The organism is Flavobacterium xanthum (genome assembly GCF_900142695.1).
GTDB classification, from domain to species: domain Bacteria; phylum Bacteroidota; class Bacteroidia; order Flavobacteriales; family Flavobacteriaceae; genus Flavobacterium; species Flavobacterium xanthum.
Genome location: NZ_FRBU01000008.1, coordinates 1 through 57,671, shown reverse-complemented (window position 1 = coordinate 57,671; position 57,671 = coordinate 1). Strand labels below are relative to the sequence as shown.

Below are 57,671 nucleotides of genomic sequence, written 5' to 3'. Positions count from 1 at the left end.
AGTGGCAGAGAGTATGAAAGGTAATTTTGTGGGTATTGGCGTGAATTTTTACATGTATAAAGATTCTGTTGCAGTAATAAAACCAGTAGCTGACGGACCTTCGGCAAAAGCAGGAATACAATCTGGAGATCGAATTTTGTATGCGGATAAAACTAAATTATTTGGTCGAAAATTGCCTACAGACAGCTTGTATGCTAAATTGAAAGGATCAGTAGGTTCTGATATTGAGCTTACTATTTACAGAAAATCAGAGCGTAAAAAATTGAAAGTAAGAATTAAAAGAGATGTTATTCCTATAAAGAGTGTCGATGTTGCTTTACTTTTAAATAAAACTACAGGATATATAAAGATCAATAGATTTGCCGAAACCACCTACAGCGAGTTTATGATAGGTTTAGGAAAACTCAAAGCACAGGGGGCGAAAACATTAGTTATTGATGTTAGGGATAATGGTGGAGGCTATATGGAAGAAGCTATAGCAATCGCTGATGAACTATTACTAAACCAACAACTCATTGTTTTTACCAAAAGCAAAAATGGGACTATTGACAAAACATTCGCAACTGCGAAAGGGAATTTTGAGAAAGGGAATGTCTTTATTTTAATCAACGAAAATAGTGCATCAGCTAGTGAAATTCTAGCGGGTGCGATTCAGGATAATGACAGGGGAACTATTGTAGGACGCCGTTCATTTGGAAAAGGATTGGTGCAGCGAGAAATGAATTTTGCGGATGGTTCCGCAGTCCGCTTGACCATTGCAAGATATTACACACCCACAGGTCGCTCGATTCAAAAACCATATTCTAAGGGAAATGAAGCTTATTTTAAAGAATCAGAAGCGCGTTTTGAAAATGGAGAATTATTTGAAAAAGACAGTATAAAAGTCTCAGATACAATAAAATTTAGGACAAAAAAAGGTAAATTAGTATATGGCGGAGGCGGTATTGTACCCGATGTTTTTGTTCCTCTTGAAGTAGAACATGGAAATGAAAGTACGGCCTATTTACTGCAATCTGGAATCGTGGGTAATTTTGTATTCGAGCAATTGGATAAAAATAGAGGTGCTTTTAAAGGCTTATCTTTTGATCAGTTTCAAACTCAAATGAAGGGTACTAATGTATATTTCAACGCGTTTCAGAAGTTTATTTTTGGCAATGGATTAGATTTGAATTTTGGAAAAAGCAAATCGTTGGTTAAACGCTATTTAACGGCTGAGTTTGCCCGACAATTATATGGTGAAAGCTATTATTATGAAATTGTTTTGACAGAAGACGCCATGGTAAAAAGAATTTTAAAGCAGAAATAAAATAGAATAGTTCTACTGATGAAAAGGATCTATTTTGGAATGACTGTAAATGAACGCTTGTACGTCGGAGGACTTTCTAATGATTTTGACACTTGTGTAAAAAAGAAAGATGTTGAAGGAATTAAAGCTATTTTAAAGAAAGTTGAACTGGATCAAGATACTATTGTTGAGATAATAAATAGTTTAGAACTGAACGATTAATTTTTCTATCGAATACTATCGTGAACATGCGTTTGCACACCGTTGTTCCACAACGTAAGAATGTCTGTTGCAACCGCTGCTCCACTGCCTGCTGCGATAGACAATTGGCTTCTCCAGCCTGCTAAAGTTCCAGTTACATAAATCCCTTCAGCGACTTTGTGATCTTTATTTTTCAACTGTATTCTTTGTTTTTCTGGAAGAGATTTTTGGTGCGGTTCAACATACTGCAACAAACCTTGTATGGAAAAAGTATTTGCGGCACCAACTCCAATTACGATGATTCTAGTTTTATAACTAGTTTTATTTGTGGTAATGGTAAATTCCGGGAATTCGCCATCAATTGCAAGGACTTTTTCATTAGGAATTTGTATCACGTGTGGATAGGATTCAGACAGCTGTTTAGTGCTTGTTTTCAGCAAATCAGATCCTAGTGTTCCAGCAGGAATTCCGTATGCGTTATTGAATAAAGCTTCTTGAAGAGAAGCTGTTTTTTGATGGGTAAAAACACCAATTTTTTTAGTAGCTACAAAAGGTTTGTTTTTTGCGGAACCCAAAACCAGAGCGCATGACATGCCTGAAACCCCGCCTCCAATAATTAAAACATCAAACACAATGATTACTTTTCATTGGTTTTTTCTTCGATTCTTTTGGATATTCTAAAGATTAACAAAATCATTACAGCGCAAAAAGAAGCTGCGATTCCAATAAAAGCAACTGCACTCTCTCCTTGGAATGGATTTCTAAAATCCAGCAAAGTAACATTAAATAGGATTAGAGCAACTGCTAAAAACACCAAGATGTTAGTGAAAATTTTCATAATACGGTATCGTTTTTGTTTTTAAAGAAACAGATTGTTGGGTTTTTATACTGAAATAAAACTCCCTAAAATCTAATTGTTTTTAAAGTGTAACATTATGGGGTAAATTTAGGAAAATATATTTTAGACAAACAAACCTTTAACATTCGCAGCGAATAATTTAACAGCAATAGCCAGAAGTACTACACCAAAAGTCTTTCTTATGACTCCAAGTCCATTCTCTCCTAGCATTTTTTCGATTTTTGAGGATGATTTTAAAACAATGTAAACCAAAATAATATTCAAGATTATGGCTATCACAATATTAATTGTGTAAAATTGAGAACGCAAGGAAAGTAAAGTAGTCATGGTTCCAGCTCCTGCAATCAGTGGAAATGCCAAAGGCACAATGGAGGCTGAGCTTGCTTCTTCATCACGATAAATCCGTATTCCTAAAATCATTTCTAACGCCAGAAAAAACAACACAAAAGAACCTGCCACTGCAAAAGAGTTCACATCAATTCCAATTAATTTTAAAAGCTCCTCTCCGGCAAAAAGAAAAACAATCATGATGACCGCAGCAACAATAGCGGCTTTTTCAGATTCAATATGGCCGTGTTTTGCCCTTAAATCAACAATAATTGGGATCGATCCCACGATGTCAATTACTGCAAAAAGCACCATTCCTACTGTGATTATTTCTCTAATATCTAATTCCATAATTTCTATTTCTCTTAAATGCAAAAGTATTGAATTTTGTTTGGTTAGAGGCTAGGTAAAATTTTAATTTATGGAAGGGGTATTTTTGCTGTAAAAAAAGCCTGCTTTTTCATGTCCTATTTTTTAATAAAAAACGTAACTATCTTAAAATCAATTTGTAAATTTGTGTTTATTTTAAAAAGGAGTATTATGAAAAAGATAGTTGGGGTTTGTAGTATCGTATTTTTAGTGCTTTTTTGCGATGGAGTAGAAGCCCAAATTTTAAAAAAATTGCAAAGAAAAGTAGAAGACAAACTTGCACAGAAAGCAGCGGATAAAGTACAAGAAGAAGCTGAAAAATCCTTAGACACCATTTTGAATGCTGACGCCATGGTGATGGCTTATGGTAAAAATAAAGTGGATGCCGCATTAGTTCCAAATTCCTATGCGTTCAGTTGGCAGTATTCCTTAGAAATTCAAAGTGGAAGTGAAAAAGCGATGATTGTAGATTATTTTTTGGAACCTAATGCGGAATATTTTGGTTTTAAAATGAGAGATTCTCAAGAAATGTTTATGCTTATTGATAATAAAAACAAGTTGATCATTACCACTTTTAAGCAAGAAAGTAAAAAGGTTGCTATCGCAAGAAAAATACCTGATTATTCTGGCAAGATAGAGAAAGAGAATGAAAAGGAAAACGAAGCATTTTCATATAAAACACTTTCCAATAAAATAATTAGGGGTTATAATTGTAAGGGAATTCAAGCTACGAGTAAAGATTTCACCATGGTTTTTTACTATACCAATGAAGCCGAAGTGAGTTTTTCGGATTTGTTTAGCGCCCAGCAAAAGCAAAAAAATCCAGCTGTTTTGAAAGGTTATTTTAAACCAGGAGATAAACCTTTAATGATGACTACGAGCATGAAAGATTTAAAAAATCAAGGTCAAATTACCACGATGACCTGCATTAGTTTAGATAAAAAAGCCAGTTCATTTGTTAAATCGGATTATACATTCCTGTAATTTGGTTTGTAATTTGTCTGGTTTTGTTTGCGAATTTATGATTTGCTGAAGTGCTTGTTTGGATTTCTTTGAATACCTTTGTCAAATGTTTCAACTAGGAAAAACCATCGTCTCAGAAGACTTACTCGAAAAAGATTTTGTTTGCAATTTAACCGCTTGTAAAGGTGCTTGCTGTGTAGACGGCGACGCCGGAGCGCCTTTAAGTCTGGAGGAAACTCAAATCCTCGAATCTATATATCCAAAGATTAAACCGTTTCTACGCAAACAAGGAATTGCTGCTATTGAAGCGCAGGGCACTTGGGTAAAAGGCACCGACGGAGAGCTTGAGACGCCTTTAATTGATAACAAAGATTGCGCCTATGTGATTTTTGATGGTAAAACCGCATTGTGTGGTATTGAGCAAGCGTACAATCAAGGTATTATTGATTGGAAAAAACCAGTTTCTTGTCATTTGTATCCCATTCGTGTAAAAGATTTTACCGAGTTTGCTGCCGTTAACTATGACAAATGGGATATTTGTGATCCAGCGTGTTCTTTAGGTCAAGAACTCGAAGTACCAGTATATAAATTTGTCAAAGAAGCCTTAGTTAGAAGGTTTGGTGAAGACTGGTATGCTGAGCTTGAAAAGGTAGCTGCAGACATGAAAAAATAATTTTCAAAAAAACTCTTTTTCTTTAGTATTGCATTTTAAAAATCCTATATTTTACGGTACTTCCTAGGTGTTTTAATTTTTTAAATCGCTCATTTTGAGTGTTTTAAAATTTGTATGAAAACTATCCTGCTTTTTCTATTTGTTAAAAACTAAACAGGATTGTGAATAAGTTTGGCTTTTAATTTTGGCAATATTTCACAATCTTTGTAACTCACGAAATGATTAAAATTTCGTTAAAATTTCAAAAAATAAACTATCATATTATGACGCAAGTTGAACCAATTTTACAAGAAAATAAAAACCGTTTCGTAATTTTTCCAATTAAACATCATGATATATGGGAATGGTATAAGAAGATGGAAGCCAGTTTTTGGACTGCTGAAGAAATAGATTTGTCTCAGGATTTAAATGATTGGAATAACAAGCTTTCTGATGAAGAGCGTTATTTTGTGAAGCACATTCTTGCGTTTTTTGCTGCATCTGATGGAATCGTAAATGAAAATTTAGCGGAGAATTTCGTAAACGAAGTACAGTATGCCGAAGCAAAATTCTTTTATGGTTTTCAAATCATGATGGAAAACATTCATAGCGAAACGTATTCTCTATTAATTGACACTTATGTAAAAGATGAAGCAGAGAAAGATGAATTGTTCAATGCCTTAGAAGTTTTTCCGGCGATTAAGAAAAAAGCGGATTGGGCTTTGAAATGGATTGAATCGGATTCGTTTGCCGAAAGATTGATTGCATTTGCTGCGGTAGAAGGAATTTTCTTTTCAGGGGCATTTTGTTCTATTTATTGGTTGAAAAAACGGGGATTAATGCCAGGATTGACATTTTCGAACGAATTGATTTCGCGTGATGAAGGCGTTCACTGTGATTTTGCCGTGCATTTACACAACCATCACTTGGTGAATAAAGTACCGAAAGAAAGGATTAGAAGTATTATTGTAGATGCTTTGAATATCGAAAGAGAATTTATTACAGAATCACTTCCAGTGAGTTTGATTGGGATGAACGCGGTATTAATGACACAGTATTTAGAGTTTGTAGCGGATAGATTATTAGTGGAATTGGGTTGCGACAGAGAATACAATACTACAAACCCTTTTGATTTTATGGATATGATTTCGCTTCAAGGGAAAACAAACTTCTTTGAAAAGAAAGTAGCTGAATATCAAAAAGCGGGGGTGATGAATACAGATATCGAGGCTCAAAAAATAACTTTTGACGCTGATTTTTAATTAGTTTATCTGTAGTAAATTTTTTTTAGCCCCGATGGAAGGGAAAATCCTTTTTATTTTTTAGTCCCAGCGTAGCAGGACTATAAAATAAAAAGATTGGAATGACAGCGGGACTAGCTCCTAAAAAAGAAATTGAACTTTTTCCTCAAATCAACACTAAAAAATGAGTAAACAATGCAATAAATGAGATTGCTTTGTTCCTCGTAATGAATAACAAATAACAAATAACGAAGAACAGCGAAGGGATTTTCTGTTTTTAAAAACAAATAAAAGTATGTACGTAATAAAAAGAGACGGTCACAAAGAGCCTGTAATGTTTGACAAAATCACGGATAGAATTAAAAAGCTATGCTATGGTTTGAATGATTTAGTAGATGCTGTGAAAGTAGCAATGCGCGTAATTGAAGGGCTTTATGATGGAGTTTCTACGTCAGAATTAGATAATTTAGCAGCCGAAACCGCGGCATCCATGACGATTGCGCATCCGGATTATGCACAATTGGCAGCGAGAATTGCGATTTCGAATTTGCATTCCAATACTAAAAAATCATTCTCGGAAACGATGACTGATATGTTCAACTATGTAAATCCAAGAAACGGACAATATGCTCCGTTGCTTTCTGATGAAGTGCATAAAGTGATTATGGAAAATGCGGAGTTTTTAGATTCCCATGTAATATACAATAGAGATTTCAACTACGATTATTTTGGTTTTAAAACACTAGAGCGTTCGTATTTGCTAAAAATAAACGGTAAAATTGTGGAGCGTCCACAACACATGTTGATGCGTGTTTCAGTTGGAATTCACTTAGACGATCTGAAGTCAGTGATTGAAACGTACGACTTGATGTCGAAAAAATTCTTTACACACGCTACTCCAACATTGTTTAACGCAGGTACGCCAAAACCGCAAATGTCTTCTTGTTTCCTCTTGGCGATGCAGGACGATAGTATTGATGGGATTTACGATACGTTGAAACAAACCGCAAAAATTTCGCAATCTGCAGGTGGAATTGGGCTTTCTATTCACAATGTTCGTGCAACAGGAAGTTACATTCGTGGTACCAACGGAACTTCAAACGGAATTGTTCCTATGTTGAGAGTGTTCAACGATACAGCACGATATGTGGATCAAGGTGGTGGAAAACGCAAAGGAAGTTTTGCGATTTACATCGAAACGTGGCATGCTGATATTTTTGAATTCCTAGACTTAAAAAAGAATACAGGAAAAGAAGAGATGCGCGCCAGAGATTTATTCTTTGCGATGTGGACTTCGGATTTATTCATGAAAAGAGTACAGGAAGACAGTTATTGGACCTTAATGTGTCCTAATGAATGTCCTGGATTGTATGATGTTTATGGTGAAGAATTTGAAGCAATGTATGTTGATTACGAGAAACGCGGTAAAGGTAGAAAAACCATTAAAGCGCATGAATTGTGGGAAAAAATTCTAGAATCGCAAATTGAAACTGGAACACCTTACATGTTGTACAAAGATGCAGCAAACAGAAAATCAAATCAGAAAAATCTGGGAACCATTCGTTCATCGAATTTGTGTACGGAGATTATGGAATTTACATCGAAGGATGAAATTGCGGTTTGTAACCTGGCTTCACTATCCTTGCCGATGTTTGTGGAAGATAAAAAATTCAATCACGATTTGTTTTATACCGTTACCAAACGCGTAACGAGAAATTTGAATAAGGTAATTGACAGGAATTATTATCCGGTAATTGAAGGAGAAAATTCTAATAAGCGCCACCGACCAATTGGGCTAGGAGTACAAGGATTAGCCGATGCTTTTATTATGTTGCGTTTGCCATTTACCAGTGATGAAGCGAAGAAACTGAACCAAGAAATTTTTGAAACGATGTACTTTGCAGCTGTAACGGCATCGATGGAAATGGCCAAAGAAGAAGGTCCTTATTCCTCTTTTAAAGGTTCGCCTATATCACAAGGAGAATTTCAATACAATTTATGGGGATTGAAAGATGAGGAATTATCAGGTCGTTGGGATTGGGCTTCTTTGCGAAAAGAAGTAATGGAACATGGCGTGAGAAACTCATTATTAGTAGCGCCAATGCCAACCGCTTCAACATCTCAAATTTTGGGTAACAATGAAGCATTTGAACCGTATACTTCTAATATCTATACGAGAAGAGTACTTTCGGGCGAATTCATTGTAGTAAACAAACACTTGTTACACGATTTAGTAGAACGTGGTTTGTGGAACGAAACCTTAAAACAAGAATTAATGCGAAACAACGGTTCGGTTCAGGACTTAAATATTCCGCAAGACTTGAAAGAATTGTACAAAACCGTTTGGGAAATGTCTATGAAAGACATTATCGATATGTCACGTCAAAGGGGATATTTTGTTGATCAATCACAATCACTGAACTTATTTATGCAGAACGCCAATTATTCTAAATTGACCTCCATGCATTTTTACGCTTGGCAATCCGGATTGAAAACAGGAATGTATTATTTGAGAACAAAAGCTGCGGTAGATGCAATTAAATTTACATTGAATAACGATAAAAAAGCAGAACCAATTGAAATTAAAGAGCAATCAATCGCTGTTCCTGCAGTAGCAGAAGCAGTAGAAATGACTTCTGATGAATACAAGGCCATGATTGAATTGTCTAAAAATGCCGATCCAGACGAATGCGAAATGTGTGGGTCTTAAATTGATACCAATCCAGAACGAAGCGATTTTATACTATTAAAAAACAGCCGTTTTCCTTTTTTATGAGGAGAATGGCTTTTTTTTAAGGAGCTGTTTCCTGCTATCCGTTGCAATCTTTTAATTTTTTAAGAAAAAAAGTAAAAGGATTTCCACTGCTATCAGGGCTAGGGAATTACGTTTATAAGTAGTATTATTATCTATTGAAATATTAATTCTCCGCTCGCGCAAGTGTCCCGCTTGTGCCCACAAATAAGCATAACCCGCAGGTCAATACAAAACTCAAAATAACTTTTTTATCTAAAAAAGTACTTTAAAACTACTACCCGTGTGAGAATTTCATAAATCAATCTTAAAATAGTGTAAATATAAAAGGCTCCGTAAAGGATATATTTGTAGTAGCAAAGGACATGATTATGAGAGTAATTGATTATACAAATAAATGGAGTGCGAATATCTTTCGATTATTTTATGCTACTTGTACCAATGATTTAGTGGTGAATTCTAAACAAGCAAGTGTTGTTAAGGATTTTTAATTTGCATTTTGCATCGAATTCAACCTAGTTTTTATGGCTGATAGTCATTGGATGAATGCAGCAGAAAAACATTGATCGTGATGTAAAAGCAAGCGGGACTACTATGAAGGCTCTTTTTAAAATTAATTGGTTGAAAATAGCATAGCTAGTATGGATTTTGGGAAAACTCAGATTAATTTCGATATGTTACATAAAACGAGACTATCGGAAAAGTAATCATTCGAGAAGTGACTCCAAAGTGCATTAGTGCTACTATTATTTTTAAAAGCAATCAAATTTTCACTTTTGGCTCTTTACAAATAGCAGCTATTCACCACGGTAAAGCATTAAAAATTCACTATATTTGAGTAAGCAGTACAATTAAAACTGATATTTTCTAAACTAAAAATACTAAAAATGGAAACTAAAGAATTTACTATTACAGATGATTTATTAGCTTCTAAAGGACAAAGATTCCTTAACCTTATAATTGACTTATTTATTGTTTATATGTTCACAGTTGGTATTGGAGCAGCCATAAATATTATCGGTGAACTAACAGGCAATTTTAAATTATCAGAATGGATCACCTCATTAACTATTGTTGAAAATGTAATTTTTGGACTAGTGGTGCTATTTTTTTATTACACGATTATGGAGCTCTATTTTTCAAGAACTTTTGGTAAATATTTTACTAAAACAGTAGTGATAAAGCACAATGGCAGCAAGCCAAAAGTAAAAAGTATTGTTATACGAACATTAGTTCGCATGATTCCTATTGAAGCTTTTTCATTTTTGTCTGGGAATTCAAGAGGATGGCATGATACCTTATCAGTTACTTATGTTGTAAATAAGCATGAATTTATATCAAAAATGAAATTGTAATCCTTTTCATTTCAATATTTCGATTTAGAAAGCGGTCATTTTTGGCTGCTTTTTTTATTTCAACTCGTTACTTTTTCTTTATATTCGCTCATTAAAAATTCAGAAATTACAACTATCAAAGATGAACTGGGAACAACTTTTATCATTAAGACGACAAGGAGACAAAGGAAAGAGATTGCGTATCGAACAAGACGACACCCGTTTGGGCTTTGAAGTCGATTATGATCGTATCATATTCTCGGCGGCTTTTAGGAGTTTACAAGATAAAACGCAGGTTATTCCTTTATCGAAAACAGATTTTGTGCATACTAGATTGACACACAGTTTAGAAGTTTCGGTTGTCGGTCGTTCTTTGGGACGATTAGTAGGCAAGAAAATCATCGAAAAATATCCCCATCTGAAAGAAGTTCACGGTTTTCACATGAATGATTTTGGGGCTATCGTAGCAGCAGCCTCACTGGCGCACGATATCGGGAATCCGCCTTTTGGTCATTCGGGTGAAAAAGCGATTGGTGAATACTTCTCCATAGGGAAAGGACAACAATACAAAGACCAGCTTTCCAATAAGGAATGTCAGGATTTAATAGATTTTGAAGGAAATGCCAATGGTTTTTCAGTGCTTACGGCCAGTCGTCCAGGAATAGAAGGGGGACTTCGAATCTCCTACGCGACCTTAGGTGCTTTTATGAAATATCCGAAAGAAAGTTTACCCAAGAAACCAACTAAAAATATTGCTGATAAAAAATATGGGTTCTTTCAAACCGACAAATCTTTTTTTCAAGAAGTAGCTGCTGATATGGGTTTGATTCCAAATAAATCAGGAAACGATATTGGTTTTGAAAGGCATCCTTTGGCTTATTTAGTTGAAGCGGCAGATGATATTTGCTATACCATTATTGATTTTGAAGATGGTATAAATCTTGGATTAGTTTCCGAAGATTTTGCACTGGAATATTTAATAAAATTGGTAAAGGATAGTATCGATACCTCTAAATATAAAACATTAGAAACCAAAGAGGATAGAATTAGTTATCTGCGCGCTTTAGCAATAGGAAGTTTAATAAATGACGCTGTCAAAGTATTTGTTGAAAATGAAACGCTGATTTTAGATGGAAAATTCCCTTTTGCAGTAATGGATAAAAGTAAGTACAAGGCGCAGATGGACGATATAATCAAGATTAGTGTCGATAATATCTATCAAAGCCGCGAAGTAATCGAAAAAGAAATTGTGGGATATCAGATTATTCAAACCTTATTGGATAAATTTATTACCGCTTACAACAATAAATTTAATGGAAATGCGTCTAATTATGATGCATTAATTTTAAAATTATTACCAGAGAAACATCACCTTGAGAAAGAAAATTTATATGGTCGATTACTTCATATCTGCCACTTTATTTCCTTGCTTACGGATGGTAATGCGTTGTTGTTTTATAAAACTATAACGGCTGTAAAAAATTAACAATTGTGTGCTCATTATTAATTTGTTAATGTAGATATAAAAAATTAGATTTGTTTTTTAGATTTATTTATTGACTAATTAATAATTTTTTATGAAAAAAAATATACTTTTTTTACTTTTTTTAATACCATTTTTTGCTTTATCGCAATCGAATAGAGAAATTATTCAGCAATATCTAACTACTCCGAGTGCGAAAAGCATTATTTCAAATCGTGATTTTAACGACTGGGTAATTCAGAGTGAAGGTGGAACTACGACTTCTGGAATCCAAAACTGTTATGTTATTCAGCGTTACCAAGGAATTGAAATTTTTAGGGCAGTTTCTAACTTTTCTTTAAAAAATACAAAAGTAATTGATGTTCAAAAAAGAATAGTTGATAATGTCTCCCAGAAAGTAAACGCAACAAATCCAACTTTACTTGCAACGGATGCTCTAGTGAAAGCCTATTTTCATTTAGGCATAACAACCAATACTACTTTTTCCGTTTTAGATAAAGTAGGGTCACATAAGTTTAGGATAAGTAATGGTACTGGGACTGAGGAACCGGTAATTGGTACTTTAGTGTATCACCAAGCAAAAGACAATAAATTGGTCTTGGCATGGGATTTTACCATTCACACTCCAATTCATGATCATTTGTGGAGTGTTAGAATCGATGCGTTAAATGGTAAAATGATAGAAAAAAACGATTTAGTTGTTTCGTGCAGTTTCCATCAAGAGCAAGCCTTTTCGGTGACAAAAAAATCGCAAATTGAAAATTTAGGGGCAACTCCTAAACAAATTTATACTGGGCCATCTTCTTTTGTGCCGGGAGGTGCTTATCGTGTTATTCCATTTAATTTCGAAAGTCCAAACCATGGTCCTTTCCAATTAATTTCGAATCCTTCAGATGCTAAGGCATCTCCTTATGGCTGGCATGACATTAACGGTCAAGTTGGTCCGGATTATACGATAACCCGAGGTAATAATGTGTGGGCTAAAGATGATTTTAAAGCAGCTAATATTGATGATGGAGCGAGCCCAGATGGAGGTGTAGACTTAATGTTTGATTTTCCTTATGGAGGAACAAATATAGCCGCATCCACATATATTAATGCAGCTAATACCAATCTTTTTTACATGAATAATGTAATGCATGATGTCTGGTATCAGTATGGTTTTGATGAAGCTAGTGGTAATTTTCAAGAAAACAATTATGATCGTGGTGGAAAGGCGGGAGATTATGTAAATGCCGAAGCTCAAGATGGTTCGGCAGCGGCACCTCCTAGTTTGAACAATGCAAATTTTTCTTCTCCTGTAGATGGTAATAGAGGTAGAATGCAAATGTTTTTATGGAATAGAGGTCCTGAAATTAGGCCTTTAATTATTAATTCACCATCAAGTTTGGCAGGAAATTATGTGGCAACTCAAAACTCTTTCAGTCCAGGACGTATTGATTTGCCTATCGCACCTCAATTTTTACAATCTGATTTGGTTTTATATTTAGACAGTTCTGGTGGCACCTCACAAGCATGCGTAACGCCTTCCAATAGAGCGGCTTTAAATGGTAAAATTGTTATACTTAGAAGAGGAAGCTGCAATTTTGTGGTCAAAGTAAAATCAGCGCAAAATGCTGGAGCGATTGCTGTTATTGTAGTGAATAATGAGGAGGGAAATATATCGATGTCAGGTGCCGATGCAGGAATTACGATACCCGCAATTAGCGTTAATAACACTATTGGGGAAGATATAATTAACCAAATGACGACAGCCCCTGTAAATGTAAAAATACAAACACAATCTACACCATTTGTTAATGCAGATGGAGATTTTGATAATGGTATAATTGCGCATGAGTACGGACATGGAATCTCGATTCGTTTGGCTGGTGGAAGTAATAATTCTAGTTGTTTGAATAATAAGGACCAAATGGGCGAAGGTTGGTCTGATTGGTTTGCATTAATGATGCAGTTGAAACCGGGAGATTTTGGTGGTGCAAAAAGAGGAATCGGTACGTTTGTTTCTTCTCAATCTCCGGATGGATTGGGAATTAGAAATTATGTGTACTCAACAGATAGAGCTAATAATCCGATGACTTACGCCTTTACTAATAATTTTCAATCATTCGACGCTAATGGTGTTGAGGAAACTTCTGTTCACGGAGTAGGATCTGTTTGGGCCACTATGCTATGGGATTTAACATGGGCTTACATCAATAAATATGGGTATGACAATAATAAATATAGTGGTACAGGAGGAAATAACAAACTGATGCGAATTGTTTTAGATGGTATTAAATTACAGCCTTGTAGTCCAACCTTTGTAGATGCCAGAAATGCAATTTTAGCAGCTGATCAAGCCATAACAGGAGGAAAAGATTATTGTATGATTTGGGAAGTTTTTGCAGCTAGAGGTTTAGGTGCAAATGCAGCAGCGGGTAGTACGGATGTGGGTAATGATCAAATTGAAGATTTTACGAGACCATCTGCTGGACCAAACTGTTCGTTAGCTGTTGTTGATGTTGATAATCCTAATGTCATGAGTGTTTTTCCAAATCCATCTAACGGAAATATTACAGTGCGAATTAACAACTATAGTGGTACGGTCGATATGAAAGTAGTTGACATTTTAGGAAGAGAAGTTTATTCTATCACTAAAGAAGATTTTAACAACGAAAAAATGTTTAATTTAAACCAACTCACTCCAGGTATTTATATAATGGACATTAAAGGAGAAGGATTGAGCTACACAGAGAAAATCATCATAAAGTAATTTTATTTTAAAGAGTCCCGAAAGTTTTTTCAGGACTTTTTTATTTAAAATATATATTCTATTCCAACCCCAATAGCTTGTCTTATTTGTGTTTTTGGTCCCTCAGTTACTTGTATTCCTGCGATTTCTCTTTTTGATTTGATGTCGTCGTCGTAAATTACATGTGCTCCAATATTAGCTTTCACATATTGATTTACCACGAGCTCTACTTGCAAATCACAATCAATATCAATGTTTCCAAAACGATTTACATAATCAGAATATAAACTCAACCGATTTTCTAAAATGATATTTTTGAAAATCTCTTTTTTGTATTTATTAGTAATTAAAAAACCAAGTTCAATTTTTGATTTTTCCCCTTCTGTAAGTAGATTTCCATCTAAATCATAAGTGGCTTTAGGAACGCCAAAGGCTCCTTGATCAGCAAGTCTTTGATCTAAAACTAGGGTGGTTTTAAAGGTAAATGGCGAGATATAAAATGTTCTTCTCTTTTCCTTATCTATGTTTTCAGCACCTATTCCCATAAAAATGTATGCCGGAGCAAAAGGTTTTGAGATGGCTTTTTCCGTATTTGGATAGGCATAACCATTAGTGAATTGCGTATTGAAATTAAATTTAGCCGAATGGAACCAATTAGATAGCGTGTCTTTTCGATAGCCAAAAGTAGAGTTAAACTGAATCGCATCTTCTGTTTTTCGTAAGTCTATTCCGTCTTGTTTATTCAACCCATATTTAAAAATTAGTTCGTTTGACCAATTGTAATTACTTCGGTTATAAACTCTGTGGAATTTACCTTTAAATAATCCTGAAATCGAACTAGTTCCTCCTGCACTCCAATTGATAAAGGCGACTTCAGAAATATCAAACCCTAAACTGTTTTTTTTACTCCAATAGGTTAAGGGAAGGTAATGCGTTTTAGTTTGTATTTTGAGTGGTACAGTTAGCGATTTTTTTGCGCCCAATACTGTAATGGCAGGTCTAATCGTATCGTATAAAAATGTTTTTGTTACTTCTTGAGATAAACAATTAAAAGAGATGGAGCAGGTAAGGAATAGTAGCGTGTAGGTTAACAATTTCATTTCGGGGGCGTTATACGGATTATAGGTGTTTTTTAGTCAATAATTTTCTTCTACAATACCGATATGCAATGAAAACAGGCTCACTATATACTGGCTATTTTGAATTCATCACCGATTTTGTTTAAGAGGGCAAAATAATTATTTTAATAGTTTGAAAAAAGGATTTCAAGACTTTTAACGTCAATTTTGCAGTATTGTTGTAATTCGGCTACAGTTCCCTGTTCTATAAACTCATCTGGAATACCAAGAACGGTTATTTTTGAGGTATAACTATTTTCAGAGGCAAATTCAAGAATCGCACTTCCAAAACCCCCTTTTACAGTTCCGTCTTCAATAGTTACTATTGTTTTGAAGTTGTTGAATAGGGTATGTAATTCCTTTTCATCTAGTGGCTTTACAAAGGAAAAATCATAATGCGCAATAGTTTCTGGATGTTGCATTTTGGCTATAGCCAAAGTAACATTGTTACCGATGCTCCCATTTGATAAGACAGCAATTCTTGAGCCTTTCTTATTGCAAATGCTTCTACCGATTTCTATTTCTTGATACTTTCCTAAATTTTTAGCTTGCCAATTAGTAATTACTCCACGTCCTCGTGGATACCGAATCGCGATTGGATTATTTAATCCTAATTGGGCGGTATATAAAATATTTTGTAACGCAATTTCGTTGCTAGGGGCATACACAATTATATTGGGAATACAACGCAAGTAGGCTATATCAAAAACACCGTGATGTGTTGCTCCGTCTTCTCCCACTAAACCCGCTCTATCCAAACAAAAAATTACTGGAAGATTTTGTAAAGCCACATCATGAATCACTTGGTCGTATGCTCTTTGCAAAAATGTAGAATAAATATTGCAATAAACGATCATTCCTTGGGTTGCCATTCCTGCGGCTAAAGTTACCGCATGTTGTTCTGCAATTCCAACATCAAAGGCCCGTTTTGGGAATTCATCCATCATGAATTTTAAGGAAGAGCCTGAAGGCATCGCAGGTGTAATCCCTATAATTTTTTCGTTTTTTCTAGCTAAGTCTAAAATGGTCAAGCCAAAAACATCCTGATATTTAGGAGGTAAATTTTCTTCGGATTTGGGCTGAAGTACTCCAGTTGAAGCATCAAATTTGCCAGGAGCATGGTAAATTACCTGATTTTCTTCGGCTTGCTGTAATCCTTTACCCTTCGTTGTAATGATGTGAAGGAACTTGGGTCCTTTTATTTTTTGTAAACGTTTCAATTCTTTAATTACGGCAAAAATATCATGACCGTCAATAGGTCCCGAATAATCAAAATTCAATGATTTAATCATGTTGTTCTGTCTCGGATTTTTCCCTGCTTTTACTGCAGTTAAATATTGTTTCAAAGCGCCTACGCTGGGATCAATACCAATAGCATTATCATTTAGAATGACTAATAAATTAGCATCAGTAACTCCGGCGTGATTTAAGCCTTCAAAAGCCATTCCTGAGGCTATCGAGGCATCGCCAATGACTGCAATATGTTGTTTGTTGTAATCTCCTTTTAAATTAGAAGCTATTGCCATTCCCAAGGCTGCCGAAATAGAAGTAGAGGAGTGGCCTACGCCAAAGGTATCATAGACACTTTCACTTCTTTTTGGGAAACCGGAAATGCCGCCCAACTGCCTGTTGGTATGAAAAACATCTCTTCTTCCCGTTATTATTTTGTGTCCGTAAGCCTGATGACCAACATCCCAAACCAATAAATCATTTGGGGTATCAAAAACATAATGCAAGGCGATCGTAAGTTCGACAACACCTAAACTAGCTCCTAAATGCCCCTCTTTAACGGCGACAATATCGATAATGAAGTTGCGCAACTCTTGAGCTACTTGAGGTAGTTGCGTTTCCTCTAGCTGGCGTAAATCGGCGGGGCTGTTTAGGTTTAAAAGTAAATTAGCTGACATAAAGCAAATATACGATTTGGAATTGTATTTTTACATTCGATAAAAAAACTTGTTCCACAAAGAATTTAAATTTGCAAAATTTGCCGTTGATACCATGATAAATCCTTTCACTGACGAATATTTTATGAAAAAAGCGTTGCAGGAAGCTGTCATGGCTTTTGATAAAGAGGAAATTCCTGTAGGCGCCGTTATTGTTATTGATAATAAAGTGATTGCCAGCAGTCATAATTTAACCGAATTACTCCATGACGTTACGGCTCATGCGGAGATGCAATCTATTACTGCTGCTGCGAATTATCTTGGTGGGAAATATTTGATTGGTTGCACGCTTTATGTCACACTGGAACCTTGTCAGATGTGTGCAGGCGCTTTGTATTGGAGTCAGATTTCGAGAATCGTATATGGAGCCACAGATGAAAACCGTGGTTTTGTCAAAATGGGAACACAATTGCATCCTAAAACCAAAGTGGTTAGCGGTGTGTTAGCCGCAGAAGCGGCTGATGTAATGAAGCGTTTTTTTAAAGAAAAGAGGAAATGAACAAGACGCTCCTCTCTTTATTTCAATTGAGAATTGAATATGCGTTCTCGTTTTATTGCCGCGAATTATAAAATTAGTGTCAATTTTTAAATTACGAAACTTTCTATTTTTAAAATATTAAAAATCTCTAAAACAGGGAAGTACACGATCCTTAGTCCCAAATTCAAATATATTTTGTATAAGATATAACTTATTTTTTGATACTTTCATTTAGAGAATAACTATGTTTGTAATTTATTAAAAAAACCCGTCTCGCTTAAAGCTGACGGGTTTAGTACATTATATTAAAATCGAAATTGTTTACTTTATTATAACGCTAATTTACTGATCAACTACGCAAGCATAGCTTTACATGCCGATGCACACTTGCGACAAGCGTCAGCACATTTCATACACTGTTCCATATCTGTATGTTTTTCACATTCCGTTGCACATGCAGTACACGCTTCTTCACATTTTTTGCAAAGTTCATCTAAATTGTCTGCATTATTTTTACTTGCAGTAATTAACTCATTGCAGGCGTCCTTACAGGTATTGCAAAGTTCTGTGCAATTTTCCATTCCTGCCATTCCCTTGTTTTCAGTAGCGCAGGTTTCGCATGCTTCAACACATGTTTCACAAGCTGCAACGCAACTTTCCATTTTTGTATTTTCCATTTTGGTAGTGTTTATAATAGTTCTTCAGAAACCCTGTTGCCTGTTCTTCAGTTTCGCTGTTGCTCGATTTTAAACAATAATTTTTTAAAGCAAAGCGGTTAATTTTTTCTAGTTTTTTATGTCCAAATAGCAACTCTTTATTAAAGAGTTAGAAAAGATTGCTTAAACTTGCTCTAAATTTATTTGCTGTTACGGTTTCTTTTTAAAACAATAATAACAATAATTATAATTACAACAGGCGGAATTACCCACATTCCCCAACCCATTCCTGAACTCCAGTTACTATCATTCATCATAATTAAATCAATAAATATAAAATTAAGTATTATAATGGGATATACTATTGTATAATTTTAGGAATAAGTTTCATAATTGCCACATGGTTTTGCGTGGAATGATTAGTATAGGTTATCATATAAATCATCCATTATCTCCATTTGTAGAAAAACCCGTCTCCATCTTAACAAAATGTCTTTTAAATTTTTAGGTACCGTTGTGAAATAATTTAGGAATTTTTTTTGGGTGTAGAGCGCAACTATTTTTCTATCGATTAAAGAATATAAATGGAGGGGCAGGTTAAACGTACTATAAAATGCTAATTAAAGGGTTTTATTAGAGGTGTTGAGATTATATTTAGTTTTAACAGATAATTTTTTTAAAAAAAACCTAGCTAATACGTTTAGTTAGTAATACTGCTACTATTTTTCTGGGCTATCTTATTTAGACTCTTGCATTGCTTTTAAAGGACCTTATTTTCCCATTTTTCTTGCAATTATTTTTATTAGTTTCTATACTTCGGTTGCCAGCTTTGCTCTTACAACCTTTTTGTTGCTTTGAGAAAGAGGTTCGATTGTTGTTAAATTTGAGGCTTTTCTACGTTGATTTATGGCGCTAAATGGATTTTCTATTTGTGGTTTTGATGGAGCAAATTTTTATTTATTTGTAGGAAGAGGGCATAGTATGATAAATAGGAGCGTTTTTTTAAGTTGGTTTTTTAATATTAAAAATAGCTGTTTAGTGTTCCAATGTCGAAACACGTCCAGGAGCGTGAGGGATTGCAATGGAAATCCTTTATGGAACGCAGTGGAGTAAAGATTGAAGTGAAAAGCCCGACCCGCAGTTTTTACGCAGGGTCACGCCCAAAACAAAAAACCCTTACATCGCTGCAAGGGTTTTAAATATGAAATCATAAATCAGATTGCTCCTTTGTCGGAATGTCAAATAGGACTAGTATCTGTAATATTCTGGTTTGAATGGGCCTTCAACAGGAACACCAATATAATCCGCTTGATCACTACGTAAAGTCTCTAATTCAACACCTAATTTAGCTAAGTGTAACATGGCTACTTTCTCATCTAAATGTTTTGGCAACATGTATACGTCATTGTTGTATGCCGCACTGTTTTTCCACAATTCGATTTGAGCTAGCGTTTGGTTGGTGAAGGAGTTACTCATTACAAAACTTGGGTGACCTGTAGCACAACCAAGGTTTACTAAACGACCTTCAGCCAAAAGGATGATGTCATTTCCAGCAATGGTGTATTTATCTACTTGTGGTTTGATTTCAACTTTTGATGCACCGTGGTTGGTGTTCAACCAAGCCATATCAATTTCGTTATCAAAATGTCCAATGTTACAAACGATAGTTTTGTCTTTCATTTTTTCGAAATGAGATCCTAAAACGATATCTTTATTTCCAGTAGTTGTGATGATAATATCAGCAGTTGCAATAACAGTATCTAATTTTTTTACTTCAAAACCGTCCATTGCCGCTTGAAGCGCGCAAATTGGGTCAATTTCAGTAACGGTAACAATAGAACCAGCACCTCTAAACGAAGCTGCAGTTCCTTTTCCTACATCACCGTAACCACAAACAATTACTCTTTTGGCAGCAAGCATAATATCAGTTGCACGACGAACCGCATCAACTGCAGATTCTTTACAACCGTATTTGTTATCAAATTTCGATTTAGTAACCGAGTCATTCACGTTGATTGCTGGCATTGGCAATGTTCCCGCTTTTACTCTTTCGTACAATCTGTGAACTCCTGTTGTAGTTTCTTCAGACAATCCTTTAATTCCAGCAACTAATTCTGGGTAACGGTCAATAACCATATTCGTTAAATCTCCACCATCGTCAAGAATCATATTCAATGGTTTTCTGTCTTCACCAAAGAATAAGGTTTGCTCAATACACCAGTCAAAATCTTCCTCGTTCAATCCTTTCCACGCATACACTTGAATACCAGCAGCAGCAATTGCAGCAGCAGCTTGATCTTGAGTAGAGAAAATGTTGCATGAAGACCAAGTCACCTCAGCTCCAAGCGCGATTAAAGTTTCAATCAAAACCGCAGTCTGGATTGTCATGTGCAAACATCCTGCAATACGAGAACCAGCAAGTGGTTGTTCGTTTTTATATTCAGCACGAAGCGCCATTAAACCTGGCATTTCAGCTTCTGCTAGTTCAATTTCTTTTCTTCCCCAAGCCGCTAGAGAAATGTCTTTTACTTTGAAAGCCACAAAAGGCATAGTTGTAGTACTCATTTATAGTATATTTGTAAGTGTAAATTTTTTGCAAAATTACATAATAAGTTGTGATTTTAAAAGGAATCACAAATATTTATGAATTGTTTAATTTTGTAATGTTTTAAAAATCAGTAAAATAATTTTTTTAAGCCCAATATTTTTTAATTTTTGGAGCTATTTCCCGCTTTTTGTTGCAATCTTTTTATTTTTAAAGGAAAAATAAAAAGGATTTCCACTTCAATCGGGGCTAAAAATCAGAATACTACCATGCCATTATTCAAAACCATCCACTTTAGTACAGACACCCAAATTCTAGTTTGGAAAATAACCGAATCCTTTGAAGAGCTCCACAATCAAGTTCAGTTAAACGATAAAAATGCTATACGTCTCCAGGGAATGAAATCGCAATTGCACCAGCGTGCTTTTCTCAGCGTTCGGAAGTTGTTTCAAGAACTAGGCTACAGCGATTTTGATCTGTATTATGACGAATTAGGAAAACCGCATTTACAGGACGGCAAACACATTTCGATTACCCATTCCCATGAGTTTTCGGCGATTATCGTCAGCAGTAAAACCGTAGGAATCGACATCGAATTGCAGAGAGACAAGATTATCCGAATTGCGGATAAATTCTGCGACTCGGAATTTCAGTTCTTGGATCCGCAAAGTGATGAATATATTCGAAAAGTTACCGTAATTTGGGGTGCGAAAGAAGCTATTTTTAAAATTAGAAACGAAAAAGGAATTAGTTTCAAAGAGCATATCAAAGTTCAGTCTTTTGATTTAGAAAATAAGAAAGTTAACACCGAACTCCACTTTAATAGTTATGTGAAGGATTTTGACATCTATTTTGAGGAAATCGAAGATTTTACGCTAGTTTACGCTTTTGAAAAATAATGCTCAGTGTTCCATCGCGTAGTTTGTCATTCCGACGAAGGAGGAATCACATAATCAGATTCCTCCTTCGTCGGAATGACAAAACGAGTAGTAAATTATAATAATCAGTTAAATAATCCGTATAAATCTGTAAAATCCGCGTCATCTGCGTGCCAAAAAATGACAAATATTTATAACGAAATCACCCAATCAAAAGTTGAAAATCAAAAACTGCTGGCCATTCTTCTTGATCCTGACAAAATAGTTTTGGAGAATTTATCCATTTTAATTTCAAAAATAAATCAATCGCCGGCAACTCATATTTTCATCGGCGGAAGTCAGGTTACAACAAATATTTTAGACGAACTGATTGTGCAAATCAAACAAAACTGTAAATTACCAATAATTTTATTTCCCGGAAATCCTTCACAGATATCAGATAAAGCCGATGCGATTTTGTTTTTGTCTCTTATCTCTGGTCGCAATCCGGATTTTCTAATCGAACACCAAGTAAAAGCAGCGCCAATTTTAAAGAAAACGCAACTCGAAATCATTTCTACCGGTTATATTTTAATTGAAAGTGGCAATGAAACTGCAGTGGAACGCGTTAGTAAAACCAAACCTTTAGATAGAAATAATCTTGATTTAGCATTAGCAACGGCACAAGCTGGCGAAATGTTAGGTAATAAGTTGATTTATTTGGAAGCGGGAAGTGGTGCAAAACAAGCAGTTCCTTTAGAAATGATTAGAAAAATTTCTCATAATATTGAGATTCCAATATTGGTTGGAGGCGGAATTGTAGATTTGCAGGGAATTGAAAACGCTTATAATGCAGGAGCCGATTTAGTGGTTGTAGGAACCGCTTTTGAAAACAATAATAACTTTTTTAAAGTATAGTGAATGATTGATTATTTTTTTTCGCAGTACAGCGAATACCCAACATTAGATATTATTTTGGAAATTGTTGCGGTCATTTTCGGATTATTGAGCGTTTGGTATGCTAAAAAAGATAATATTTTAGTTTTTCCAACCGGATTAGTAAGCACCTCCATATTTGTGTATTTGCTTTGGAAATGGACTTTATGGGGCGATATGATGATTAATGGGTATTATTTTGTGATGAGTATTTACGGTTGGTATCATTGGACTCGTAAAAAAGGAGATACGGTTGAATTCCCAATTTCAAAAATATCGAGTTCTGAAAAACGAATTGCGATAATTCTTTTTATATTTACCGTCGCCTTTGTGGTTTCGGTATATCATTATTTTGATAAATTCACCACTTGGTACGCGTATGTAGATACATTTATTACAGGAATTTTCTTTGTAGGAATGTGGCTCATGGCCAAAAGAAAAGTAGAGAATTGGATATTTTGGATTATTGGAGATGTAATTTCCATTCCGTTGTATTTTGCAAAAGGCTATACTTTTACCAGTTTTCAATATATAGTATTTACCGTAGTCGCCATTTTTGGCTATTTAGAATGGAAGAAAATCTCAGACAGCTCAGTAATGGAGCTACAAAAATAATTAAAATAGCTTTATTTGGTCCCGAAAGCACGGGCAAGACTACATTGGCCAGACAGCTTGCGGACTATTATAAAACCGAATGGGTTCCTGAGTTTGCACGCGATTATCTGCAGGAAAAGTGGGATTCAAGTCAGCAAATATGCACAGTTGACGACATGCTTCCCATTGCTTACGGTCAAACTAAATTAGAAAACGAGCGAACGCTAATTGCCAATAAATATCTTTTTTGCGATACCAATTTAATGGTGACCAAGGTTTTTTCGGAAGTGTATTATGACTATTGTGACCCTTTGTTGCATGAAGCGGCCTGCGAACATGAATACGATTTATTTTTTCTTACTGATATTGATGTGCCTTGGGAAAGAGATGACCTAAGAGACAAAGCTGAGGGAAGAGAATCTGTGTTTGCCGTTTTTAAACAATCTTTAATCGATAATAATAAGCCATTTATTACCCTTTCCGGAGACAAGGATTTGCGACTAAAAAAAGCAATATCGATTATAGACGATTTGACTTTAGCAAGAGAATTAGGGTTTTCATCAGTTGATTTCCTTCAAATTTATGAGCATAGAATTCCAATAAAAAACATTCAAAAGCAATTAAATTTTTTTAAAAATGGCATTTTCAAAGTAAATTTGGTTCGTCCCGCAACTTTGTCAAATGGAGTTTTGAAATTGTCAGAAAAAGGTTTTAAAGAATATGCCAGTTTCTTTGATGCACACAAATCCAACTTGAAATTAAATAAATTTGTTCCTGCTTCCGGCGCTGCAAGCAGAATGTTTAAGTTTTTGACTGAATTTATCAATGATTTTGATTTTGAAAACGAATCGATAAATGCCTATATTAATCGTAAAAAAGCTAATAAACTTTCTATTTTTATAGTAGGAATGGAGAAGTTTCCTTTCTTTGAAACAATTGACAAGCAGTTGAAAGCTGAATTTACTGATTTTGATACTTTGGATCGTAGTTTTAAAAATTACTATTTCATAAAATTATTGCTGTCAGCGGACTATTTTAATTTTGCCAATAAACCAAAAGGGATTCTTCCTTTTCACAAATATAAAACCCATATTGCAACTCCGGTAGAAGAACATTTGCAGGAATGTGCGCAATATTCGAGTGCTAATAATGGATCGCATTTGCATTTTACGATTTCAGAATCGCATCAAAAACATTTTGAAGAAATTGTTGATTCTGTCAAATCTGAAATTGAAAAGAAATCAGCTGTCGCAATACACGTTAGTTATTCGTATCAAAACAAAGGAACGGACACGCTTGCGGTTAGTATGAAAAATAAGCCGTTCCGGGATGAAAATGGACAATTGGTTTTCAGACCAGGAGGACATGGTGCTTTGATTGAAAATTTGAATAATTTGGATGCTGATATTGTTTTTATTAAAAATATTGATAACGTCATTCAAAACAATGTTGAGAAAATTTCTTTATACAAAAAAGGATTGGCTGGAATTTTGTTGACAATACAACAACAGGTTTTTAGGTATTTAAATGTATTGGATGCTGCATCAATTGAACCCGAGTTGATAGATGAAATTGTTCTTTTCTTGAAGGAAAAATTAAATATTACAATGAAAGATGGTTTTCATGCTGAAAATTTGGAAAGTAAAATCAGTGAACTGCAAACTATTTTGAACAAACCGATTCGCGTATGCGGAATGGTGAAAAATGAAGGAGAACCAGGCGGAGGACCATTTTGGGTGCGCAATGACCAAGGATCAGTTTCATTGCAAATTGTTGAAAGTTCCCAAGTCGATTTGTCAAATGAAGATCAAAAGATAATTCTGAATGCTGCTACACATTTCAATCCGGTTGATTTAGTTTGTGGCATTAAAAATTACAAAAAAGAGAAATTTGATTTGAGAGAGTTTGTGGATCACAACAGCGGTTTTATTGTGGAGAAAAATGTATCAGGTAAAAGTATCAAAGGATATGAGTTGCCGGGTTTATGGAATGGCACAATGGCAAACTGGTTGACTGTGTTTGTTCAAGTGCCGTTGCTTACTTTTAATCCAGTAAAAACAGTGAATGATTTGTTGAAACCAGCACATCAATCCTAAAAAAAAAGGCATTCATGGAAATTGATAAAATCATATCTGAGTTAAGTTTTAAAGCCGTCCGCAGCAGTGGAGCGGGCGGTCAGAATGTGAATAAAGTTTCCTCGAAGGTGGTGTTAAGTTTTGATTTAAAAAATTCTCAGGCTTTAACGGATGAAGAGAAACTGTTGGTTGAAACCCAATTATCCTCTAGATTGACTACTGATGCCGTTCTAATTTTGAATTGTGATGAAGACCGAAGTCAATTTAGAAACAAAGAAATTGTAATTAAACGATTTTTGGCACTGATAAAAAATTCTTTGTTTGTACCAAAAGAACGAAAGCCCACCAGAATTCCTAAATCGGTCATTAGAAAGCGAATCAAGGATAAAAAAAACATTTCGGAAGTCAAGAAAAATCGTAGAAAACCAGATTTTTAAAATTTATTGCAATTCATAATTTATAATTCATAATTTATAATTAGTTTTGCGCTGTCTCAAAGGGGTGCTCTAAATAACGAGCTGAGATTATACCCAACGAACCTGAACAGGTAATGCTGTTAAGGGAAAAAATGACAAATAAATAGTGTGCACGCTACTTTCATTTGTTATAGGAAACAATCATTTTTTAATTTAACAAAAAGAATAATTCCCCCTTTTATTCGTAATTTTTTTACGGATGAATACTTTATTTTACAAAAAGGGCCAAGAGCCAAAGGCCCAGAGCCAAACTAGATTAATTCGAGTATTTTTCATACTCCTCACTTTTCTCTTTTCACTTTTCACTTTTTCGCAAGTCAAAGACACTACACAAGTCAATCCACTAGATGAAGTATTGGTTTCAGCGGTTCGTGTAACCACAAAAACGCCGGTTAGTTTTAGCAATTTGAGCAAAAAAGACATCAAATTCCGAAATTTAGGACAAGACATCCCTATTTTGATGAATTATTTACCTTCGGTTGTAACGACATCGGATGCGGGAAATGGCGTGGGGTATACCGGTATTCGGGTTCGTGGTAGCGATGCAACGCGAGTAAATGTTACCATCAACGGAATTCCGTACAACGATTCCGAAAGTCATGGAACATTCTGGGTGAATATGCCAGATTTTGCGTCTTCAGTGGAGAGTTTGCAATTACAACGCGGTGTAGGAACTTCTACTAATGGAGCAGGGGCTTTTGGCGCCAGTTTAAATATGTTGACGGATAATTTTGCCAACGAAAGTACGGGAGAAATTTCCAACTCTCTTGGAAGTTTTAACACCAGAAAACACACTGTAAAGTTTAGTACGGGGTTAATGAACGATCATTTCGAAATTGCGGGACGTTTATCAGCGATCAAGTCGGATGGATTTGTGGATCGTGGAGCCTCAGATTTGAAATCGTATTTTCTTCAGGGAACGTATGTAGGCAAAACTACATTGATCAAAGCATTGGTTTTTGGTGGGACCGAAAAAACGTACCAGTCTTGGAACGGAATTGACGTTGAAACGCTAAAAAATGACCGAACGTTTAATTCAGCAGGTGCTTTCACGGACGAACAAGGAAATGCTCGTTTCTATGACAATGAAACTGATAATTACCAGCAAGATCACTCGCAATTGCTTTGGAACGAAAAAATATCTGAAAACTGGAGTACTAATTTTGCTTTGCATTACACTAAAGGGAAAGGTTTTTTTGAAAACTATAAGGAAGATGCTGATTTTGTCGATTACGGATTACAGCCTGTTGGTGCTATTTCAACAACGGATTTAGTGCGTCAAAAATGGTTAGAAAACGATTTCTATGGAACTACATTTTCTGCTAATTACAAAGATGAAAAACTAGATGTTATCTTTGGTGGAGGTTGGAATAAGTATGAAGGCGACCATTTTGGAAAAGTAATTTGGGCACGAAATGCTTCTCAGAGTGAGTTGGGAGATCGCTACTATGATGATTATGCCAATAAAACGGATGGAAATATTTTTGCGAAAGCCAATTTCCAAATCACGGAGCAATTAAGTTTATTTGGAGATTTGCAATATAGATCAGTGAATTACAAGGCGAATGGTGTTCAGCCAACAGTTGTAGATGATACTTTTAATTTCTTTAACCCTAAAACAGGATTAACCTATACGATCAATGCTGGAAATTCCCTGTATTTATCTTATGCCAGAGCCAATCGCGAACCGAATAGAAGTGATTATGAAGGCGGAAATGTAAAACCAGAAAAGCTAAATGACTTTGAATTAGGTTGGAGATACGTTGCAGAGAAAGTACAATTCAATACAAACGTATATTATATGGCGTACAAAGATCAGTTGATTTTAACCGGGAATCTAGATGATGTGGGCGCGCCAATACGTTCCAACAGTGAAAAAAGTTACCGACTAGGACTGGAAGTTGATGCTACAATTGCCTTATCCGATCAGTTAATTATCCGTCCAAATTTTACCTTGAGTGCCAATAAAAATATTGATTTAGCCGTTGAAGGGCAAAATTATGGAACTACTGATATTGCGTATTCACCATCAATCATTGCGGGAAATATATTGGTTTACACACCTATTGAAAATCTTCATATTTCATGGTTGCAAAAATTCGTTGGGGAACAATACATGAATAACATTGAATTGCCAGCAGCAAAGTTGGCAGATTATTTTGTGAATGACTTGAACATTGCTTACACTTTTAAACCCAAAACAGTCTTTAAAGAAATTGTTTTGACGGGTTTAGTGAATAACTTCTTAGACAAAAAATACGTTTCTAACGGATACATGTATGATGTTTATCCGTATTATTATCCGCAAGCAGGAATTAATTTTTTATTGGGGATGACATTGAATTTCTAGAAAAGTATTTGTTGATAATTGGAATCCAGTGTTGCAAAGCACTGGATTTTTTTGTTTTTCTGTTTTTGTCGTATGTATTGTTTAGACGATAAAATTTACCTAATCTTGTAATGTTAAGGAATGACTTATTTTTTTAAATAGAGATGAAGGAGGATGTTTAAGTTTTATAGGCACCCAAAGAAATACTTTTATAAATGAAAAAATTAGTATTTACCGCTCTAGTAGTGGTTGCATTTAGTAGAGTTGCAATGGCAAAAACTGGCAAAGTAAAAGAAAGTAGAAAGATTAAAACTAAAAAAGAAGTTGTGGTCGAGACAGATTGTAATTTAGCGCGATATGTATCATATGTGGATGCTAGAAGTGTTGGTTTTACTCATGATCAGGCAACAAGTGCTTCTTATTCTGTTTATTTTATGTGTCTGGGATTACAGGAAGCTCCAATATCACAATAAAGATAAAGCTTCGATTAGAATTAGAAAAACTCAAGCACACCATTTTCAATGAATTTGGTGTGTTTTTAATATAACCACAAAATGAAAATATTTCTTATTATCCTAATCTTGTCAACGACGCTTGGATATGGACAAGGTCAAAATGTTGTGATAACCTATGGATTACAAATAGAAAAAGAACAAGGATTATTTGACAATAATGCTACGTTAAAAAGTTTTCTTGAAAAGTCAATTGTAGATGCAAAAAAACTAACGTTCCAATTAATCATAACTGAAAATGGATCTAAATTTTACAATGAAGAAATACTAGACAGTGATATTGCCATTAATTCACAAAGATTTACACTTGCTATGGCAAATTATGTTGGAATTGTATTTAGTTTGAAAGAAAAGTTATTATTTCAAAAGGAAATGTTAGGAGAAAACATTTACGGAGAAGAAGCTTTGAAAAGTAATTGGATTTTAACAAATGAGACCAAATTAATAGATAATTATTTATGCTATAAAGCGACCAATGTCTTTACCGTTATCAATGGAACTAAGGTTTTCAACCATCCTGTCATTGCGTGGTATTGCCCCCAATTACCATATCCCTACGGACCCGCAGGTTATGGAAATCTGCCAGGATTAATTTTAGAACTTCAGGTAAGAAATGCGGTCTATGGAGCTAAAAGTATTCATCTAAATAGTAATCTTAATTTTGATATTAAATCGTTAGAGAAATTGAAAATTTTAAATGAGAAGCAGTTAGAAGAAGCCTATCATAATGTAAATGGATTTTGAAAATCTTTTTTTGAATTGTATTAGTCTGAAATCAAAACAAACTATTTTTTAGTAAAGTCTCTAATGGGTAATTAAAACAGTTATAATCTTTTCTCAAAATTATTGAATGAATACCTTTAAATATCTATGATTACTTTTTTCTTTTTTTTCGTTCTCTCAAACAAAAAGTCTTGTGGGAGTAGTTTCTGACGACACTAATAAACTATTAGAATCTGTAAATGTCATTCCTAAACACAATCATCAAGTTACGAGTAATAAGCAATTCTTGTAAAAAATAATTTGTTAATTTTTTGTTAAAAATCGAAGTAAATTCTGTATATTCATTTTTTTTATTTTTTTATATTTGCCTTGGTTAACCAGAAAAAAAGTATAAATTTAAACCAATTTAAAAATGAAAAAATTAGTATTTACCGGTCTAGCAGTGGTAGCGTTTAGCGGAGTTGCAATGGCATGGACAAGAGAAGTAAAAGGAGAAATGATCGACAAAAAGGCTGAAGAGGTTGTTTCGCCAACTTGCGATCAAGAACAAAAGGAAGCTGAGCAAGATGCTTTAGCAAACGGAGCTAGTAAATTTGAAGCTTATTTTGCTGGAGCTGCAGCTTGGGGAGATTGCATGAAAACGCTTAGTTTTAATTAAGATTATGGGCTATCATGCAAATGATAGTCCATCTTTTTATACATACACTTAATAATTTAAATTATGAATGTTTTAAAAATTGTTATTTATCTTTTCTTTGCGAGTGGATTTTCTCAAATTAAAAATGGTAGAATTGAATATAGTTTAGTCATAGATTCATTCGAAGGGCTCAAAAACTCCAAAAGCACTTATTATAAAAGCAACTATAATAAAGCAATTGAAAACGCTAAATATTTAAATTTTATATTAGAATTTAATAATGAATCATCTGCTTTTTATTTAGAGCAAGGCTTGGGTTTAGATGATGGAGGTTATTTTTATGCAAAAATTCATTCGGGATATATGGGGAAAGTTTTTCAAAATTTAGATTTCACATATGCTCTAGTAAATAATGAAATAGGTAAATTTTTATTAAAAAGGGAGACAACTAAGGATTGGGAATTAATAAATGAAACCAAAAATATAAATGGTTTTCTTTGTTATAAGGCAGTAGGTGAGTTTGTTATAAATAATGGGGTAGGTGTTTTTCATCATCCTGTAATTGCTTGGTATTGCCCTAAAATCCCAAATTCTTTTGGTCCAAATGGATTTGGTAAGTTACCTGGTTTAATTTTAGAATTACAAGTAAAAAATATTCTTTTTGGCGTAAGAAAAGTAGAATTAAATTTAGATAAGCCTTATTTATCTGAAAAAAATGAAAATGTCAAGACTATTGATGAAAGTGAAATTAATAAATTAATAGACAAAATAGATAGAACAAGCAAAAACTAAAAAAATTTAAATAAACATCGTAAAGTTAGTTTTTTAGATTTATGCAGTCAAATTAAACATCAATGTACAAGTGTCTTTTCTGTTTCCTTTTTTTCACAACCCTCTCCTTCTCTCAATCCCGCACTATTATCGGCGTTGTTGCAGACGATACCAATAAACCACTAGAATCTGCCAATGTTATTGCAAGACACAATTATAATGAGGTTAAGAGTAAATTTGAACGAGTAAATCAGCAATTCTTGTAAAAAATAATTTGTTAATTTTTTGTTAAAAACTGAAGCAAATTCTGTATATTCATTTTTTTTTTTTTTTCATATTTGCCTTGGTTAACCAGAAAAAAAGTATAAATTTAAACCAATTTAAAAAATGAAGAAATTAGTATTTACCGCTCTAGCAGTGGTTGCGTTTAGTGCAGTAGCAATGGCAAAGACAGGGGAAGTTAAAGGAAGTGATTTATTATCGTATGAAGATACGGATTGTGTTTCGGAAACTGCTGATAAAATGGACTGTTTAGATCCTGAAAACAAACTTTCTGCAGAAGAAGCAAATAAAATTTATCAAATTCTTTATAACAACTGCATAGGAGCAGGTCCCGTGAATAGGTTAACTCAAGGGTAAATTACTCATATTGCATTTTAAATTTTTAATCTACACGAGAAATTGTTTTTTGTTAAATTTTTAGGTAAAAACTCTACTAATTTTTCCAAAAGCAATTTCTTGATTATATTTTGTTATGAAAAAAATATTTTTAATTCTCGTTACTTTCGTGTGTTTAACTTCTTTTAGTCAAGTAAGTAAAGGTAAAATTATATACACTATTAATATTAATGCTGATGAAAATGTTTTAAAAAGTGATAACATGGGGAGTACTTATTCAGAAATGAGTAAAAAAGCAGGAACTTTTTCTTATGTTTTGTATTTTAGTGGTTCTAAAACTTCTTTTCAAAAAGAAAATAAGTTAAATTCGAGAGAAAGTGAGCAAGATCGTATGATCAGTGATCTAGCTTCAGTTATGTTCACAACGCAATATAATTACTACTTTGATTTTAAAAATAAATATATGTTGTCTGAAATTGAAGGTACGATAATAAAAGATACTGTAAAGCCAATTAACTGGTTAATAAATTCAGAGAGTAAATTGATCGATGGCATTATGTGTTTTCAAGCTTTGTCTCAAGTCGAATATCTAGGTAGAGATAATAAAACAAAATTTAAAAAAATTGTTGCTTGGTTTGCCCCAAGTTTACCCTATTCGTATGGACCTAAAAATTTCTATGGACTACCTGGGCTAATATTAGAATTAACAGAAAATAGAACAACTTATTTGGCAACTGTTATAGATTTCAAAGATGATATAATCGATATCGATTTTCCTAAATCTAAAACTGTTAGCCAAGAAGACTACACAAAAAAAGTAAGGTCAAATTAGCATAAATGCAAAGAATTTATCTCTTCCTTCTTTTTTTTACAATAGTATTTTTTTTCTCAATCCCGCACTATTACTGGTGTGGTTGCTGACGGTATTAATAAACCACTAGAATCGGATAATGTTATTGCAAGACACAATTATAAGGAGGTAAACAGTAAATTTTAACGAGTAAATCAACAATTCTTGTAAAAAATAATTTGTTAATTTTTAGTTAAAAATTGAAGTAAATTCTGTATATTCATTTTTTTTTTTTTTTCATATTTGCCTTGGTTAACCAGAAAAAAAGTATAAATTTAAACCAATTTAAAAAATGAAAAAATTAGTATTTACCGCTCTGGCAGTGGTAGCGTTTAGTGGAGTTGCAATGGCAGGAACTCAAGAAGTAAAAGTATTAACTGAAGATTGCCAAACAAAGGCGATGAATTATATTGATAACGTATATGATCCTAATGGAACTAAAAGTCCTGAGCAAAATTATGCTGCCTATCAAGGTTATTTGCAAGCTTGTGATGATGCGAAAACTGCTAAAATTACTGCGAATTAATTAATTTAACAAAAGCAAACAAAACTATGTACAGTTTTGTTTGCTTTCTATAATTATAACGATGAAAAAATTAAAAATTATACTGATTTTCTTGACATTCTCCTGTGTATCCATTGGTTTTGGACAAACGGCTTCTGGGACTATTATTTATAAAATTCAATTGATAGGTTATGGTGTGGATAATAAAGATCCAGAATTTAAAGAATTAAATGAGGCAACAGTTAAAATTGCAAACCAACAAACATGTACTTTAAATTTTAATAGTACGCAATCGAGTTCTGTTTTGGATAAATATTTATGTTCCGATGCTGAAAATAATAGATTAGTACGAATGGCTACATCAATGGCCTTCATTGTAACCAATGAGAGCGATTATTTTTTTGACAAACTCAGTAATACGGCAGTAAAAAGAGATGATAACGGGAATTTAATCAAGAAAATTCACAATAAATTAGACTGGGAAATAACAACGGAAAGTAAAGTAATTGATGGCTATTTATGTTATAAAGCAATATACTATGATAAATTCATTAACAGGAAAGGAGTAAATAGAAGTATTCCTATTGTGGCATGGTTTGCGCCAAGTTTGCCTTACGGATATGGTCCAAAGTATTTTAACGGCTTGCCAGGCCTTATCTTAGAATTAAATGATCGTGAAACAACTTTTTATGCTACATCGATAAAAATTCTGCGAGGAACCGAAATAAAAATAGATTTCCCGAAAGGAAAGACGGTATCGCAAGAACAACACTCTAAAAAAGTAATGTCAAATTAGCGTATATGCATAGAATCCTCCTTTGTTTCCTTTTTTTTACAACCCTCACCTTCTCTCAATCCCGCACTATTATCGGCGTTGTTTCTGAGGATACTAATAAACCACTAGAATCTGCAAATGTTATTGCAATACACAATTATAATGAGGTAACGAGTAAATTTGAACGAGTAAATCAGCAATTCTTGTAAAAAATATTTTGTTAATTGTTAGTTAAAAAATGAAGTAAATTCTGTATATTCATTTTTTTTTATTTTTATATTTGCCTTGGTTAACCAGAAAAAAAGTATAAATTTAAACCAATTTAAAAATGAAGAAATTAGTATTTACCGCTCTAGCAGTGGTTGCGTTTAGTGCAACAAGTTTTGCAGAAACTCGAGAAGTTAAAGTAGATAAAATTTTGTTTACTGATTGTGAAAATTGGGCAATGGACCAAATGGCACTTTATGATCCAGGGGACCAATTGCCACCTGAAGAGGCTCACGATAATTACAGATCATTGGTAGAGGAATGTGATAGAAACACATAGTAATAAAAATTTAAAATAGCAGCTGTGGATTTAAACAAAATCATTTAACAGCTGCTGTTTTTTTTAATATAAGTTTAATTATGATAAGTAAAATTGCGTTTTTTTGTTTATATATATTCTCGTTTTATAGTGGATATTCGCAAAAATTATCAGGAACAGTTGTTTACAAAGTCGTTTCTGCTAGTGTTTACGATGACCGTGAAAACGATGAAAGAGGAAAAAAAATGGTGGAAGGAAGACTGGCTAGTCTTGCTAAGCAAACATTTTTATTAGAATTTACTGCTTCAAAATCGAAATTCGTTCGTAATAACAGCTTGTCTATTAATGACGATAAAGGAGAACAACTTTATGATAAAATGGCTACGAGTTACTATTCAAGTTCTTATGATTATTATTTGGATAGTAGTGCAGGCATAGGGATGTTTAAATATAGTAGAGACGGTACACTTGTTACACAACAGGTAAAAGAAAAAGAATGGGATATATCTACTGAAAGTAAAAAAATAGGGGACTACTTATGTTATAAAGCGGTATATATTAAAAAATATATGGGAAGAGATGGTAATATGAAAACATTGCCCATTACGGCGTGGTTTGTTCCTAGTTTACCTTACAGGTATGGTCCCAAACAGTATTATGGTTTACCTGGATTGATTTTGGAATTACATGAATTATTTGGTGTATTCTTGGCGACTGACATAAAAATTGGTGACGATAAAAATATCACGATAGAGTTCCCTAAAGGTAAAACGATAAGTGAGGAGGAGTACAATGCGAGACAAGCAGCATTTGTAATTAAAAGTAAATAAATGCGCAGAATCCTATTTTTTTTATTTTTCACGACGCTCTCTTTCTCTCAAACTCGCACCATAATAGGAGTAGTTTCTGACGATAGCAATATTCCACTTGAATCTGCAAATGTAATCGCTAAACCTTTACAAGATAAAGCGAGCCTTAAGTTTGCTATTGCTGATAACAAAGGGCGCTACCGCTTAGAACTCGAAAAGGAAGTCAAATATGAAATCACTGTTTCGTACATTGGTTTTGTAGAGGAAGTATTTATCCTTGAGGCTGATGCCACTATTGCCACGCATGATTTTAAACTGAAACCTACCGGAGAACAACTCAAGGAAATTGTAATTAAGCACGAGTTCAAACCTATTGTGATCAAAAAAGACACCATGACATTTGACGTGAAAAGTTTTGCTAATGGCAACGAACGCAAAATGAAAGAAATCCTCGAAAAACTCCCTGGTGTTGAGGTCGATAAAAACGGAGGTGTAACCGTGCAAGGCAAAAAAGTGACCAAAATGCTCGTAGAAGGCAAATCCTTTTTTGGTGGTGGCTCTAAATTGGCTGTAGAAAATATTCCTGCGGATGCATTAGATAAAATTGAAGTCATTGACCACTTCAACGAAGTAGGATTTATGAAACAGGTTTCGGATAGCGATGAACTGGCAATAAACGTAAAACTAAAAGCCGATAAAAAGAAATTTGTTTTTGGTGATGTCGAAGCCGGTGCCGAAGTCGGGAATGCGGACAATGGTTTTTATCTAGGACATGCCGCTTTGTTTTATTACAGTCCAAAATCGAATGTGAGTTTCATAGGCGACTTGAATAATATTGGTAAAAGAACCTTTACTTTTGATGATTTAATGCGTTTTGGTGGCGGCATGAGTACGTTTCTTTCTGGTCGAAAATCATTGACGAATTTGTATTCTTTTGCTAATGACAATCAAGATGTGGTTCAGAATACCTCACAATTTGGCGCGGTCAATTTTAGTCACGATACTTCTTCTAAGCTTTCTATATCTGGTTTTTCTATTTTTTCAAAGGTATTGACGGCTTCTCAAACCGAAAGTAGGAATGAATACTTGCAAAATACCGCTTTTGCTTTTGAGAATAAATTACAAAATGGCGATAACCGCTCCGTGCTTGGAATTGGTAATATAAAACTAGATTATTCGCCAAACGCGAAAGAGAAATGGTATTACAACGGACAATACCAGTCGAGCACGAATGCGATGTCGAACACTATCAACTCAATTACCAATCTAAATTCCAGTGTTTTTGAAACCATCAACAAAGCTGATAATACTGCTGTAAAACAGTACGTTGAATGGCACAAAAGCTACAGTTTAGCACATACCACCACATTAGTAGTCAACCAAGCGTATGATTACAACACCCCACAAACCAATTGGTTTACGGATCAGCCGTTTTTAGATGGCTTAATTCCGTTGCAAGATGATACCTCCTACCGTATAGAGCAAATTAAAAAGGTAAAAACCAATAGTGTAGACGCGTTGTTCAAGCATTATTGGATTATCGATAATTTCAATCATTTGTATACCAATGTGGGAAACAATTACGGGGCTTCTCGTTTTGAAACTTCGGAGAAACAGCTACTGACAAATGGAACAATCAATGATTTTGCTTTGAACGGTTTTGGAAATGCTGTAAAATACCAGTTGAACGATGCCTACGTTGGACTCGAATACAAATTTAGAATAGGAAAATGGACCAATAAACCGGGATTGTATTTGCATTGGTATCATTTAATTACACAACAAAATTCAGGAAATCAGTCGCTTGCTAAAACGCTTTTTCAACCGCAATGGAACAGTGAGTATGAGTTTAACAAATCAGAAACCTTAAATTTTACTTACAAATTAGAAAATGGTTTTCCGCAAGTATCGCAATTGGCGGATCAATTTACGCTGCAAAATTACAATTTAGTGTACAAAGGAAATGCGTTGTTACAAAACGAGCGCTACCATTCCGCAAACCTGCGCTATTCAAAAATGAATTTATACCGTGGCGTTACTTGGAACGCAATGGCTAGTGTAAACAAAAAAGTACAAACAATTCGGGACGAAATTCTGCTGGATGGCATTAACCAGTTCAACACGCCTATTTTGAGCGACAATCCAGAAACGAATTACAATGTAAATGGCGCGTTTACAAAAAAAATATACCGTTTTAGTTTGCGATTCAATACTAGTTTAAGTTGGTTTAATTATTTTCAAACTTTAAACAACACGGAAACTTTGAACAATAGGAAGAATCAAAGAGTGGGAGTTGTATTAAAAACAGCCCATAAAAAATGGCCGGGTTTTAGTGTTGGATATACGAAAGGTTTCAGTCAGTTTTCAGGATTAACAAAATCTAATTTTCAAACAGATGCCGTTACGTCCGACTTTGATATCAATTTCTCCAAATTTTGGACCTATAAATTGAGTTACGAAAATCTAAAAAATACCAATAACAACAATCAAAGTAATTTTTATGATATAGCAAATACTTCCTTGCGCTATCAAAAGAAAAACAGCCCTTTTGGTTTTGAAGTTTTAGTGAATAATCTTTTCGACAACAAAGTCAAAAATGATTACTCCTTCTCGGATTATTTAATTAGTGAGCGAACCACTTTTGTATTGCCACGGGTATTCTTGTTTTCGGTAAGTTATAAGTTGTAATAAATTTAAACACAATAAAAAAAGATAGTTATGAAGCTAAATATAAAATTAAACCTGTTAATTTTTTGTTAATTAAGTAAGTAAATTTTTAATCAGTATTTTCTTTTTTTGATATTTACGGAGGCTAACCATAGCACTATTTAAAAATTTTAAACCAACAGTAAGAATGAAAAATTTCAAGCAGACCTTCATCATCATTTTGTTTTTTATTGGCCTTACTGGTCATAGCCAAATAGCCATAACCGGTTTTTCAAACTATGCTATGGGAATTAACACCAATAAAAATAAGGATATAAGCGTGGAACTGAAAGTATTTACTAATTATTATTTTGTGGAAATGCCTATTGAAGCTAATGTATTTTATAATTTTGAAACCAAAGAGTACCACCGTTTTTCGGTTGGATTGGGAGTTAATTTAAGTCCATTTAGAGGTTTTGATGAAATAAATAGTTTTGTGCTTCCTGCGACTCTGGAGATTTTTCCAATTAAAAATTTAAAAAAAATAGCACTACTTTTAGAACTAACACCGGTATTTAGAATTGAGGATAATGCAGTCCTCAGAGGTCTTATTGGGATTCGGTATACTTTTGACAAAAAATAATGTTATTAACAGTAAAAATAAGTTTGATTTAAAAATAGTGAAACAAAAAGCCACGGCGGAGGAAGTAGCCTGACAAAAAAAGTAAATACGGCCATTGCTGTTGTAAGGCGTATCCCTTTTTTTGCTGTCACGCCCATAAAATCAATTATAAACGCGCAACACATCTCCATTTACTTGAACCCGGTATTGCTTTAAAGGATATTGTAATGGTCCCTGGCCAGAAAATAAACTGTATTCTCTGTTGTCACAGCCACAAATAGCATTGATGCCTTTGATAGTCATAGTGGAGCAAGAACTTAAAGCTTGATTGGGACATGCAGCGTCAAATGCATTATAGCCGCTTCCTGTATTAAAAATAATAACGCCTCGTACTCCAAGCGCAGGAATAACAACGGAGTTACTTACAAACTTTAAATTGGAATAAGAAGGCAACTTCATATTGATATCCATAGTAAAACTATAATTAGGCAGATATGGATTGGTATTGTTAAAACCAGAATCACTACACGAAAAAAGTAAAGGAAGAATTAATAAAAAGAAGGAATATTTTTTCATTTTAAAATAGTGTCAAAGTATTAGTGAAACAAATTTAATTTATTTAACTTTGAATTATATATGATTAACATATATTTAAAGACGAAAAAAAAATAATAGTATCTTTGTGGAAAGAAATCCCGTCCTGATGGGATTTTTTCTATTTATATAAATGAGGAAGTTATGAGTACAGTATCGTATTACACCGCAGAAGGATTGAAGAAGTTAAGAGAAGAATTGGATTATTTAAAAAGCGTAATGCGTCCAAAAGCATCTGCAGATATAGCCGAAGCAAGAGACAAAGGCGATCTTTCTGAGAACGCCGAGTACGATGCTGCCAAGGAAGCACAAGGAATGCTAGAGATGCGTATCGCTAAACTAGAAGAAGTACATTCTAACGCTCGATTAATTGATGAAACACATCTGGATGTTTCTAAAGTGTTGGTTTTGTCCAATGTCAAAATCAAAAACCAGACCAATGGAATGGAAATGAAATACACGTTGGTAGCTGAAAGTGAAGCCGATTTAAAAACTGGAAAAATATCTGTTACTTCGCCAATTGGTAAAGGATTATTAGGAAAATCAGTAGGTGAATTTGCAGAGATAACAGTCCCAAATGGGGTTTTAAAATTCGAAATTTTAGAAATCACAAGAGATTAATTTTTTTAAGTCTATCTGGTTACTTCTTTAATATTTTAAACAATAAACCACAGTAACAAAGCAGCTATGTCAATATTTACTAAAATAGTTAACGGAGAAATCCCGTGTTATAAAATTGCAGAGGACGAAAACTTCTTAGCCTTTTTGGATGTAAATCCAAATGCAAAAGGACACACACTTTGTATTCCCAAACAAGAAATCAATAAGATTTTTGAGATGGAAGAGGACTTGTATATCGGTCTAATGCAGTTTTCTAAAAAAATTGCGGTAGCACTGGAGAAAACAGTTCCATGCAAACGAATTGGTATGGCAGTTGTTGGCCTTGAAGTGCCACATGCACACGTTCACTTGATTCCGCTGAATGAAATGGATGAAATGCGTTTTCAAAATAAAGTGTCCATGTCAAAAGATGAATTTGAAGCATTAGCAATAAATATCCAATCGAATTTATAAAAGTTGGACAAATAAAATAAATTGGTATGGTTTTCGTTTAAAAGGGAATAGGTGAAAACCTATTCCCTTTTACTTTGAGTCCCTGCTACAATATGAAAAATAATTTTATACTTTTTGCGCTTTTTATTACACTTTTAAGTTTTGGTCAAGGCAGTACAGGAAATAGTCTAGTCGACGCTAAAATGAACTCTATTCCTTCAAACCAGACTACTTCTACAACAGCAATTGCCGCATATATCAATGCTAATTTTAAAACAGAGGCTGATAAAATGCGAGCTGCTTTTTTCTGGACTGCATCAAATATTAGATATGATGTAGCTAATAGATATGCCGTTAATTTTAGTGAAACAGCGCAAGATAAAATTACTAGAACTTTAAAAACAAGAAAAGGAGTTTGCAGTCATTATGCTGCCGTTTTAAAGGAACTGTCTGATAAAATTGGAATTGAGTCCTATATTATTCAAGGTTATAATAAGCAAAATGGTACAATAGGAAAATTAGCGCACGCTTGGACTGCTGCAAAAGTAGACAATAAATGGTATTTGTTTGATCCAACTTGGGGATCCGGATACGTTCATAATGGGCAATTTATTAAAAAACTAAATAATGTTTATTTTAAGGCGGACCCAGCTAAAATAATTGCCTCGCATATTCCATTTGATTATTTGTGGCAATTCCTGCACTATCCCATAACTAATAGTGAATTTTACGAAGGAAAAGTCCAAATGAATACATCCAAAAAATACTTTAATTTTGAACGAGAAATCAGCAAATACAATGCACTGTCTGAAGCAGATCAGTTGTATGCCTCAGCAGAAAGAATAGAAAAAAACGGATTAAAAAACGCTTTGGTGCTAGAACGTTTTGAGTTCAAAAAGAAAAAATTAGAGTATTTGCGAAGAAATACCAACATCGAGAAATTAAACGTTATTGTAAACGAAATGAACCTTGCAGTTGTCATGCTGAATGATTTTGTTCATTACCGAAACAATCAGTTCAAGCCCACTTTTTCAGACGATGAAATTAGCAATATGATCCAGACTCCACAGGAAAAACTAGCTAAATGCCAAGACGCAATTTATGCAGTGGGTGCTGTGGGAAGTGAGAATTCAGCTAATGTGGCTTCAATCAAAAAATCCCTGAGTAAAGCTTTGGCGCAAGCCAATGAACATGCTTCATTTGTGCAAAACTATTTGAGCAAGTCTAAAATCAGTAGAAAAACAATGTTTTTTAGAATCACTCAGAGTAGAGTTTCCTCAAATTAGACGGCTTTTTTTAAACTCACTTGCATCGTTGTTCCTTTTCCTATTTCGGAATTTAAGACTTTAATGGTTCCTTTGTGGTATTCTTCTACGATTCTTTTGGTCAATGAAAGGCCTAATCCCCAACCTCTTTTTTTGGTTGTAAAACCAGGTTCGAAAATACTTTTGAATTGATTTTTCTGGATTCCACCGCCAGTATCTGATACATTTATTTTTACATAATCTCCTTCTTGTTCAATTTCTAAGGCTAGTTTTCCTTTGCCTTTCATCGCATCTATGGCGTTTTTTACTAAGTTTTCGATGGTCCAACTGTGTAGAGTGGGGTTCAAGGAAACCATAATAGGCGATTGTGGCGCTTTAAATGAAAACTCAATTTGCTTGGAAAATCGGGATTGCAAATAGTCGTACGATTGTTGTGTTTCGGCTACGATATCTTTGTTTTCTAATTTGGGTTCCGATCCTATTTTCGAGAAACGATCCGTGATGGTTTGCAAACGCTCAATGTCTTTTTCAATTTCGAATGTGGTACTTTCGTCTACATTTTCAGATTTTAAGAGTTCGACCCAGCCAATCAAGGAAGAGAGCGGCGTTCCTATCTGGTGTGCGGTTTCTTTGGCCATTCCGGCCCAAAGTTTATTTTGCGTTGCCATTTTGGTACTCCTATAAAAGTTATAAACCAAACTTCCAAATAAAACAATAATAAGTACTAAGGCAACAGGATAATACTTTAATTTATTCAGTAAAGCAGAATTACCATAATATAAATTTTGAAATTTTCCAGGGACATATTCAATTACAATGGGCTCATTTTCATTTTTTAAGTCTCGTAAAAAAGCGATTGCTTTTTGCTTGTTTTCTACAACGGACTCATCAATATTAACGGTATTTATGATGCTGTCATTTTCAGTAAGTATAATGGGAATCGAAGTGTTGTTGCTGAAAATCTGAAGTGGAAGTTCGACTTCTGTATTTTCGCCCGCGTTAATCAGTGTTTTTTGGGCTTGTGCCCAAAGGTTCATTTTTAAGCGTTCTTCATTTTTAAAAATTTGAAAAAAAGTGTAAGTGTTCCAAAGTATTAAGGAAATTATAAAAAAAGAGGCAAAAATGATAATCCAACGGGTTGTATTTCTTCTTTCAGAAAACTGCATAAATGAAAATTTGAATGATAAATATAACGAAATAAAAGCTTTTGTATTTTAGTTTCAATCAAAGAATTTATTTTTGAAATATCTAAAACCTAATTTCATTCTATTTCTACACAACTGCTTCTTAAACTTAATTCAATTGTCTACTTTTGTATCTTTAAGAAATAAATAAAAATTATGATTACTATTGATCCTAAAAGTATTGAAACGGCAAAGTTACAGGGGTATCTGCAAAGTTCTGTAGGGCCTAGGCCTATCGCTTTTGCTAGTACAATGGACGCTAATGGGAATCCTAATGTATCGCCTTTTAGTTTCTTCAATGTGTTCAGTGCTAATCCGCCTATTGTTATATTTTCGCCAGCAAGACGGGTGCGTGATAATTCGATAAAACATACCTTAATGAACGTTGAAGCTACCCGTGAAGTAGTGATTAATGTGGTCAATTATGATATGGTACAGCAAATTTCTCTGGCCAGTACAGAATATGCTGATGGCGTAGATGAGTTTATAAAATCTGGCTTGACGCCAATTGCTTCAGAGGTTGTAAAACCGTTTAGAGTAAAAGAGTCTCCTGTTCAATTTGAATGCAAAGTTACTCAGATTATTCCTTTGGGAACCGAAGGTGGAGCTGGGAATTTAGTACTTTGTGAAGTAGTACGTATTCATATTAACGAATCGGTTTTAGACGAAAATGGAGCTATAGATCAACATAAAATCGACTTGGTTTCTAGGTTGGGAGGCAACTGGTATTCCAGATCCAACCAAGGTCTTTTTGAAGTACCAAAACCATTGTCAACTTTAGGAATTGGGGTGGATGCAATTCCAAATTTTATAAAAGAAAGCCCAGTTTTTAACGGAAATGATTTAGGCATGTTGGGGAATATAGAAGCCTTGCCTACAATGGAAGAAGTTAGTATATTTGTAAAACAGAATTTTGCTGTGAAAGGCGTTTTGAGTGCTGATGATCAGCATAAAGTACACTTAGAGGCTAAAAAATATTTGGACGAAGAGGATGTTCTGTCTGCTTGGAAAGTGCTTTTGGCAAAAAAATAAAAAAATAAATAACATTAAAAATAACGAAGATGGAAGTTACAGGAAAAATTAAAATGCTTGGGGATGCAAAAAATGTGGGAAGCGGAAGTTTCTTGAAAAGAGAATTAGTTGTAACCACGGAAGAACAATATCCACAACATATTTTAGTGGAATTTGTACAAGATAAATGTGATTTATTGAATAGTTTTAAAGTTGGTGAAGCGGTAAAAGTTTCTATCAATTTAAGAGGACGCGAATGGGTTGATCCACAAGGAGTAACTAAATATTTTAATGCAATTCAAGGATGGAGAGTAGAAAGAGTAGCTACTGAAGCGACTTCTGCGCAAATGCCTCCAATGCCGGCTGCTGAAGCTTTTGCACCAGCAACCAACCTAAACGAAGAAGAAGCTGACGATTTGCCATTCTAAGAGATAAAAAAGTTAGAACTTATAAGTCAGAAGTTTGAGTTTTTACTTGAATTTCTGACTTTTTTTATTTTTTTTGAAATTGCCATTTATTTTTGAAATGTAAAAATGTATTATTTATCTCCAGATTTATTTTTCCCTCCTGTTTCCCAAGCCAATCGCGATGGAATCTTGGCCATTGGTGGGGATTTATCATCAGATCGCTTGCTACTAGCTTATAACAGTGGAATCTTTCCTTGGTTTGAAAATGGGGAGCCCATTATGTGGTGGTCACCAAATCCCAGAATGGTTTTATTTCTAGATGAATTGATTGTTTCAAAAAGTATGCGAAACATTCTGAATAGAGATAGTTTCAAAGTTACTTTCAATCGGAATTTTAGAGACGTAATTTCAAACTGCCAAAACATCAAGCGCGACGGGCAAAATGGGACTTGGATTACCAATGATATGATTGAGGCTTATTGTAAACTGAACGAACTAGGAATTGCAAAGTCAATCGAAGTTTGGCAAAATGAGCAACTCGTAGGCGGATTATACGGGATTGATTTGGGTCGTGTTTTCTGTGGTGAAAGTATGTTTTCTAAAGTTTCTAATGCTTCCAAAGTAGCCTTTATTGCTTTGGTGAACCAATTAATAAAAGAAAATTACAAACTATTGGATTGCCAAGTTTATAATCCACATCTTGAAAGTTTGGGTTGCAGAGAAATAGAACGCGATGAATTTATGGAACTATTGAAGAGCGAATAATATTTAGAATTTCAACTTCTTAAAACTCCAATCCAAGCTATTGAATACTACCAATTCATTTTTTAAAGTTGGTAAATCCATAATTAATTTCAGCGTTTCATGCGCCATCATGGTTCCAATTATCCCAGGAAGTGTGCCTAATACGCCATTAAAGCTGCAGTTGGGCACGTCTTTTGGATTTGGTGGTTCTGGAAATAAGTCGCGAAGATTTTTATTTTCATTGTGAATGAAAACGGCCATCTGTCCTTCAAATTTTAAGATACTGCCATAGATTAATGATTTGCCTGATGCTACACAGGTATCATTTACTAGATAACGGGTTTCAAAGTTATCGCTCCCATCCACAATCACTTCAAAATCCATGATGATTCGACCGGCATTTTCGATTGTTAATTTTTCGTCAAAAGCGATGATCTCAATTAATGGATTTAAAGTTTTTAAAACTGATCTTGCCGTAATCGCTTTGGATTGCCCAACTTGTTGCTCTGTAAATAAAATTTGGCGGTGTAAATTGTGTAGTTCGATTTTGTCAAAATCAACGATTCCGATAGTTCCGACTCCAGCCGTTGCAATATATTGCAAAATAGGGCATCCTAATCCGCCAGCGCCAATCACTAAAACTTTCGCTTTTTTGAGTTTTTCTTGCCCGGAATCTCCTATTTCCGGCAACATCATCTGTCTGTTGTACCGTAAAAAATCTTGTATAACACTCATTCTTTCTACTATCAAAAAATCTATTTATATCTAATTTCTTCTTTAAAAATCAAAAATTAGCAATCTTTAATATCGTTAATTAACAATCTAAAATTATTTAAAGCTTCTATCCCAATCTTTCCAAACAGGTTCGTATCCGCTGCTGGAAATGACTTTTGCAATCTCGGCAGCGGACCGTTCGTCGCTAATTTCAAATTGCTCTAATGATTGCGGATCAACGACATAACCACCAGGATTAGTTTTTGAACCAGCACTCATACTTGTAATCCCAATTGGGATAATATTATCACGAAATTTTTCATTCTCCCTAGTTGATATGGAGATTTCTAAATCTTCATTCCATAAACGGTAGGCACAAATCAATTGTGTTAAATCTTTATCATCCATGATAAAGTTGGGTTCAATAACCCCTTCGGCTGGTCGTAATCTAGGAAAAGAAACAGCATATTTAGTTTGCCAGTATTTTTTTTGTAGATAATCTAGGTGTAGCGCATTAAAAAAACTATCGGTACGCCAATCCTCCAATCCCAATAAAACGCCCAAACCTATTTTATGAATGCCCGCAGTGCCTATTCGATCTGGCGTTTCCAGACGAAAATCAAAATTGGATTTCTTTCCTTTAGTATGGTACTTTTTATAGACTTCCTGATGATAGGTTTCTTGATATACTAAAACAGAATAAACACCAGCTTTATGCAATTGCTCATATTCAGCGGTCGAAAGCGGTTGCACTTCTATTGAAATGATAGAAAAATCATTTTTTATTTGTTCAATGGCTTTTAAAAAATAATGAATATTTACTGTGTAATTCGCTTCTCCCGTTACCAGTAAAACATGATCAAAACCAGCGCTTTTTAAAGCTTCGACTTCCAATGTTATTTCGGCCTCAGTGAGGGTTTTTCGCTTGATTTTGTTATCTAAACTAAAGCCGCAATAGGTGCAAATGTTCTGGCATTCGTTACTCAAATATAAAGGCGCATACATTTGAATCGTTTTGCCAAACCGTTTTTTTGTTAATTCGTGGCACTCTTGAGCCATTGGTTCTAAATAATTTTGCGCAGCAGGTGAGATTAAAGCTAAAAAATCATCGAGATTTCGGGTTCTCTTTGCTAGTGCCCGTTCCACATCTTGCGCTGTGGTTTGGTATATTTTGGTTTTGATCGCATCCCAATCGTAATTTTCAAAAACCGTTTTAAAAGTGTTCATGTTTTTAATTATTTAAAATTATTTAGGCGTGACAGCTGTTTTGAAAATCCTGTTCGTTCCTCTCCGTATTTTCAAAACAGCCGTCGGGCTATTCGTTTCAATCTTTTTTTGTACCGTTTGAAAAAACCGGTACAAAAAAAGGATTTTCACTGCTATCCCTCACGCAAAACGTGGGAAAAACGCATTCTCTAACCATTCATCTTTTTAATTTACTGTTAAAAAGAATTGAAATTTGTCAGGGTGAGCACGTCATCATGATTATAATGAAGCACGAAAGGTTGTTTATTAGCCGTTTGTAATCTCGACTGCGCTCGATTTGACAAAAACACAACAGTAATTTCAAAGACTATTTTGTATTGTTAAGTTTGAATCATTACAACAGCCTATGTCAAAGTTTTAAACTTTGACATAGGCTGTTGTAAAACAACCTTTTATTGTAATCCTATTTATTCGTTTAATATAATTTCAATTCATTTTTTTATCCGTTTTCATCTCCATCTCCTTTGGAGAGGGCTAGAGAGGATCAATCATATAAAAATGCTGTCAACGGACTCGAAGCCACCGCGCGATTATACTGTTGTCCAAGTTTGGCTTCGAAGGCTTTGCGTCCTGCAATAACCGCTGCCCTAAAAGCTTCTGCCATCAGTTTTGGATTTCCCGCAATAGCTATAGCGGTATTTACTAAAACAGCATCGGCACCCAGTTCCATGGCTTTTGCCGCATCAGAAGGCGCCCCAATTCCGGCGTCGATAATCACAGGAACATTACTTTGTTCGATTATGATTTCTAAAAAATCGATTGTTTTCAAACCTTTGTTGCTGCCAATGGGGGAGCCCAAAGGCATTACTGCCGATGTACCAGCATCTTCCAATCGCTTGCACAAAACAGGATCAGCATGAATATAGGGTAAGATGATAAATCCTAATTTGGCCAATGCTTCTGTTGCTTTTAAGGTTTCAATAGCATCAGGCATTAAATATTTTGGGTCAGGATGAATTTCGAGTTTGAGCCAGTTGGTTTCTAATGCCTCTCGCGCTAATTGTGCTGCAAAAATGGCTTCTTTGGCATTTCGAGCACCCGAGGTATTGGGCAATAAATTAATGTGTGGATGTTTAAGATGTGATAAAATGGCATCCGTTTCGGTTTCTAAATCGATACGTTTTAGCGCAACAGTTACTAATTCGCTTCCTGATGCTAGAATGGCTTCTTCCATCTGTAGATTCGAACCAAATTTCCCTGTGCCTAAAAACAATCGTGACTCAAAGATTTTATCTCCTATTTTAAATGGTAACATATAATTGTCTGTTAAGTTGGGTGATCAATTGCGATAGATTTTCATTTTGGGTAATCAAACCAGAAACGGCTATGCCATGAATTCCGGTTTGCATCAGACCTTGAACATTTTTCATTGTGATGCCGCCAATGGCATAAATGGGAATTTGGATGTTTTTTATCTTCATTTGTTTGATAATTGAGTCATAGCCTTCCAATCCTAAAATTGGACTTAAATTTTGTTTGGTTGTCGTAAATTGAAACGGACCCAAACCAATATAATCGCAGTTTTCAGCAGTTCTTTGCAGTACATCTTCCCATGTATTTGCAGTGCCGCCTATGATTTTTGTGCTTCCTAAAATGAGTCTTGCTTCATGGATGCTCCTATCACTCAAACCTAAATGGACTCCGTCAGCATCCAATAGCTTTGCAAAATGCACATTGTCATTGATGATAAAAGTGGCTAAATATTCTTTGCACAATTTTTTTACGGCTTCTGCCAAAGTGAAAGCTTCAAATTTATTTTGATTTTTGAATCGCAATTGAATCCAATCGCAACCATTGTCCAGCGCTTTGTGGATGTTATACAATTGTTCTTCGATTGTATTTCCCTGTGAAATATATTGTAACTTATTATACATGATGGTATCCTAATTTAGTTTTGTTGGATTGCAAGAAGGTTTCTATATATATTTTAGCAGTACTGCAAGCTGTTTGCAGGTCTTGTTCTAAAGCTAAATTGGCAGTTATAGCTGCTGATAATACGCAGCCTGAGCCATGCTTTTCGGAAACCAAAGTCTCTTTTGGCAACAGCCGGAAAACGTCATTTTCCCTGTATAAATAATCAATACCTATTTCGTCTGGATTATGACCGCCTTTTAGTAAAACAGCACAATATTTCGAAAGGATTACTGCAATTTTTCGGGCATTAATTTCTTCCGAGGACAGCTGTAAAATCTCATTGTAATTGGGTGTTATCAAATCAATTTTTTCTAATATTTCAATCAAAACAGTTTGGTTTTCGATGGTTGTAAAACTGAATTCTGTGGTAGATTTCAAAACCGTATCCCAAACTATTTTTGTTTTTGGCGAAAGCCTTTTTATAGCAAAAACAATTTCTTTTAAATAATCCAATGAAGGAACAATGCCAATTTTTACTGCCTGAACAGTGTAACTTTTGAATAGCACTTTTATGGAACGCAAAACAAATGTTAGGTCAGTCCATTCTATTTCGAAGAATTCATTTTCGGTTTGAATCGTATTGCCTGTATTGATGGCAAAACCAGTCACGCTATGCTGCTCGAATGTTTTTACATCCGCTAAAACGCCTGCGCCCCCTGAAGGATCAAAGCCAGCGATGGTTAATACGAATGGACGATTTGTTGACATATTTTAAAATTTTCTATTGGGTTGTTTTGATTCCAAATTGTTCCTAAAAGCGCTGCATCATCAAAGCCAGCTTGTATTGTTTTTTGGATATTGCTAGCTTCCATTCCACCTAGTCCAATTATTTTAGTCTTGAAGTTGGTTCTCTTTTTTATTTTCTCGAATAAATCGCGTTTTGGAGCATAATCGACTTTTGAAATTGAGGAATACACGGGACTTAAAAAAGCATAATCAAAATTGGAATCTAAATCATTGAAATCCTCGATACAATGTGTCGAAGTCGATAAAATAAAATCCAATTCTTTATAACTTTTTAATTTAGACTCATTTATGGAGGTGCGATTACTTTCTGTAAAATGAATGCGATGAATTCCAAGGGATTTCGCCAAATGATGGTGGCTGTGTAAAACCAGATGTTCTCTATATTCCAGTCCAATTGCCAGTACAACAGCATTCAATTCTTCTATTGAAAAGTCAGGTTTTCGGACATGAAATACTTGCATTCCTTCCTGAAAAAGAGAATGGATTATTGCTATTTCATTTTGAATTGCTATTGGACTGGATATAATTATCATGTTTTTGAATTTCTTGCAAGATCTATTTGGACCTTGTACCTATTGAGCTAATTGATTTAAGAAACCTAAAAGGTTTTGAAAGCCTTGCAGGAGTATTAACTATAAATCTCTTTTCCTTGTTCGATAAACTCTTCTGATTTTTCTTTCATGCCTTTTTCGGCTTCAGCAACATCACGAATTTCATGTGAGATTTTCATAGAACAAAATTTAGGACCACACATCGAGCAAAAATGAGCCACTTTGGCACCGGCTGCAGGTAATGTTTCATCATGGAATTCACGTGCTGTATCCGGATCTAAAGACAAGTTGAATTGATCTTCCCAGCGGAATTCAAATCGTGCTTTGCTCAATGCGTTGTCACGGTATTGTGATCCGGGATGACCTTTGGCTAAATCAGCGGCATGAGCCGAAATCTTATAGGTAATCACACCGTCTTTAACGTCTTTTTTATTGGGTAAACCAAGGTGCTCTTTTGGCGTAACATAACATAGCATAGCACAGCCGTACCATCCAATCATTGCCGCTCCAATGGCAGAAGTAATGTGGTCGTAACCTGGTGCAATATCAGTGGTTAACGGACCTAAAGTATAAAATGGCGCTTCGTCACAATGTTCTAATTGTTTTTCCATATTCTCTTTAATCATGTGCATGGGCACATGACCTGGGCCTTCAATAAACACCTGAACATCATGTTTCCAAGCCACTTTAGTGAGTTCGCCAAGTGTTTCCAATTCGGCAAATTGGGCCGCATCATTTGCATCTGCGATAGAGCCGGGACGCAAACCGTCTCCTAATGAAAAGGCTACATCGTATTGTTTCATGATTTCGCAAATATCTTCGAAATGCGTGTAAAGAAAGTTTTCTTTGTGGTGAAACAAACACCATTTTGCCATGATAGAACCACCACGGGAAACAATTCCAGTAACGCGGTCGGCTGTTAAATGGATGTAACGCAATAAAACGCCGGCATGAATGGTGAAATATGAAATTCCTTGTTCTGCTTGTTCAATTAAGGTATCGCGGTATACTTCCCAAGTTAAATCTTCGGCAATACCATTTACTTTCTCTAAAGCTTGGTAAAGAGGTACAGTTCCGATGGGCACGGGAGAATTTCGGATAATCCACTCTCTGGTTTCGTGAATGTTTTTTCCTGTAGATAAATCCATAATCGTATCTGCTCCCCAACGACAAGCCCAAACTGCTTTTTCTACCTCTTCTTCTATAGTCGAAGTCACGGCGCTGTTGCCGATATTTGCATTAATTTTCACTAAGAAATTACGTCCCACAATCATCGGTTCGCTTTCTGGATGGTTAATGTTGTTTGGAATAATGGCGCGGCCTCTGGCTACTTCGCTACGAACAAATTCAGGTGTAATTTTAGATTTTGGAGTATTAGCTCCAAAACTGTTTCCGCCGTGTTGGCACTGCATCGCTTTGGTTTGATTTTCCAATAATTCTAAGCGTTGGTTTTCACGAATAGCAATGTATTCCATTTCGGGAGTTATGATTCCCTGTTTTGCGTAATATAATTGAGACACATTAGCTCCTTTTTTGGCGCGCATGGGTTTGTGTAAATATTCAAAACGCAAGTCGTTTAGTTTTTCGTCATGGAGGCGTTGTTTCCCATATTCAGAAGAGATTTCAGATAATTCTTCCACATCATTGCGATCTAGAATCCATTGTTCCCGAATGCGAGGCAATCCTTTTCGAATGTCAATTTCGATATTTGGATCTGTGAATGCCCCTGAAGTGTCGTAAACGGTTATTGGAGGATTTTTTTCTATTCGCCCGTTTGATAATTGTGTATCAGCCAATGTAATTTCTCGCATTGCCACTTTTATGGGATGAATAGTACCATCTACGTAGATTTTTGTAGAGTTAGGGAAAGGAGTGCTGGATATTTTATCTTCGTTGTTCATTTATGGATGTCTTAAAGGTGTAAAGTCAAAAGTTTTTATGTGTGTTGTTCAGCGGTTTTTAGCTCAGGCAGATTTTGGAGATTGAGCATATTTTTTTTCTTATTTTTTAAATCGTATTTAGTCTTTTTTATAAAATAATTTGATCGTATTCCGAGTTCTGCTAGGGATAGTAATGGAAAGCCCGTAAAGTTGAAAGCCAAATAAAACAAGGATTAGTGAAGCGACCGAAAGGAAGCTTAGACTAAGACTATGTTTTATGGGATTGCCACTGCGGACTTGAAATGGATAGCCCGCTCGAGCAGCCAAACTAGCCTCCTTGAGTGGCAGAGATGATGAGAATATCGTCTGTTTCTTGAATGTAATGGACATTCCAATCCGATTTTGGAATAACGAAGTTGTTTATGGCTATGGCGATTCCGTTTTGTTTGATGGGAATTTCCAAGTCAAGGAGTGCCTGAACAGTAAGACTGTCGGTTGTAAATTGTTTCGTTTGATTGTTGATTTTGAGTTCCATTCCTTTTGGTTTTAGTATATAGTTATACTTTAGGAATGGCTACAATGACGCATAAAAATGCGTGCAGAAGTCATCTTACTTTTCCCTACGCTAGTATGAACTAGATCAGGTTCAGAGGGTAATTCTCAGCCTACAATGTTGTAGACACCCCTAAAGTGTGGGGCAAATGTAGGGAAGTTTTATATATAAGTTTACTATTTAACGTTTTAAATTCATAACTCCTACTTCGGGGGTTGGGGGGCTTTCCAGCAATTTTCCAAATGATCATTAACGATTCCGGTGGCTTGTAGGTAGGCGTAAACTACGGTTGATCCTACGAATTTGAATCCTCGTTTTTTTAAATCTTTGCTGATCATGTTAGAAAATGGAGTAGTAGCAGGAACATCTTTCAGAGAATTTCGGTTGTTGATAACGGGTTTTCCATCAACAAAATTCCAAATATAATTCGAAAAACTCCCAAATTCCTCTTGGATTTTTATAAAAGCTTGCGCATTGGTTACAGCGGAATAGACTTTGAGTTTGTTCCGAATAATACCAGCATCTTGCAATAAATCGAGGATTTTATCATCGTTGTACTGAGCAATTTTTTGATAATCAAAGTGGTCAAACGCTTTTCTAAAATTTTCTCTTTTGTTCAAAATGGTAATCCAACTTAGTCCTGCCTGAAACGTTTCTAAAATTAAAAACTCGAATAAAGTAGCGTCATCATACGCGGGAACGCCCCACTCTTCGTCATGGTATTTTTTGTATAAATCACTCGAAGTGCACCAACCACATCGTATTTTCTCGTCCATAGTTATTCTTTTTCTGAGGCCAAATAGTTTTTTATAATGTAGTGACCTAAATAAATTAAAGGAGTTAAGAGAATTGCAATACCGAGTTTAAAGGTATAACCCGTCAATGCGGAAGTGAGGAACGTATCAAAATTTATTTTTCCTGGTAAATAAAAGGCAATTCCTAAAACTATAAAAGAATCAAATAGTTGAGAAATAACGGTAGAACCCGTTGCTCTGAGCCAAATTTTCTTATTTCCTGTTCTGTTTTTGAAAAACCAAAAAACAGTTACATCAATCAATTGAGAAACCAAGAAGGCAATGATGCTACCTACGATGATCCACATACTTTGTCCCAAAACAGCAAAGAATTGCGCATCATTTACAGGGCTGATTCCTTTGGCTGCGGGAATACTTATAGCCAAAAGTAGAATTAGGAAGGAATAGGCAATCAATCCAGCTGTAATTAAGGATAGTTTTTTAACACCCTTTTCGCCAAAATACTCATTGATTAAATCAGTGGTTAAGAAAACGATAGGCCAAGGCAAAATCCCAATACTCATCACAAACGGACCAATTTGAATTAATTTTCCGCCAATCAGTTCGGCTGTTACTGCATTGGTAATAAAGATTCCGGCTAAAATTACAAATACTACTTCTTTTTTGGTTTTGAACATAAATAAAAATTAGTAGTCAAATTTAGTGTTTTAATCTTTTTTAGGATTATCCAAGTTTTAAATTTTTTCAGCAGTGGTAGGTTGTAATTGTTAACCCTATATAAGAACGGTTTACTACAAAAGTAACTTATGCTTATGAAAGTTTGGGAAGCCCATTATTTACAGTGTTATAAGAATAATTTTATAATTTTTTGAAAAATTGTAGTAAAATAATTAGGTTAAATTGTTTTTTTTTTTTGATTTGCACTCGGACGTCCAAAAACACTTACTAAAAAGTTTAGTAAGACAAAAATCAAATTATTTTAAAACTATAAAAAAATTCTTATAAAGTGCAACTTTATTAGTTGCCTTTTCGTTAACTTCGTTTGCAGGAGAGAAGGGAGCAAATAAAGCAGAAGTTGAAAATTACCCTTTTTTGAAATCACAAGCTAATCAAGACTTAGTTGGAACTTGTTATGTAACTATTAGTGCGTACGATGAAGAAGGCAATAAAGTTAAAACTTGGGTTTTACAATTTAATAATGTAGAATCCGCAGAAGACTGTAATCAAATTGGTGGTATGGTTGAAAAAGCCTTGACTAGTTTATAATTTTTAAGAGTTCAGGTTATTAACTTGAACTCTTTTTAATTGCCATTAAAATAATTAAAAAGATGAAAAGAATAATTATAATACTTGTAATGGCTATCCAATCAGTTAATAGCTTTGGTCAAAATAAAATGTTGAATGTTGAATATGAGATATTTTATAATACTGATATACCTAATACACAATATGCTAATTTATTTGTTAATGGATCTAAAGAAGAATCAATTTACATAAAAAAAAGTGATTCTAAAGTAAATAAACAAGTAAAGAGAGAAGAGGACAACTCAATATCGATTACCTACAAGTCAAAAAGAAGTAGTGCTACTTATTTTAACTTTAAAAAAGATACTCTAATTAGTTCTGAAAGTGTTTTTGGTGAAGAGTATCTAATTACAGAAAAAACACCTAAAATGCATTGGGAATTAATTGATGAAACCAAAGTTAAAGACGCTATTACTTTATCAAAAGCGATATGCGAATTTAGAGGAAGAAAATACATAGCTTGGTATGCATTAGAATTTCCACTGAAATATGGGCCATGGAAATTACATGGTTTGCCAGGTCTTATTTTTGAAGTATATGATGAAACTAAAAGATACAATTGGTATTTAAAAAAATTAAATTATGAAACACTAGATGAATCCGTTTTTGTCATGGACACTCAAAAAGCTAAAATAATTGACATTAAGGAATACGCTAAAATAAAATACAATACTGAATCAACAGATGAAAAGCTATTAACGAAAATGCCACGGGGTACTACAATAGTTAGTTCACAAGTATTTAGAAATGGTTTAGAAATTAAATTTGAATGGGAAAAATAAAATTGATAGTCTTCTTTGCATTTTTTTCTTTAAACGCAATTGCTCAAATTAAAATAGCAGGTAGTGTTATCGATATTCAAAACAAACCAATTCTGTCGGCTAGTATTATTCTAAAAGATAACAATGGCAAGATTATTTCATATACGTACTCAAATGAATTGGGTAAATATAATATAAGTACAAACAACAAAGGAAAGCTTATTTTAGCTGCAAATGCTATGGGATTTGAGCAAAAAAGTATTGATATTGAAATAGAAGGTAACGACATCAAGGATATAGTTTTTGATTTAACACCTAAAAGTAATGAATTACAAGAAGTAACAGTTACAGCTTTTCGTCCAATAACAGTTGATGGTGATAAGGTCATTTTTGATGTCAAATCTTTTGCGCAAGGGAACGAGCAAGTTGTAGAAGATTTATTAAAAAAAATACCGGGACTGAATATTGATGCCAATGGAACCATAAAAGTAGGTAATCAAGAAATTGAAAAGGTGATGATTGATGGAGATGATCTATTTGAGCGAGGCTATAAAATTTTAACTAAAAACATGCCTGTAAGTCCAATTGAAAAAGTGGAACTTTTACAACGATATTCTAATAATAAGCATTTAAAAGGCATTGAGAGCACCAATAAGGTGGCATTGAATCTCACCTTAAAAGAAGATGCCAAACGCATTTGGTTTGGCAATATGCAAATAGGCTATGGATTGGTAACGGCGAACCGATATGAAGTCAAAAGTAATTTAATGAATTTTGGTAAGAAAAATAAACATTATTTTTTAACTAATTTTAACAATATAGGATTTGATGCCATTGGAGATATTGATAATTTGATAAGGCCGCAAAGTGTAAGTGAACCTGGTAGGATTGGCGATGACCAATCCGTAAAAAGTTTAATAGTTTTGGGATTTGAGATGCCAAACTTAAAAAAACGCAGAGTCAATCTCAACAATGCCGAAATGCTATCGCTTAACAGTATTTTTACACTTTCAAAAAAAATCAAGTTGAAGACTTTAGGTTTCTTAAATACCGATGAAAATAATTTTTTTAGAAACGGTTTCCAGCAATTCTCCGTTGGGAATACTACTTTTACTAATACCGAGGATTTTTTAGGGAGAAAAATACAACTCACAGGTTTTGGAAAAGTAGATGTAACGTATGATATTACAAAAACTAAAACTCTTGAATACACAGGGAAATTCAATAAAACCAATGAAAAAAACCGAAGTGATTTACTCTTCAACAACGATTTATTAAACGAACAATTAAATGCGAACAATCAACTTTTTGACCAAAAAGTAGTTTTTACAAATAAGTTCAAAGAGAAAAAAGTATTCTTACTCTCAGGCAGATACATCAACGAAAAAACGCCACAAAATTATGCTGTTAATCAGTTTATTTTTCAAGATTTATTTAGCGAAAATGCCAATAGTATTAAACAATTCAGCGAAAACAGAATGCAATTTGCAGGTATTGAGGGGCATATATTAGACAAAAAAGAAAGTGGTGATTTGCTTGAAGTAAAGTTTGGCAATCAATTACGAATAGATCAGCTAAACACGAGATTTGAATTGTTAGAAAATGGTAACAATCTTTCGCTCCCAACTGGCTATCAAAACAAGTTAAGATATGCTACAAACGACTTGTATTTATCTGCAAAATATCGCTTCAAAATAAAAAGCTTTACCTTATTGACTCAATCAGATTTTCATCAATTATTCAATGAACTGCAAAACTTTAATGTTAAAACCAATCAAAATCCATTTTTCATTATTCCAAAAATAGGCTTAGATTGGAAAATAAACGACAAAAATAAAATAGTAACTTCCTACTCTTACAACACAACAAACGCTGGAGTTTTAGACGTTTATTCTGGTTTTGTACAAACGGGTTTTCGTTCCTTTTCGAAAGGGTTAGAAGACTTTAATCAATTGAACTCTTCAAGCGCTATTTTCAATTACACTTATGGCAATTGGGGCGACAAGTTTTTTGCCAATACCTTTATTTTATATTCCAAAAGCAATGATTTTTTTAGCACCAATTCCATCATTGCTCAAAACTTTTCACAATCTGAAAAAATAATCATCAAGGATAGAGAATTTGTATCATTTTCTACTAGCATCGATCGTTATTTTAAATCCATCAAATCCAACTTAAAAATCAATATAGGAGCAACCAAAACTAATTTTAAAAACATCGTCAACAATTCCAATCTTCGCGAAGTAAAAAACTTCAATGCGGATTATGGTTTGGAATTGCGTTCTGGTTTCAAGGGCTTTTTCAATTATCACTTAGGGTCAAAATGGAATTACAATCAAGTGAAAACCACTGTTACGAATGGTGGATTCAATTAATTAATGCGAATTCCTGATTATTGTTTAATAATTGTAAATATACTTCATTTGGAGAATCAAATTGATGCCTTTTCCGAGGTCTATTATTTAACTTTTCTACTACTATTTGTACCTGTACATCTGTTATCATTTCGAAGTTTGAACCCTTTGGGAAATACTGCCGGACTAAACCATTTAAATTTTCATTTGCACCTCTTTCCCAACTGCAATAAGGGTTTGCAAAGTAATAATCTATTTCTAAAGCTTGTGCTATTAATTCATGTTTTGCAAATTCCTTACCATTATCCGATGTATATGCTGCGACCTATTCGCGATGCAACTTTTTTAGAAACTTAAGATAGTTTTTTAAGTTTTCATTTCTATTTTCTAGGCTAAAATCGGAAATAAC

56 protein-coding genes, 1 pseudogene and 1 riboswitch (1 of these 58 running past the window's edge) are annotated in these 57,671 nt (G+C 34.4%); of the genes and pseudogenes, 37 read left to right on the top strand and 20 right to left on the bottom strand.

Annotated elements, in window-relative coordinates:
* Together BUC11_RS05040 and BUC11_RS05035 are read left to right on the top strand one after the other, a co-directional pair.
* Positions 1-1,306, top strand: the 3' portion of a protein-coding gene (locus BUC11_RS05040) for a S41 family peptidase (RefSeq protein ID WP_073352534.1). The gene continues 269 nt to the left of window position 1, outside the view; only the last 1,306 of its 1,575 coding nucleotides appear in the window; its start codon lies off the left edge, out of view; its stop codon occupies positions 1,304-1,306.
* Between the two features lie 18 nt (positions 1,307-1,324).
* Positions 1,325-1,507 (top strand): hypothetical protein, encoded by a 183-nt coding sequence (locus tag BUC11_RS05035; protein ID WP_073352532.1) that lies wholly within the window; start codon positions 1,325-1,327, stop codon positions 1,505-1,507.
* A 5-nt stretch (positions 1,508-1,512) separates the two neighbouring features.
* On the opposite strand, the gene BUC11_RS05030 is transcribed toward BUC11_RS05035, so the two are convergent.
* From BUC11_RS05030 to BUC11_RS05020, 3 genes are all read right to left on the bottom strand, one after another.
* Positions 1,513-2,118 carry an FAD-dependent oxidoreductase gene (locus tag BUC11_RS05030; protein WP_073352528.1) on the bottom strand — a complete coding sequence of 202 codons (606 nt, stop codon included), beginning with the start codon at positions 2,116-2,118 and terminating at the stop codon, positions 1,513-1,515.
* A gap of 5 nt (positions 2,119-2,123) precedes the next feature.
* Positions 2,124-2,324 (bottom strand): hypothetical protein, encoded by a 201-nt coding sequence (locus BUC11_RS05025; RefSeq protein ID WP_073352527.1) that lies wholly within the window; start codon positions 2,322-2,324, stop codon positions 2,124-2,126.
* A 123-nt stretch (positions 2,325-2,447) separates the two neighbouring features.
* Complete coding sequence (locus BUC11_RS05020) at positions 2,448-3,023, bottom strand: MarC family protein (protein ID WP_231379743.1); 576 nt, start codon at positions 3,021-3,023, stop codon at positions 2,448-2,450.
* 189 nt (positions 3,024-3,212) lie between these two features.
* Here BUC11_RS05020 and BUC11_RS05015 point away from each other — a divergent pair, with 189 nt between their 5' ends.
* From BUC11_RS05015 to BUC11_RS04985, 7 genes are all read left to right on the top strand, one after another.
* Positions 3,213-4,025: a hypothetical protein gene (locus tag BUC11_RS05015; protein ID WP_073352525.1), complete on the top strand. Its 813-nt coding sequence runs from the start codon at positions 3,213-3,215 to the stop codon at positions 4,023-4,025.
* 85 nt (positions 4,026-4,110) lie between these two features.
* Positions 4,111-4,677 (top strand): DUF3109 family protein, encoded by a 567-nt coding sequence (locus BUC11_RS05010; RefSeq protein ID WP_066080690.1) that lies wholly within the window; start codon positions 4,111-4,113, stop codon positions 4,675-4,677.
* Positions 4,678-4,940: 263 nt separating this feature from the next.
* Positions 4,941-5,918, top strand: coding sequence for a ribonucleotide-diphosphate reductase subunit beta (locus BUC11_RS05005; RefSeq protein ID WP_066080813.1), 978 nt, complete (start codon positions 4,941-4,943; stop codon positions 5,916-5,918).
* A gap of 274 nt (positions 5,919-6,192) precedes the next feature.
* Positions 6,193-8,607, top strand: coding sequence for a ribonucleoside-diphosphate reductase subunit alpha (locus BUC11_RS05000; protein WP_073352523.1), 2,415 nt, complete (start codon positions 6,193-6,195; stop codon positions 8,605-8,607).
* Between the two features lie 929 nt (positions 8,608-9,536).
* Positions 9,537-10,004, top strand: coding sequence for an RDD family protein (locus tag BUC11_RS04995; RefSeq protein ID WP_073352522.1), 468 nt, complete (start codon positions 9,537-9,539; stop codon positions 10,002-10,004).
* A gap of 121 nt (positions 10,005-10,125) precedes the next feature.
* Positions 10,126-11,469, top strand: coding sequence for a dGTP triphosphohydrolase (gene dgt, locus BUC11_RS04990; RefSeq protein ID WP_073352520.1), 1,344 nt, complete (start codon positions 10,126-10,128; stop codon positions 11,467-11,469).
* Positions 11,470-11,560: 91 nt separating this feature from the next.
* Positions 11,561-14,221, top strand: a complete 2,661-nt coding sequence (locus BUC11_RS04985) for a T9SS-dependent M36 family metallopeptidase (RefSeq protein ID WP_073352517.1) — start codon at positions 11,561-11,563, stop codon at positions 14,219-14,221.
* Between the two features lie 44 nt (positions 14,222-14,265).
* On the opposite strand, the gene BUC11_RS04980 is transcribed toward BUC11_RS04985, so the two are convergent.
* Complete coding sequence (locus BUC11_RS04980) at positions 14,266-15,300, bottom strand: DUF3078 domain-containing protein (protein ID WP_073352516.1); 1,035 nt, start codon at positions 15,298-15,300, stop codon at positions 14,266-14,268.
* Between the two features lie 143 nt (positions 15,301-15,443).
* Positions 15,444-17,225, bottom strand: a complete 1,782-nt coding sequence (locus BUC11_RS04975) for a 1-deoxy-D-xylulose-5-phosphate synthase (protein WP_073352514.1) — start codon at positions 17,223-17,225, stop codon at positions 15,444-15,446.
* Between the two features lie 94 nt (positions 17,226-17,319).
* Between BUC11_RS04975 and BUC11_RS04970 the strand changes: the two genes are divergently transcribed.
* Positions 17,320-17,763 carry a nucleoside deaminase gene (locus BUC11_RS04970; protein ID WP_073352638.1) on the top strand — a complete coding sequence of 148 codons (444 nt, stop codon included), beginning with the start codon at positions 17,320-17,322 and terminating at the stop codon, positions 17,761-17,763.
* 332 nt (positions 17,764-18,095) lie between these two features.
* Here the strand turns inward: BUC11_RS04970 and BUC11_RS04965 are convergent, their stop codons facing one another.
* A complete protein-coding gene (locus BUC11_RS04965; protein ID WP_073352512.1) occupies positions 18,096-18,419 on the bottom strand; it encodes a four-helix bundle copper-binding protein in 324 nt (107 codons plus the stop codon).
* A gap of 1,227 nt (positions 18,420-19,646) precedes the next feature.
* Positions 19,647-20,963, bottom strand: a complete 1,317-nt coding sequence (gene ahcY, locus BUC11_RS04960) for an adenosylhomocysteinase (RefSeq protein ID WP_073352510.1) — start codon at positions 20,961-20,963, stop codon at positions 19,647-19,649.
* Positions 20,964-21,212: 249 nt separating this feature from the next.
* Between ahcY and BUC11_RS04955 the strand changes: the two genes are divergently transcribed.
* The 18 genes from BUC11_RS04955 (at position 21,213) to BUC11_RS04870 (ending at position 38,225) form a co-directional block, all read left to right on the top strand.
* On the top strand, positions 21,213-21,842 hold the full coding sequence (locus tag BUC11_RS04955; RefSeq protein WP_073352635.1) for a 4'-phosphopantetheinyl transferase family protein: 630 nt from the start codon (positions 21,213-21,215) through the stop codon (positions 21,840-21,842).
* A 159-nt stretch (positions 21,843-22,001) separates the two neighbouring features.
* On the top strand, positions 22,002-22,718 hold the full coding sequence (locus tag BUC11_RS04950) for a phosphoglycerol geranylgeranyltransferase (protein WP_073352508.1): 717 nt from the start codon (positions 22,002-22,004) through the stop codon (positions 22,716-22,718).
* Positions 22,719-22,721: 3 nt separating this feature from the next.
* Positions 22,722-23,351 carry a nicotinamide riboside transporter PnuC gene (pnuC, locus tag BUC11_RS04945; RefSeq protein WP_073352507.1) on the top strand — a complete coding sequence of 210 codons (630 nt, stop codon included), beginning with the start codon at positions 22,722-22,724 and terminating at the stop codon, positions 23,349-23,351.
* Positions 23,306-25,426 (top strand): DUF4301 family protein, encoded by a 2,121-nt coding sequence (locus BUC11_RS04940; protein ID WP_073352505.1) that lies wholly within the window; start codon positions 23,306-23,308, stop codon positions 25,424-25,426. The genes pnuC and BUC11_RS04940 overlap by 46 nt, the downstream gene beginning before the upstream one ends.
* Before the next feature lie 14 nt (positions 25,427-25,440).
* The gene (arfB, locus tag BUC11_RS04935) at positions 25,441-25,842 is read left to right on the top strand and encodes an alternative ribosome rescue aminoacyl-tRNA hydrolase ArfB (RefSeq protein WP_073352503.1); all 402 of its coding nucleotides are present in this window, start codon (positions 25,441-25,443) and stop codon (positions 25,840-25,842) included.
* 238 nt (positions 25,843-26,080) lie between these two features.
* Positions 26,081-28,231, top strand: coding sequence for a TonB-dependent receptor (locus BUC11_RS04930; RefSeq protein ID WP_073352501.1), 2,151 nt, complete (start codon positions 26,081-26,083; stop codon positions 28,229-28,231).
* Between the two features lie 194 nt (positions 28,232-28,425).
* Positions 28,426-28,683: a hypothetical protein gene (locus BUC11_RS04925; protein WP_073352499.1), complete on the top strand. Its 258-nt coding sequence runs from the start codon at positions 28,426-28,428 to the stop codon at positions 28,681-28,683.
* Between the two features lie 81 nt (positions 28,684-28,764).
* Complete coding sequence (locus BUC11_RS04920) at positions 28,765-29,466, top strand: GLPGLI family protein (protein ID WP_073352497.1); 702 nt, start codon at positions 28,765-28,767, stop codon at positions 29,464-29,466.
* A gap of 391 nt (positions 29,467-29,857) precedes the next feature.
* A complete protein-coding gene (locus tag BUC11_RS04915) occupies positions 29,858-30,103 on the top strand; it encodes a hypothetical protein (RefSeq protein ID WP_073352495.1) in 246 nt (81 codons plus the stop codon).
* A gap of 63 nt (positions 30,104-30,166) precedes the next feature.
* Positions 30,167-30,874, top strand: coding sequence for a GLPGLI family protein (locus BUC11_RS04910; RefSeq protein ID WP_073352494.1), 708 nt, complete (start codon positions 30,167-30,169; stop codon positions 30,872-30,874).
* A gap of 366 nt (positions 30,875-31,240) precedes the next feature.
* Positions 31,241-31,492, top strand: coding sequence for a hypothetical protein (locus tag BUC11_RS04905; protein WP_073352492.1), 252 nt, complete (start codon positions 31,241-31,243; stop codon positions 31,490-31,492).
* 115 nt (positions 31,493-31,607) lie between these two features.
* A complete protein-coding gene (locus BUC11_RS04900) occupies positions 31,608-32,303 on the top strand; it encodes a GLPGLI family protein (RefSeq protein ID WP_073352490.1) in 696 nt (231 codons plus the stop codon).
* 310 nt (positions 32,304-32,613) lie between these two features.
* Positions 32,614-32,847, top strand: coding sequence for a hypothetical protein (locus tag BUC11_RS04895; protein ID WP_073352488.1), 234 nt, complete (start codon positions 32,614-32,616; stop codon positions 32,845-32,847).
* A 61-nt stretch (positions 32,848-32,908) separates the two neighbouring features.
* Entirely contained in the window at positions 32,909-33,622 is a 714-nt protein-coding gene (locus tag BUC11_RS04890) for a GLPGLI family protein (RefSeq protein ID WP_073352487.1), read from the top strand.
* Positions 33,623-33,929: 307 nt separating this feature from the next.
* The gene (locus BUC11_RS04885; RefSeq protein WP_073352483.1) at positions 33,930-34,148 is read left to right on the top strand and encodes a hypothetical protein; all 219 of its coding nucleotides are present in this window, start codon (positions 33,930-33,932) and stop codon (positions 34,146-34,148) included.
* 80 nt (positions 34,149-34,228) lie between these two features.
* Positions 34,229-34,957, top strand: coding sequence for a GLPGLI family protein (locus BUC11_RS04880; RefSeq protein WP_073352481.1), 729 nt, complete (start codon positions 34,229-34,231; stop codon positions 34,955-34,957).
* Entirely contained in the window at positions 34,958-37,624 is a 2,667-nt protein-coding gene (locus BUC11_RS04875) for a TonB-dependent receptor (protein WP_073352479.1), read from the top strand.
* 166 nt (positions 37,625-37,790) lie between these two features.
* A complete protein-coding gene (locus tag BUC11_RS04870) occupies positions 37,791-38,225 on the top strand; it encodes a hypothetical protein (RefSeq protein WP_073352478.1) in 435 nt (144 codons plus the stop codon).
* Positions 38,226-38,366: 141 nt separating this feature from the next.
* Here BUC11_RS04870 and BUC11_RS04865 read toward each other — a convergent pair whose 3' ends face one another.
* Complete coding sequence (locus tag BUC11_RS04865) at positions 38,367-38,780, bottom strand: Rieske (2Fe-2S) protein (RefSeq protein ID WP_073352476.1); 414 nt, start codon at positions 38,778-38,780, stop codon at positions 38,367-38,369.
* Between the two features lie 162 nt (positions 38,781-38,942).
* Between BUC11_RS04865 and greA the strand changes: the two genes are divergently transcribed.
* The 3 genes from greA to BUC11_RS04850 all read left to right on the top strand — a co-directional run bounded on the left by greA (position 38,943) and on the right by BUC11_RS04850 (position 41,137).
* Positions 38,943-39,419, top strand: a complete 477-nt coding sequence (greA, locus tag BUC11_RS04860) for a transcription elongation factor GreA (protein WP_073352474.1) — start codon at positions 38,943-38,945, stop codon at positions 39,417-39,419.
* Between the two features lie 66 nt (positions 39,420-39,485).
* Entirely contained in the window at positions 39,486-39,872 is a 387-nt protein-coding gene (locus tag BUC11_RS04855) for an HIT family protein (RefSeq protein ID WP_073352471.1), read from the top strand.
* Between the two features lie 92 nt (positions 39,873-39,964).
* On the top strand, positions 39,965-41,137 hold the full coding sequence (locus BUC11_RS04850; RefSeq protein WP_073352470.1) for a transglutaminase domain-containing protein: 1,173 nt from the start codon (positions 39,965-39,967) through the stop codon (positions 41,135-41,137).
* Here BUC11_RS04850 and BUC11_RS04845 read toward each other — a convergent pair.
* Positions 41,134-42,282 carry a sensor histidine kinase gene (locus BUC11_RS04845; protein ID WP_073352468.1) on the bottom strand — a complete coding sequence of 383 codons (1,149 nt, stop codon included), beginning with the start codon at positions 42,280-42,282 and terminating at the stop codon, positions 41,134-41,136. The genes BUC11_RS04850 and BUC11_RS04845 overlap by 4 nt on opposite strands.
* 174 nt (positions 42,283-42,456) lie before the next feature.
* Between BUC11_RS04845 and BUC11_RS04840 the strand changes: the two genes are divergently transcribed.
* The 3 genes from BUC11_RS04840 to aat all read left to right on the top strand — a co-directional run bounded on the left by BUC11_RS04840 (position 42,457) and on the right by aat (position 44,483).
* Entirely contained in the window at positions 42,457-43,332 is an 876-nt protein-coding gene (locus BUC11_RS04840) for a flavin reductase family protein (RefSeq protein WP_073352466.1), read from the top strand.
* Positions 43,333-43,361: 29 nt separating this feature from the next.
* Positions 43,362-43,739 carry a DUF3127 domain-containing protein gene (locus BUC11_RS04835; RefSeq protein ID WP_073352464.1) on the top strand — a complete coding sequence of 126 codons (378 nt, stop codon included), beginning with the start codon at positions 43,362-43,364 and terminating at the stop codon, positions 43,737-43,739.
* Positions 43,740-43,844: 105 nt separating this feature from the next.
* Positions 43,845-44,483: a leucyl/phenylalanyl-tRNA--protein transferase gene (gene aat, locus BUC11_RS04830; RefSeq protein ID WP_073352462.1), complete on the top strand. Its 639-nt coding sequence runs from the start codon at positions 43,845-43,847 to the stop codon at positions 44,481-44,483.
* A 3-nt stretch (positions 44,484-44,486) separates the two neighbouring features.
* Here aat and BUC11_RS04825 read toward each other — a convergent pair whose 3' ends face one another.
* The 10 genes from BUC11_RS04825 to BUC11_RS04780 form a co-directional block, all read right to left on the bottom strand.
* Positions 44,487-45,197, bottom strand: a complete 711-nt coding sequence (locus BUC11_RS04825; protein WP_073352460.1) for a HesA/MoeB/ThiF family protein — start codon at positions 45,195-45,197, stop codon at positions 44,487-44,489.
* Positions 45,198-45,290: 93 nt separating this feature from the next.
* Positions 45,291-46,403, bottom strand: a complete 1,113-nt coding sequence (gene thiH, locus BUC11_RS04820; protein ID WP_073352458.1) for a 2-iminoacetate synthase ThiH — start codon at positions 46,401-46,403, stop codon at positions 45,291-45,293.
* A 523-nt stretch (positions 46,404-46,926) separates the two neighbouring features.
* Positions 46,927-47,697: a thiazole synthase gene (locus BUC11_RS04815; protein WP_073352456.1), complete on the bottom strand. Its 771-nt coding sequence runs from the start codon at positions 47,695-47,697 to the stop codon at positions 46,927-46,929.
* Positions 47,684-48,316: a thiamine phosphate synthase gene (locus BUC11_RS04810; RefSeq protein ID WP_073352455.1), complete on the bottom strand. Its 633-nt coding sequence runs from the start codon at positions 48,314-48,316 to the stop codon at positions 47,684-47,686. Before BUC11_RS04810 ends, BUC11_RS04815 begins: the two co-directional genes overlap by 14 nt.
* Complete coding sequence (locus tag BUC11_RS04805; RefSeq protein WP_073352453.1) at positions 48,309-49,064, bottom strand: hydroxymethylpyrimidine/phosphomethylpyrimidine kinase; 756 nt, start codon at positions 49,062-49,064, stop codon at positions 48,309-48,311. The genes BUC11_RS04810 and BUC11_RS04805 overlap by 8 nt, the downstream gene beginning before the upstream one ends.
* Positions 49,037-49,636, bottom strand: a complete 600-nt coding sequence (locus tag BUC11_RS04800; RefSeq protein ID WP_073352449.1) for a thiamine phosphate synthase — start codon at positions 49,634-49,636, stop codon at positions 49,037-49,039. Before BUC11_RS04800 ends, BUC11_RS04805 begins: the two co-directional genes overlap by 28 nt.
* A 95-nt stretch (positions 49,637-49,731) precedes the next feature.
* Entirely contained in the window at positions 49,732-51,555 is a 1,824-nt protein-coding gene (thiC, locus tag BUC11_RS04795; RefSeq protein ID WP_073352447.1) for a phosphomethylpyrimidine synthase ThiC, read from the bottom strand.
* Positions 51,556-51,862: 307 nt separating this feature from the next.
* Positions 51,863-52,069, bottom strand: coding sequence for a sulfur carrier protein ThiS (gene thiS, locus BUC11_RS04790; RefSeq protein ID WP_073352445.1), 207 nt, complete (start codon positions 52,067-52,069; stop codon positions 51,863-51,865).
* Positions 52,070-52,134: 65 nt separating this feature from the next.
* Positions 52,135-52,231: riboswitch (TPP riboswitch) on the bottom strand.
* Positions 52,232-52,290: 59 nt separating this feature from the next.
* Entirely contained in the window at positions 52,291-52,863 is a 573-nt protein-coding gene (locus tag BUC11_RS04785; protein WP_073352443.1) for a DNA-3-methyladenine glycosylase I, read from the bottom strand.
* 2 nt (positions 52,864-52,865) lie between these two features.
* Complete coding sequence (locus BUC11_RS04780; protein WP_073352441.1) at positions 52,866-53,519, bottom strand: queuosine precursor transporter; 654 nt, start codon at positions 53,517-53,519, stop codon at positions 52,866-52,868.
* A 415-nt stretch (positions 53,520-53,934) separates the two neighbouring features.
* Here BUC11_RS04780 and BUC11_RS16920 point away from each other — a divergent pair, with 415 nt between their 5' ends.
* From BUC11_RS16920 to BUC11_RS04770, 3 genes are all read left to right on the top strand, one after another.
* Positions 53,935-54,108, top strand: a complete 174-nt coding sequence (locus tag BUC11_RS16920; RefSeq protein WP_175547730.1) for a hypothetical protein — start codon at positions 53,935-53,937, stop codon at positions 54,106-54,108.
* A 62-nt stretch (positions 54,109-54,170) separates the two neighbouring features.
* Entirely contained in the window at positions 54,171-54,929 is a 759-nt protein-coding gene (locus BUC11_RS04775; RefSeq protein ID WP_073352439.1) for a GLPGLI family protein, read from the top strand.
* Positions 54,917-57,283, top strand: coding sequence for a carboxypeptidase-like regulatory domain-containing protein (locus BUC11_RS04770; protein ID WP_084129520.1), 2,367 nt, complete (start codon positions 54,917-54,919; stop codon positions 57,281-57,283). Before BUC11_RS04775 ends, BUC11_RS04770 begins: the two co-directional genes overlap by 13 nt.
* On the opposite strand, the pseudogene BUC11_RS04765 reads toward BUC11_RS04770, so the two are convergent.
* Positions 57,276-57,575: pseudogene (locus BUC11_RS04765) on the bottom strand (IS30 family transposase); the annotation flags it as partial. The gene BUC11_RS04770 and the pseudogene BUC11_RS04765 sit on opposite strands and share 8 nt — an antisense overlap.
* Positions 57,576-57,671: the final 96 nt, after the last annotated feature.

Coding starts and splice junctions, on each gene's coding strand:
- BUC11_RS05035 (WP_073352532.1), top strand. CDS start 1,325: ATGAAAAGGATCTATTTTGGAATGACTGTAAATGAACGCTTGTACGTC.
- BUC11_RS05025 (WP_073352527.1), bottom strand. CDS start 2,324: ATGAAAATTTTCACTAACATCTTGGTGTTTTTAGCAGTTGCTCTAATC.
- BUC11_RS05020 (WP_231379743.1), bottom strand. CDS start 3,023: ATGGAATTAGATATTAGAGAAATAATCACAGTAGGAATGGTGCTTTTT.
- BUC11_RS05015 (WP_073352525.1), top strand. CDS start 3,213: ATGAAAAAGATAGTTGGGGTTTGTAGTATCGTATTTTTAGTGCTTTTT.
- BUC11_RS05010 (WP_066080690.1), top strand. CDS start 4,111: ATGTTTCAACTAGGAAAAACCATCGTCTCAGAAGACTTACTCGAAAAA.
- BUC11_RS05005 (WP_066080813.1), top strand. CDS start 4,941: ATGACGCAAGTTGAACCAATTTTACAAGAAAATAAAAACCGTTTCGTA.
- BUC11_RS05000 (WP_073352523.1), top strand. CDS start 6,193: ATGTACGTAATAAAAAGAGACGGTCACAAAGAGCCTGTAATGTTTGAC.
- BUC11_RS04995 (WP_073352522.1), top strand. CDS start 9,537: ATGGAAACTAAAGAATTTACTATTACAGATGATTTATTAGCTTCTAAA.
- dgt (WP_073352520.1), top strand. CDS start 10,126: ATGAACTGGGAACAACTTTTATCATTAAGACGACAAGGAGACAAAGGA.
- BUC11_RS04985 (WP_073352517.1), top strand. CDS start 11,561: ATGAAAAAAAATATACTTTTTTTACTTTTTTTAATACCATTTTTTGCT.
- BUC11_RS04980 (WP_073352516.1), bottom strand. CDS start 15,300: ATGAAATTGTTAACCTACACGCTACTATTCCTTACCTGCTCCATCTCT.
- BUC11_RS04975 (WP_073352514.1), bottom strand. CDS start 17,225: ATGTCAGCTAATTTACTTTTAAACCTAAACAGCCCCGCCGATTTACGC.
- BUC11_RS04970 (WP_073352638.1), top strand. CDS start 17,320: ATGATAAATCCTTTCACTGACGAATATTTTATGAAAAAAGCGTTGCAG.
- BUC11_RS04965 (WP_073352512.1), bottom strand. CDS start 18,419: ATGGAAAATACAAAAATGGAAAGTTGCGTTGCAGCTTGTGAAACATGT.
- ahcY (WP_073352510.1), bottom strand. CDS start 20,963: ATGAGTACTACAACTATGCCTTTTGTGGCTTTCAAAGTAAAAGACATT.
- BUC11_RS04955 (WP_073352635.1), top strand. CDS start 21,213: ATGCCATTATTCAAAACCATCCACTTTAGTACAGACACCCAAATTCTA.
- BUC11_RS04950 (WP_073352508.1), top strand. CDS start 22,002: ATGACAAATATTTATAACGAAATCACCCAATCAAAAGTTGAAAATCAA.
- pnuC (WP_073352507.1), top strand. CDS start 22,722: ATGATTGATTATTTTTTTTCGCAGTACAGCGAATACCCAACATTAGAT.
- BUC11_RS04940 (WP_073352505.1), top strand. CDS start 23,306: ATGGAAGAAAATCTCAGACAGCTCAGTAATGGAGCTACAAAAATAATT.
- arfB (WP_073352503.1), top strand. CDS start 25,441: ATGGAAATTGATAAAATCATATCTGAGTTAAGTTTTAAAGCCGTCCGC.
- BUC11_RS04930 (WP_073352501.1), top strand. CDS start 26,081: ATGAATACTTTATTTTACAAAAAGGGCCAAGAGCCAAAGGCCCAGAGC.
- BUC11_RS04925 (WP_073352499.1), top strand. CDS start 28,426: ATGAAAAAATTAGTATTTACCGCTCTAGTAGTGGTTGCATTTAGTAGA.
- BUC11_RS04920 (WP_073352497.1), top strand. CDS start 28,765: ATGAAAATATTTCTTATTATCCTAATCTTGTCAACGACGCTTGGATAT.
- BUC11_RS04915 (WP_073352495.1), top strand. CDS start 29,858: ATGAAAAAATTAGTATTTACCGGTCTAGCAGTGGTAGCGTTTAGCGGA.
- BUC11_RS04910 (WP_073352494.1), top strand. CDS start 30,167: ATGAATGTTTTAAAAATTGTTATTTATCTTTTCTTTGCGAGTGGATTT.
- BUC11_RS04905 (WP_073352492.1), top strand. CDS start 31,241: ATGAAGAAATTAGTATTTACCGCTCTAGCAGTGGTTGCGTTTAGTGCA.
- BUC11_RS04900 (WP_073352490.1), top strand. CDS start 31,608: ATGAAAAAAATATTTTTAATTCTCGTTACTTTCGTGTGTTTAACTTCT.
- BUC11_RS04895 (WP_073352488.1), top strand. CDS start 32,614: ATGAAAAAATTAGTATTTACCGCTCTGGCAGTGGTAGCGTTTAGTGGA.
- BUC11_RS04890 (WP_073352487.1), top strand. CDS start 32,909: ATGAAAAAATTAAAAATTATACTGATTTTCTTGACATTCTCCTGTGTA.
- BUC11_RS04885 (WP_073352483.1), top strand. CDS start 33,930: ATGAAGAAATTAGTATTTACCGCTCTAGCAGTGGTTGCGTTTAGTGCA.
- BUC11_RS04880 (WP_073352481.1), top strand. CDS start 34,229: ATGATAAGTAAAATTGCGTTTTTTTGTTTATATATATTCTCGTTTTAT.
- BUC11_RS04875 (WP_073352479.1), top strand. CDS start 34,958: ATGCGCAGAATCCTATTTTTTTTATTTTTCACGACGCTCTCTTTCTCT.
- BUC11_RS04870 (WP_073352478.1), top strand. CDS start 37,791: ATGAAAAATTTCAAGCAGACCTTCATCATCATTTTGTTTTTTATTGGC.
- BUC11_RS04865 (WP_073352476.1), bottom strand. CDS start 38,780: ATGAAAAAATATTCCTTCTTTTTATTAATTCTTCCTTTACTTTTTTCG.
- greA (WP_073352474.1), top strand. CDS start 38,943: ATGAGTACAGTATCGTATTACACCGCAGAAGGATTGAAGAAGTTAAGA.
- BUC11_RS04855 (WP_073352471.1), top strand. CDS start 39,486: ATGTCAATATTTACTAAAATAGTTAACGGAGAAATCCCGTGTTATAAA.
- BUC11_RS04850 (WP_073352470.1), top strand. CDS start 39,965: ATGAAAAATAATTTTATACTTTTTGCGCTTTTTATTACACTTTTAAGT.
- BUC11_RS04845 (WP_073352468.1), bottom strand. CDS start 42,282: ATGCAGTTTTCTGAAAGAAGAAATACAACCCGTTGGATTATCATTTTT.
- BUC11_RS04840 (WP_073352466.1), top strand. CDS start 42,457: ATGATTACTATTGATCCTAAAAGTATTGAAACGGCAAAGTTACAGGGG.
- BUC11_RS04835 (WP_073352464.1), top strand. CDS start 43,362: ATGGAAGTTACAGGAAAAATTAAAATGCTTGGGGATGCAAAAAATGTG.
- aat (WP_073352462.1), top strand. CDS start 43,845: ATGTATTATTTATCTCCAGATTTATTTTTCCCTCCTGTTTCCCAAGCC.
- BUC11_RS04825 (WP_073352460.1), bottom strand. CDS start 45,197: ATGAGTGTTATACAAGATTTTTTACGGTACAACAGACAGATGATGTTG.
- thiH (WP_073352458.1), bottom strand. CDS start 46,403: ATGAACACTTTTAAAACGGTTTTTGAAAATTACGATTGGGATGCGATC.
- BUC11_RS04815 (WP_073352456.1), bottom strand. CDS start 47,697: ATGTTACCATTTAAAATAGGAGATAAAATCTTTGAGTCACGATTGTTT.
- BUC11_RS04810 (WP_073352455.1), bottom strand. CDS start 48,316: ATGTATAATAAGTTACAATATATTTCACAGGGAAATACAATCGAAGAA.
- BUC11_RS04805 (WP_073352453.1), bottom strand. CDS start 49,064: ATGTCAACAAATCGTCCATTCGTATTAACCATCGCTGGCTTTGATCCT.
- BUC11_RS04800 (WP_073352449.1), bottom strand. CDS start 49,636: ATGATAATTATATCCAGTCCAATAGCAATTCAAAATGAAATAGCAATA.
- thiC (WP_073352447.1), bottom strand. CDS start 51,555: ATGAACAACGAAGATAAAATATCCAGCACTCCTTTCCCTAACTCTACA.
- thiS (WP_073352445.1), bottom strand. CDS start 52,069: ATGGAACTCAAAATCAACAATCAAACGAAACAATTTACAACCGACAGT.
- BUC11_RS04785 (WP_073352443.1), bottom strand. CDS start 52,863: ATGGACGAGAAAATACGATGTGGTTGGTGCACTTCGAGTGATTTATAC.
- BUC11_RS04780 (WP_073352441.1), bottom strand. CDS start 53,519: ATGTTCAAAACCAAAAAAGAAGTAGTATTTGTAATTTTAGCCGGAATC.
- BUC11_RS04775 (WP_073352439.1), top strand. CDS start 54,171: ATGAAAAGAATAATTATAATACTTGTAATGGCTATCCAATCAGTTAAT.
- BUC11_RS04770 (WP_084129520.1), top strand. CDS start 54,917: ATGGGAAAAATAAAATTGATAGTCTTCTTTGCATTTTTTTCTTTAAAC.